The sequence below is a fragment of the Streptomyces sp. NPDC002776 genome (assembly GCF_053592195.1).
Genome location: NZ_JBSFVG010000013.1, coordinates 56,350 through 111,680 on the forward strand (window position 1 = coordinate 56,350; position 55,331 = coordinate 111,680).

The following is a 55,331-nucleotide window of genomic DNA, read 5'->3' on the forward strand; positions in this document are numbered from 1 at the left end:
TCCCGGGCACCGACCTCGCCGAGACCCTGGGCTGCCGGCTCGACGGACTCGCCGTCCACGTCGACGACGAGCAGCGCACCGACGTCCCCGGCGTCTGGGCGGCGGGCGAGACCACCGGCGTCGGCGGCTCGGCCCTCTCGCTCGCCGAGGGACACATCGCGGGCCGCTCCGCCGCCGCCCGGCTGCACGGCACCGCACCCGACCCGCGCGCGTGGGCGGCGGCCACCCGGGCCCGGACCCGGCTGCGCGCCTTCTTCGCAGCCCTGGACACCGTGTACGCCCCGCCCGCCCACTGGGCCGAGCTGGTCACCGACGACACCGTGGTGTGCCGGTGCGAGGAGGTCACCGGCGGCGCGATCCGCGAGGCCGTCGCCGGACTCGGAGCCGGGGACGCGCGGACCGTGAAGCTGCTGACCCGGGCGGGGATGGGCTGGTGCCAGGGGCGGGTGTGCGGACCGGCGGTCGCCGGACTCGCCGGGTGCGCGCTCACCCCGTCGCGCCGACCGTTCGCCCGGCCCGTGCCGCTCGGGGTGCTGGCGCGAGCCGGGGACACGGACGGTGACGGCGACTGATCACACCCCGCACCCATGCTTCCCAGCGCACTTGAGCTGCTTCCGGCCTGTGCCATGTCACACGCCACCGAGACGAGACCGAGGGAAAGCCCATGACCACCAGTGACCCCCGCCCCTGGCACGGAGTCCTCGTCGCGACCGCCCTCCCGCTGCGCGACGACCTCTCCGTGGACTACGGCCGCTACGCCGAGCACTGTGCCTGGCTCGTGGCGAACGGCTGCGACGGCGTCGTGCCGAACGGCTCGCTCGGCGAGTACCAGGTCCTCACACCCGAGGAGCGCGCCCGGGTCGTCGAGACGGCCGTGGCCGCCGTCGGCGGCGAGCGGGTCATGCCGGGCGTCGCCGCGTACGGCTCGGCGGAGGCCCGCCGCTGGGCGGAGCAGGCGCGGGACGCCGGATGCGCGTCCGTGATGCTGCTCCCGCCGAACGCCTACCGCGCCGACGAGCGGTCGGTGCTGGCGCACTACGCCGAGGTCGCGAAGGCGGGCCTGCCGGTCGTCGCGTACAACAACCCCGTCGACACCAAGGTCGACCTGGTGCCGGCGCTGCTGGCCGAACTGCACGCCGAGGGCCACATCCACGCGGTCAAGGAGTTCTCCGGCGATGTCCGCCGCGCCTACCGGATCGCGGAACTCGCCCCCCAACTCGACCTGTTGATCGGCGCCGACGACGTCCTGCTGGAGCTGGCGCTGGCCGGCGCCAAGGGCTGGGTGGCGGGTTTCCCGAACGCGCTGCCCGCGGCGACGGTGCGGTTGTACCGCGCGGCCGTCGCCGGGGACCTGGACACCGCGAAGGAGCTGTACGCGCGACTGCATCCGCTGTTGCGCTGGGACTCCCGGGTGGAGTTCGTGCAGGCCATCAAGGTGTCCATGGACGTCGCCGGGAGGTACGGCGGCCCCGTGCGCCCGCCGCGCGTGCCGCTGCTGCCCGAGCAGGAGGCGGTCGTCCGCGCGGCCACCGAGAAGGCCCTCGCGGCCGGATCGGTCTAGGGGCCATGCGCAGCGAACTCGTCCTGCACGCCGTCGACTCGCACACCGAGGGCATGCCCACCCGGGTCGTCACCGGCGGTATCGGCACCATCCCCGGCGCCACCATGAACGAGCGGCGGCTGTACTTCCGCGAGCACCGCGACCACATCAAGCGGCTGCTGATGAACGAGCCGCGCGGCCACTCGGCGATGAGCGGTGCGATCCTCCAGCCGTCCACCCGCCCCGACTGCGACTGGGGCGTCCTCTACATCGAGGTCTCCGGTTATCTGCCGATGTGCGGGCACGGCACGATCGGCGTGGCGACCGTGCTGGTGGAGACCGGCATGGTCGAGGTCGTCGAACCGGTCACCACCATCCGGCTCGACACCCCGGCGGGCCCGGTCGTCGCCGAGGTCGCGGTGGAGGGCGGGGCCGCGAAGGCGGTCACGCTGCGGAACGTGCCGTCCTACTCCGTCGCCCTCGACCGCAAGATCGCACTGGCCGACGGGCGCACGGTGACATACGACCTGGCCTACGGCGGCAACTTCTACGCCATTCTGCCGCTGGCGGAGTTCGGGCTGCCCTTCGACCGCACCCGCAAGGACGACATCCTCCGGGCGGGCCTGTCCCTCATGGAGGCGATCAACGCCGAGTCGGAGCCCGTCCACCCCGAGGACCCCTCCATCCACGGCTGCCACCACGTCCACCTGTACGCGCCGGACGCCACCGCCCGTCACTCGCGGCACGCGATGGTGATCCACCCGGGCTGGTTCGACCGCTCGCCCTGCGGCACCGGCACCAGCGCCCGCATGGCGCAGCTGCACGCCCGCGGCGAACTCCCGCTGCACACCGACTTCGTCAACGAGTCGTTCATCGGCACGACGTTCACCGGCCGGTTGCTCGGCACCACCGAGGTCGCGGGGCGCCCCGCCGTCCTGCCGAGCTTCACCGGCCGCGCCTGGATCACCGGAACCGCCCAGTATCTCCTCGATCCCAGTGACCCCTTCCCGGCCGGATTCGTGCTCTGAGCCGGGCAGGGATAATGGCCGGTGACGCGTGACATTGCATTCCTAGGAGACAGCTCTATGGCCGCCCAGCCCGCCGGCGCCCCCTCCCTGCCCACGCTGGGCGGCAAGAAGCGCAGCTACCGCGAGGGGGTCGCCGACGCCCTGCGGGCCGCGCTGATCGCCGGTGAGCTGCTCCCGGGCGAGGTGTACTCCGCGCCGACCCTGGCCGCCCGCTTCGGCGTCTCGGCGACGCCGGTGCGCGAGGCCATGCTGGACCTCGCCAAGGAGGGCCTGGTCGACACCGTCCCCAACAAGGGGTTCCGGGTCACCGCGGTCTCCGACAAACAGCTCGACGAGTACACGCACATCCGCGCGCTCATCGAGATCCCCACGGTGGCCGGGCTGGCGAGGACCGCCGACCCCGTCTCGCTGGAGGCGCTGCGCCCGGCGGCCCGGGAGATCGTGCGGGCGGCGGCCGCCGGTGACCTGATCGCGTACGTCGAGGCCGACACCCGCTTCCACCTCGGCCTGCTCGCCCTCGCGGGCAACGCCCACCTCGTCGAGGTCGTCGGCGACCTGCGCGGCCGCTCCCGCCTGTACGGGCTCACCGCGCTGGTGAAGGCGGGCCGGCTGCTGGCCTCCGCGGAGGAGCACCTGGAACTCCTGGACGCCCTGCTGGCCCGGGACGAGCACGCCGTGCGGGAGGTCATGACCCGGCACCTCGGCCATGTGCGCGGACTGTGGGCCGCGCAGCCCGGCGTTCAGTGAGGCGGAGGGGTGTCCGCCTTCAGGACCGGCACCCCCCGTTTCGCCGCCTGGATCTGCTCGTACACATGCGTGCGCAGTTCCGCGAAGCGCGGTGCGACCCGGGTGTGCAACTGGTCCCGCTCGTCCGGGAGATCGACCTTCAGCTGCTCCTGGACGACGGTGGGGGAGGCGGACAGCACGACCACCCGCTCGCCCAGGTACACGGCCTCGTCGATGTCGTGGGTGACGAACAGGATCGTGATCCCCCGCTCCCGCCACAACCGCCGTACCAGGTCCTCCAGATCGGCCCGGGTCTGTGCGTCGACCGCCGCGAACGGCTCGTCCATCAGCAGCACCCGCGGCTCGTAGGCCAGCGCCCGGGCGATGGCCACGCGCTGCTGCATCCCGCCGGACAACTGCCAGGGATACGCCCCCGTGGCGTCCTCCAGACCGACGGACTCCAGCGCGTCCCGCACCAGCTCCCGTCGCCGCCCCTTGTCCAGGTCCTTCTGGCGCAGGGGGAGTTCGACGTTCTCGCCGACCCTCATCCACGGGAACAGGCTGCGCCCGTACTCCTGGAACACGAACGCCATCCCGGGCGGCGGCCCGGTCACCTTCCGTCCCTCCAGCAGCACTTCGCCGCCGGTCGGCGCGAGCAGGCCGCCCATGCACTTCAGCAGGGTGGTCTTCCCGCATCCCGACGGGCCCACGAGACAGACCAGTTCGCCCGCGTCGACGGTGAAGGTGAGATCGCGCACCGCCTCCACCCGGCGTCCGGATCCCTCGTACACCTTCCGCAGGCCGCGTACGTCGAGCATGGGGTGCCCTTTCAGGAGGCTCACGGGGACCGCCGGGTGGAGGCGCGCAGGCCGTGGTACCAGCCGAGGACGCGCCGTTCGACGAGCTGGAAGACGACGGAGAGCAGAAAGCCGAGCAGACCGAGGACCAGGATGCCGGTCCACATGTCGGGGATGGCGAAGCTGCGCTGGAACTGCACGATGGTGAAGCCGAGTCCGTTGCTGGCGGCGAACATCTCGCTGATGACCATCAGGATGATCCCGAGCGACAGCGCCTGGCGCAGGCCGGCGAAGATCTGCGGACTCGCCGAGCGCAGCACCACGTGCCGCAGCCGCGCCGCGCCCGTGATGCCGTAACTGCGGGCCGTCTCCGCCATCACCGGGTCGACCGCGCGCACACCCTCGACGGTGTTGAGCAGGATCGGCCAGACGCAGCCACTGGCGATCACGGTGATCTTCATGGTGTCGCCGATGCCCGCGAACAGCATGATGACCGGCACCAGCACCGGCGGCGGCACCGCCCGCAGGAACTCCAGCACCGGCTCGCACACCGCCCGCACCCGCCGGTAGGAGCCGATGACCGTGCCGAGCGCCACGCCCGCCACGGCCGCGAGCGCGTAGCCACCCGCCAGCCTGAGGACGCTGGGCAGGACGTCGCCCCGCAGCCGGTCGGCGGTCCAGACCTCCGGGAAGGTCTCGAGGATCGTCCGCAGCGGCGGCCAGTACACGTCCGTGCTGTCGTCGGAGGCCACCCACCACACGCCCACCAGCACGGCGGGCAGCGCCAGGACGAAGACGGTGCGCAGGAGCAGCAGCCTCACACCGTCACCTCCCCGCGCACCGACTGGTGCCAGGCCAGCGCCCGCCGTTCCACCGTCCGCGCGCCCACGTTGATCAGCAACCCCAGCAGGCCGGTGACCACGATCAGCGCGTACATCTCGGGTACTGCCTGGGAGTTCTGCGCGATGGCGATCCGCGCACCCAACCCCGGGGCGCCGATGACGAGTTCGGCGGTCACGGCGAGGATCAGCGCCACCGCGGCGGCGAGCCGTACCCCGGTCATGACGTACGGCAGCGCGGTCGGCCACAGCACATGCCGGATCCGCGCCCAGGTGCCGAGACCGTACGACCGCGCCGTCTCGTCGGCGACCGGGTCGAGGTCCTGGACGCCGTAGAGGACCTGGATCAGTACCTGCCAGAAGGAGGCGTAGACGACGAGGAGGAGGACCGAGCGCAGTTCGGTGCCGTACAGGAGCACGGCGAGCGGGATGAGCGCGACCGAGGGGATCGGGCGGAGGAACTCGATGGTGGAGGCGGTGGACTCGCGCAGGTACGGCACCACCGAGATCAGCACGCCCGCAGCGATCCCCGCGCAGGAGGCGATGGCCAGGCCCAGCGCCCAGCCGGTGAGGGTGTCGCCGAGCGCCGACCAGAAGGCGGAGTCGGCGAGTTCGGCGCCGAAGGCGTCGGCGATCCGGCTGGTGGGCGGGAAGTACGCCTCCTTGACCAGGCCGAGCCGCGGCACCGCCTCGCCGAGGGCGAGGAAGACCGCGAGCCCGGCCGCACCCAGTACGGCGTTCAGGCCCTTCACGAGAGCAGCTTGTCCAGGTCCGGGCTGGTCTTGAACAGGCCGTCGTCCTCGCCGAGTTGCATCAGCTTCTCGAGGGAGGCGCGGTTCGGCTCGGCGGGCCACTTCGGCAGCGTCACCTGCTCCAGCACCGCGGGCGGGATCTTGGTGTACGTCGTGACGATCTCGCGGACCTCGTCGGGGTGGGCGTCGGCGTAGGCGAGGGACTCGGCGGTGGCGTCCTGGAACTTCTTCACCAGCTGCGGGTTCTCCTGCGCGTACTGGACGGAGGTGAAGTACATCGCCACCGTGAGGTTCGGGGCCACGTCGACCAGGGACGAGGCGATCTCCCGGCCGCCCTGGCTCTTGACCGTGGCGAGCGCCGGCTCGACCACCATGGCCGCGTCGATCTGCCCGGCGTCGAGCGCGGCGGGCATCTGGTCGAAGGCCAGCTCCACGAACCGCACCTTGTCCGGGTCGCCGCCCGCCTTGCGCACCGACTCGCGCACCGCGGTCTCGTTGATGTTCTTCAGCGTGTTGACGGCGACCTTCTTGCCCTCCAGGTCCTTGGGCGACTTCACCGCGCTGTCCTTCTTCACGGTGAGCCCGCCGAAGTCCTTGCCGTCCTGGCCGGTCGAGGCGATGCCGTTGGCGATCGCCCGCACCGGCACGTTGCTGGACTGGGCGATCATCAGCGAGGTCATGTTGCTGAACCCGAACTGGTACTGCCCGCTGACCACGGCCGGCACGATCGCCGCGCCGCCCTGAGCGGTCGTCAGCTTCAGCTTCAGGCCGTGCTTTTCGTAGAAGCCCTTCTCCTGGCCGAGGTAGAGGGGCGCCACGTCGACGATGGGGATGAGCCCCACGGTGACGGTGGTGACGCCGCCCGCAGAGGCGTCCTCGTCCGACGGATCACCGTCGTCGGACGAGCCGCAGGCCGTCAGGGCGAACAGGAACGTGCCGGCCGCGACAACGGCGAGCAGACGACGCATGACTCCTCCTGTGCAGACAACGGTGTTTCCGACAGGCTGTGCGCTGACCGCACAGTAGTGCTCACATGCGCTCAGCGGGAAGGTAGAGCCCTGTACGAATCAGGTCAACGAGCTTCGCTGACACGGTTGTTGGTATGACAGGAGGCGCTGATGCCCGAGCCGGACCGCGGTCGCCACTTCGTGAACTCCTTCGCGCACGGCCTCGCCGTCGTCCGCTCCTTCGACGCCGAGCACCCCGCCCGCACCCTCAGCGAGGTGGCCCGCGACTGCCGGCTCACCCGCGCCGCCGCCCGCCGACTGCTGCTGACCCTGGTCGACCTCGGCTATGTCCACCAGGACGGACGCCAGTTCAGGCTCACACCCCGGGTGCTGGAACTCGGCTACTCCTACCTCTCCAGCTTCACGCTGCCCGAGCTCGCCGAACCGCACCTGGAACAACTCGTCGGCCGGGTGCGGGAGTCGTCGTCCCTGTGCGTGCTGGACGGCGACGACATCGTCTACGTGGCCCGGGTCCCGACCAGCCGCATCATGACCGCGTCCATCACCGTGGGCACCCGCTTCCCCGCGCACGTCACCTCGGTGGGCCGGGTGATCCTGGCCCATCTGACGGAGGAGGAGATCGACACCCGGCTGGCGCGGGCCGACCTGAGCCCGCTGACCCCGCGCACCCTGGTCGCGCCGGACGCGCTGCGGGCCGAGCTACGCCGGGTGCGCCGGCAGGGGTACGCGATCGTCGACCAGGAACTGGAGCTGGGGCTCCGGTCGGTCGCCGCCCCGGTGCGGGACCGGGGCGGCGCGGTGACGGCGGCCGTGAACATCGCGGTGCACGCCGGGCGCAACTCCCTGGAGTCGGTACGCCGTGACCTGCTGCCGCCGCTGCTGGACACGGTCGCCCGGATCGAGGCCGACCTGCGGATCACAGGTCCAGCACGAGCCGCTTCCCCCGGCACCGGGACACACAGATGAGCATGGTCTCCCCGGCCGCGCGCTCGGCGTCGCTGAGCACCGAGTCCCGGTGGTCGGGGGTGCCGTCGACGACATCGGTCTCGCAGGTACCGCAGGTGCCCTCGGCGCAGGAGTACAGCACCTCGACCCCGGCGGCGCGCACCGAGTCCAGCACGGAGACCCCGGGCGGGACGGTGACGGTACGGCCGCTGCGGGCGAGGACGACCTCGAACTCGGTGTCCTGCCCGGCCGGTTGCTCCTTCGGGCGGAACCGTTCGACCTGGAGGACCCCCGCCGGGCACCGCTCCTCCACCGCGTCCAGCAGGGGTCCCGGGCCGCAGCAGTAGACGAGGGTGCCGTCGGGGAGGCCGTCCAGGACGGACGCCAGGTCCAGCAGTCCGGTCTCGTCCTGGGGTGCGAGCGTCACGCGGTCGCCGTAGCGGCGCAGTTCGCCGGTGAAGGCCATGGAGGCCCGGGTGCGGCCGCCGTACAGCAGCGTCCACTCGGCGCCCGCCGCGTCGGCCGCGGCGAGCATGGGGAGGATCGGGGTGATCCCGATGCCGCCCGCCACGAAGCGGTAGCGGGCGGCCGGGCGGAGGGCGAAGTGCTGGCGCGGGCCGCGCACCCGGACCGTGTCGCCCGGCCCCAACCACTCGTGCACGAAGGCCGATCCGCCCCGCCCGTCCGGCTCCCGCAGCACCGCGATCCGCCAGGCGGCACGGTCGGCGGGGTCGCCGCACAGGGAGTACTGCCGCTCCAGGCCGGGACCGAGGAGCAGGTCGACGTGGGCCCCGGGCGCCCACTGGGGGAGCGGCCGGCCAAGGGGATGGGCCAAGGTGAGCCCGAGAACCCCCTCCGCAATCAACTCCCGCCTCCGCACCACTAGTTCGGTCATGAATCGTGTCCCTCGGGGTGGCCGAGCATCCACTCCCACATCTCGACGGGGTCCTCGGCGGTGCGCCGGGCGCCGCAGTGACAGGTGCCGCGCAGCACGTCGGTGCCCGGCAGCCAGTCGATCCGGTAGATCTCGCCGGTCGGCGCGGTCACAGCGCCTTCTCCACCGGCTTGTCGCCCTCCTCGACCAGCCGGGCGAGGATCCGGCGGGCGGCCAGGCCGCCGGTGTCGATGTTGATGCTGAGCTCCTGGTAGCCGTCCCGCTCGGTGCCGAGCGAACGCTGGAGCAGGTTGAGCGCGGTGACGTCCTGCATGACCACCGTGTGGTTGTTGCTCCGCAGGAACTCGGTGACCTCGGCGTCGTCCGTGGCCCAGTCGCGGGACACCGCCCAGAAGTCGTACACCTTGCCCTCGGCGGACGGGGTGATGGCGTAGGTGATCTCGGTGTGGAAGCCGCCCGGATCGCTGCCGTCGGCCTCCGGTACGACGCCGACCGGAGCGACCCTGCTGTGCAGGAGGTACAGGCAGGGCGCGTGGTACTCGATGTCCTGCCAGCGCATGATCCGGCCGTTGATGCCGGTCGACCGGGCGTAGAACGGCGGGCATTCGGCGTCGTCCATGTGCCGGCTCACCCGGACGATCCCGGCGCCCTCGTCGACCTCCGTGGTGATCGGCGTCTCGGCGACCTCGGGTGTGCCGATGTAACCGCCGTGCAGATAGGTCTCGTGGGAGAGGTCGAGGAGGTTGTCGACGAGGAGACCGTAGTCGCAGTCGATGGGCTCCATGCCGCGGACGGTGATCCAGCCGGGCGAGTCGAGATGCGCGGCGCGCGGCACGGCCTGCGGATCGGCGAGCGCCGGGTCACCGATCCACACCCACACCAGCGAGTCCTGCTCGACCACGGGATAGGAGGCGACGCGGGCGGTGCGCGGTACCCGCTTCTGCCCCGGCACGTACACGCAGGCCCCGGTGGTGTCGTACGTGAACCCGTGGTACCCGCACACGATCCGGTCCCCGTCGAGCCGCGTCGGCGCCTCGGACAGCGGGTACCTGCGGTGCACACACCGGTCGTGCAGCACGACCGGCGTCCCGTCCTCTTCGCTGCGGTAGAGGACGAGCGTCTCCCCGAGGACCGTCCGGCCGAGCAGCTCCCGCCCGACCTCGTGGCTGTAGGCGGTGACGTACCACTGGTTCCTGGCGAAGGCGGTGGTGTGTGGCATGGCATTCCCGTCCCTGAGAGCGGGGCACCGTCGCCCCGCGTGCCGTGGTGGGAACCAGGGTCGTGACGCGCACGGGGGCGGGGCAAGGCGGCTTCCGTCAGGCGGAAGCGGTACCGGTCGGCGCGGGGCACCGACGGTCAGGGCCGGGGACGGGTGCGATGCCACCGGGGCCGTGCGTCAGCGCCACGGCGTCCGGCCACCGAGGCGCAGCGCGGGCACACCCGCCGCACCCGGTCCGCCGCGCCTCCGGACTCGGGGAAGGTGTCCGGCCAGCCGACGTGCGGGAAGCGCGTCAGCCAGGAGCGGGCGAGAGACAGCCCGCACACCGTCTCGTTGCGGCCCGGCTCCCAGGCGTGCACCTCCCCGGCGGGCAGCCGAAGCCGCCGCCCGTCCTCCTCGTCGGTCCACTGTCCCGATGCGGCGACGGCGTACTGCTTGCCGCGTCCCATGTCGGCCGCCGGGGTGCTACTCCTCGCTCGTTTCCGACTCGTCAGCGTCGCCCGGGTCCTCGCCCTCCGCCTGGGAAGGTGTCGTCCTGGGCGTCTCGTGCCGTTCGTCCTCGGCGGTGTCCGGCTGCCGGTCACCCTCTGCCTGGGACGGGGTCTGCTCACTCATCGGGCGCTCCCTCGTACGAAAACCGTGCGGCTCCGGGTACCCAGCTGCGGATGTGCTCATTCCGCAGCTGAGCGACGGCGGAGGCGGACGTGATCGGCTCCCCCGGTGCGCCCGCATCACCCGGCCGGCTCGTGCAGCGCGGCGCGGCGCTGCCCGGTCCGGTGCCGAGCACTCGGTGTCAGGGCACCGACCGGCGCGGCGGCGAGCCCGGCGCACCTCCGGCACCGCCCGTACCGGCGACTTTCACGCAGCCGCCACCGGACCCTTCCCTGACGTTTGGTGCTCTTGGAACACTCCTTCCGCGCACGATTCGTCACACCGTTCCGACCGGTCGAACACCCCCAAGGGGAGAGGTCCCTCACTCATGCCCGAAGTCAACCGGCGCCGATTCCTCCAACTCGCGGGCGCCACCTCGGCGTTCACCGCGCTGTCGAGCAGCATTCAGCGCGCCGCCGCCATCCCGGCGAACCACCGCACAGGGTCGATCGAGGACGTCGAGCACATCGTCGTCCTGATGCAGGAGAACCGTTCCTTCGATCACTACTTCGGCAAGCTGAGGGGCGTCCGCGGCTTCGGCGACCCGCACCCGGTGACGCTGGACAGCGGCAAGTCGGTGTGGCACCAGTCCGACGGCACCAAGGACCTGCTGCCCTTCCACCCCACCGCCGACGACCTCGGCATGCAGTTCCTGGAGGGCCTGCCGCACGGCTGGACCGACGGGCAGCAGGCGTACAACAACGGCAAGTACGACAAGTGGGTCCCCGCCAAGGGCACCACGACCATGGCGTACCTGACCCGCGAGGACATTCCCTTCCACTACGCCCTCGCCGACGCCTTCACCGTCTGCGACGCCTACCACTGCTCGTTCATCGGCTCCACCGACCCCAACCGCTACTACATGTGGTCGGGTTGCACCGGCAACGACGGCACGGGCGGCGGTCCGGTCCTCGGCAACGACGAACTCGGCTACGGCTGGACGACCTACCCCGAGCGGCTGGAGCAGGCGGGCATCTCCTGGAAGATCTACCAGGACATCGGCGACGGCCTGGACGCGGCCGGCTCCTGGGGCTGGATCAGCGACCCCTACCGCGGCAACTACGGCGACAACTCCCTGCTGTACTTCGACAAGTACCGCGAGGCCCAGCCCGGCGAGCCCTGGTACGACAAGGCCCGCACCGGCACCGACGTCAAGAACGGCGACGGGTACTTCGATCAGCTGAAGGCCGACGTGCGGGCCGGGAAGCTGCCGCAGATCTCCTGGATCGCCGCCCCCGAGGCCTTCACCGAGCACTCCAACTGGCCCTCGAACTACGGCGCCTGGTACATCGCCCAGGTCTTGGACGCCCTCACCGCCGACCCGGAGGTCTGGTCGAAGACGGCCCTGTTCATCACGTACGACGAGAACGACGGCTTCTTCGACCACCTGGTGCCGCCGCTCCCGCCGAAGGACGCCTCCCGGGGCAAGTCCACCGTCGATGTCTCGCTCGACCTCTACCCGGGCGACAGCAGGCGCCCGGCCGGACCCTACGGCCTCGGCCCGCGGGTGCCGATGCTGGTCGTCTCGCCGTGGAGCAAGGGCGGTTACGTCTGCTCCGAGACCCTCGACCACACCTCGATCCTGCAGTTCATGGAGCGCCGCTTCGGGGTGCGGGAGTCCAACATCTCCCCGTGGCGCCGGACCGTGTGCGGCGACCTGACCTCGGCGTTCGACTTCTCCCGGAAGGACAGCCGGCCGGCCGCGCTGCCGGGAACGGACGCGTACGAGCCGCAGGACCGCGACCGGCACCCCGACTACCGGCCGACGCCGCCGGCCGACCCCGACATGCCCCGCCAGGAGCGCGGTCTGCGCCCGGCCCGCCCGCTGAAGTACGCCCCGTCGGTGGACGGTTCGGTGGACGCGGCGGGCGGCAGGTTCACGCTGACCTTCGCCTCCGGCGCCAAGGCGGGCGCCGCCTTCCTGGTGACCTCCGGCAACCGCACCGACGGCCCGTGGACGTACACCACCGAGGCCGGCAAGAGCATCGCGGACACCTGGAACTCGGCGTACTCGAACGGCTCGTACGACCTGACCGTGCACGGCCCGAACGGCTTCCTGCGCGTCTTCAAGGGCCCGAACAAGGCCGCCGGGCCCGAGGTCACCGCGCGCCACAGCGGTGACGATGTGCAGCTGACCTTCACCAACAAGGGGCCGGGCACGGTCCGGTTGAAGGTCACCAGCGGCTACGGCGGTGCGGCGCGGACCTTCACCGTGCGCCCCGGCGCCACCGTGCGGCACACCGCCGACCTCACGGCGAGCCGGCGCTGGTACGACCTGACCGTCACCTCCGACGCCGGCCCGGCGTTCCTGCGGAGGTTCGCCGGCCACGTCGAGAACGGGCGGCCGGGTGTGAGCGACCCGGCGATGATCGTCGAGTAACGCGTCTCACAGCGGCGTGAGATGCCCCGGTTTCACCTGCCGCGGCACCATCGCCGGCTCCGCGGCCGCCGTACCGGGCTCCAGAGCCAGGACGGCGGCCACGGGGTGATCGTCGTCGACGGCGGCCGCGGATCCGGTCGGCTGGGGGTCGGTGACGGGGATCCCCGCCGCCGGCCGGTCGGCCAGGCTCAGCCGGGCCTCGGCGGCGGAGATTCCCGGCGCCGGCCGGGCGCCGGCGGTGAGAGCCCTCAGTGTCAGGGCCGCGTCCGCCGGGTCCGTGGCCGGTGTGGCCCGGGTCAGGAGGATGACCCCACGGGCCGCGACGCCCGCGCCCGTCAGGGCGAGCAGGGCGCCGGTCACGCCGCCCTGGAGCCGCTCGCCCAGCAGCGCGAGCCCGATCAGCGCGGCGGCCACCGGGTTGGAGAGGGTGACCAGCGCGAGCGGGGCGTCCAGGCCGTCCCGGTAGGCCGACTGCGACAGCAGCAGACCGCCCGCCGCGAAGGCCGCGACGACCAGGGCCACCCCGATCACCTGCATGCTCAGCAGGCTCCCCGAGCGGTCCGTCGCGGCCACCGTCACGGTCTGGGTGAGCGCCGAGGCGACCCCGGAGGCGACGCCGGACGCGGTGGCGTGCCGCAGCCCGCGCCGCTTGCCCGGCCGGCCCAGCACGCCGATCAGCACCGCGGTCACCGCGGCCACCGCCACCGCCTCGGACGGGCTCAGCACCTCGTCGGGCGCCGACCCGGACGCCGTGGCGAGGATCGCCGCCAGGCCCAGGAGGGTCAACGCGGTGCCCCGCCACTCGACGGCGCTGACCCGGCGCCCCGCGACCCGCGCGCCCAGCGGCACGGCCGCGACCAGCGTGAGCGCGCCGAGCGGCTGGACGACGGTGAGCGGCCCGTACTTCAGGGCCACCACGTGCAGCAGCGCGCCGGTGGCGTTCAGTCCGACCGTCGACCACCAGGCGCTGGAGCCGAGCAGCCGCAGCACCCCGCTCCCGGCGCTCTTGGAGGCGAGCCGCTCCTGGGCGACCGCGGCGGTCGCGTAGGCGACGGCCGAGAACAAGGACAGGATCACGGCGATCAGGGTCGCGTTCATCGTCCCGCTCCCACGAGTACGGGCTGGTCCTCGGCCGGTACCAGCTGCTTGGTGCCGTGCCGCGCGGGGGTCGTCGCGCGGTGCGGCGGATGGATGACCGCGAGGGCCGGCCCGAGCAGGGCGGCCGCCACGATCGCGTCGAGCCAGTAGTGGTTGGCCGTCCCCACGATCACCAGCAGGGTCAGCACCGGGTGCAGCAGCCACAGCCAGCGCAGGCGCGACCGGGTGGCGACGATCAGTCCGACGGCGACCATCAGGGCCCAGCCGAAGTGCAGCGAAGGCATCGCGGCGAACTGGTTGGACAGCTGGTCACTGGAGGGCGGGCCGTACACGGACGGCCCGTACACGCGCGCGGTGTCGAGCAGGCCGGTCCCGGCGAGCATCCGCGGCGGGGCCAGCGGGAAGAGCAGATGACCCGCCAGCGCTACGGCGGTGACGGCGGCCAGCACCCGGCGGGCCCACACGTAGTGCCCGGGGCGGCGCAGGTACAGCCAGACCAGGAAGGCCACGGTGGCCGGGAAGTGCACCGTCGCGTAATAGGTGTTCGCCAGGCGGACCAGGGTGTCGCCGTGCAGCAGTACCGACTGCACCGAGCCCTCGCCGGGCAGCCGCAGGGCCCGCTCCAGGTCCCAGACCCGGTCCGCGTTGCGGAAGGCCTCGCCGGTGTGGCCGGTGGCCAGTTGCCGGCCGGCCTTGTAGACGAGGAAGAGTCCTACGACGAGCAGGAGCTCACGCACGAGCGGCGGACGGACGGTCGTGTCCGGCTCGGCTGCCACAGGCTCGGTGCGGGCATTGCGGGCATTCATTCCCCCGGCCCTTTCGCTGACGGTGGTGCGTGGGTGGTGCGGGCGGCGGCCCGCAGGTCTGGTGGACTCCGCGAACGCACCGAACTCATCGATACGGGTAAGTACCGAAACGACACTGTACCGATACGGCAGTGTACCGATACGAACGGGTACCGGTACACTGCCGTACCGATAGACATAGGACACACTGGAAGCACTCGAGCGAGGAGAAGAGCCGATGACGTCGCAGGCCGCGGACGGACCGGACACGGTCACCGCCTCGCGCCGCTCCAAGATCACGCCCGAGCGTGAGAAGGAGTTCTTCGACGCCGTCCTCGACCAGATCCGTGCGTGCGGCTACGACGCCGTCACCATGGAGGGCGTGGCCGCGAGCACCCGGTGCAGCAAGTCCACGCTCTACCGGCAGTGGAAGACCAAGCCCCAGTTCGTCGCGGCGGCCCTGAGGGCCAGCCGCTCCCCGCGGTTCGCCGGCATCGACACCGGAACGCTCGCGGGCGATCTGCGCGAGGCGGGACGGGCGGTGGGCGACTGCTCCGGCGACACCAGCATCCTGCTCCAGGCCTTCGGCCACGCGGTCACCCAGGACCGCGAGCTCCAGCAGGCGCTGCGCGAGACGCTCATCGAACCCGAGCTCGCCGCGCTCGGCAGGATCCTCCAGCGCGGCGTCGAGCGCGGCGAGGTCGCCGCCGACCATCCCGCGCTGCCGTACGTCGCCGCGCAGATCTTCGGCGTGCTGCGGGCCCGGCCGGTGCTGGAGGGCGAGTTCGCCGACCCCGACTATCTGGTGAGGTTCGTGGAGGCCGCCGTACTGCCCGCACTGGGCCTGAAATAGAGCTCAGGCCGCCGTCCACGGGATGACTGGACGGCGGCCTGGACGCGCCGCACCGTGGGGACGGGGGCGGCGCGCACCCCCCGGCCGGGTGGGGTCCCTCTTGAGCGGAGAGGTGCCCCACCCGGCCGTTCGTCGTACCGGCGCGTCAGACGTCCTGGCCGTTGCCGGACGCCACCTTGATGCCCTTGGTGATCTCGTCGATCACGGACTGCTTCTCGCCGACGTCGATCCCGAAGCGGACCACCACGATCCGCCCGGAGTCGGCGGGGGCGGGGAAGGCCAGCGACTCGACATAGCCGTCGGCGCCCTTGCTGGTGACCGCCTTCCAGCGCACCCGGTAGCCCTTCTGCCCGGCCACCGTCACCGCCCCGGAGGCCAGCACCTCGTGCGAGGTGATCCCGCCGTAGCCCTCGCCGTAGGACTGCTCGGCGTTCTCCTCGATGTCCGCCTTCGCGACCGCCTCGGCGGTGCCGCCCTTGGTGCCGAGCGCCTCCGCTGGGGCCGAGTAGGCGCCGCCCTTGGTGCAGCTCTGGGAGGTGTCGCCGGGGCACTTGTACGACTCCTCCGAGGTCACCGAGGCGCCCACGGTGATCTCCTGGCCGTACCAGCCGTCCGGCACCGGCAGGCTGATGCCGCTGATCGGGTCGGTCACCGCACCGCTCTCGATGCGCGGCGCCTCGGACCCCTCGGGCGACGGGGAGGGGGACTGCCCCTCGGGACCGCCCGAGTCGCCGAAGGGGTCGTCCTGCCCGCCGGGGCCGCCCGGACCGCCCGGACTCGGTGAGGAATCGGCGGTGGAGCCGTCCGAGCCCCCGTCGCCGGCCAGGGCGTACACGCCCACGCCGATGGCCGCGAGGACCGCGGCGGCCACCGCCACGGCTATGCCCGTCCGCACCCCGCGCCGCCGGCCGGGCGGCGGCGCCGGATACGCCGGATAAGCCGGATAGGCCGGATGTGCTCCGGCGGCCGGCGGACCCCATACGGCGGCCGAGCCCACGGGGCGGGTCTGGTCCGTCCATGCCCTGCCGTCCCACCAGCGCTCGGTGGCGGGACCGTCACTTGTCTGCCCTGGGTCGGGATACCACCCGGGAGGAGTCACCTGCGTCATGCCCCCACCGTATGAGGCGACGGTGAAAGCCGGATGAGAGGGATCCGGACCGCCCCCGCCGAGCCTTTCCCGTCATCCTCCCGAACGGTCCGTCACCCGTGACGGCAACAGCTGCCCGGACCGCCCTCCAAGCGGACGGCCGGAGGACTACGCTCAAGTGCTGTACGTCGTTCGGGCGACTTGGGGAGGTAGCGGGATGGCGGAGGGACGGCCCCCGGTGGCCGCGTCGGCCTTCCTGTGGGAGCGCGAGGCCGAAGTCGCCGCCGTCGTCAGGGCGGTGGACACCCTGTGCGCCGACCGCTCCTCCGCGGGCAGCCTGTTGGTGATCCGCGGCGAGGCGGGCTTCGGCAAGACCGCCCTGCTGGCCGAGACCCGGCGCATCGCCGAGGCCCGCGGCTGCCAGGTCTGGTCGGCCCGCGGCGGCGAGACCCTCAGGTCCGTCCCCTTCAATGTCGTACGGCAGTTGCTCCAGCCGGCCCTGGTGTCGCTGCTGCCGGAGGAGGCCCGCGAGTACCTCGGCGACTGGTACGACATCGCGGGCCCCGCCCTCGGCATAGCGGAACCCGGCGAGCGCCGGCCCGACCCGCAGGGCGTGTGCGACGGTCTGGTCGCGGCCGTACGGCGACTCGCGCGGCGCGACTGGCCGCTGGTGCTGCTCATCGACGACGCGCACTGGGCCGACCAGGAGACCCTGCGCTGGCTCGCCGCGTTCGCCGAGCGTCTCGAGGACCTGTCCGTGCTCGTGGTGGTGGCGCGCAGGCCCGGGGACGTCCGGGGCGAGAGCGCCCGGCACCTGGAGGCGGTGGCCGCCGCCGCCGGGAGCCCCGTCACCAACCTGAGCGCGCTGACCCCGGACGCCACCGCGGGCCTGACCCGGGCCACCCTGGGCGGACACGCCGACGCCGCGTTCTGCCGCGAGGTCTGGGCGGTCACCGCCGGAAACCCCTACGAGACCGTCGAACTCCTCGCCAAGGTGCAGGACAGCGAGATGGAGCCGGTCGAGTCCTCCGCGGCCGAACTGCGGGCCCTGAACCGCTCGGCCCGCGGCGGCGGACTCGTCGCCCGCCTGGAGGGACTCGGCATCGAGGCCACCCGGTTCGCCTGGGCCGCCGCGATCCTCGGCGCCGGCATCACCGTCGACCAGGTCGCCGGGCTCGCCACCATGAGCCGCGAGGACGCCGTCCGCTGCGCCGACCTCCTGCTCAACGCCCGTATCCTCACCACCCCCGACCGGGCCTCGGGCGCGGTGGAGGAGGGCGAGCTGGAGTTCGTCCACCCGCTGATCGCCACCGCCGTCTACAACTCCATCCCGCCCGCCCTGTGCACCGCCATGCACGGCATCGCCGCCCGCGTCGTCACCGACTCCGGGCGCGGCGCCGCGGCCGCCTCCCGCCACCTGCTGGAGGTCCACCCGGACGACGACGCCGAACTCGTCGGGCAGTTGCGCGAGGCCGCCGCCGAACACCTCGCCGTGGGCGCCCCGGACGCCGCCCGCCGCTGTCTGGAACGCGCCCTGCGCGAACCGCCCCGGCCCGAGGTCCATCCGCACGTCCTGTACGAACTGGGCTGCGCCGCCCTGCTGACCGCACCGGCCACCACCATCAACCACCTGCGCAGCGCGCTCGCCATGCCCGGACTCGACGGCGCCGCGCGCGTGGACGCCGTCTATCGGCTCTCCCAGGCGTTCCTGCACAACAACCAGATGGAGGAGGCCGTCCGTACCGTCGAGGCGGAGGCCGCCCGGCACGAATCCGGGCCCGCCAAGCTCCGGTTGCAGGCCGTGCAGTACATGTGGGAGGGCATCCATGCGGGCGAGGCCAGCTCGCCCGGGCGGTCCGAGCGGCTCGCCGAACTCGCCCGCACCTGCTCCGGCCGGGACAACTCCGAGCGCGCCGTGCTCATCCTGCGCGGCTTCGACGCCATGGCGCACGGCGAGAACGCCGAGGAGGTCGCCGAGCTGTGCGACCGCGCCCTCGTCAACGGCCGCCTGGCGCCCGGGCTCGGCTGGACCGACCCGGAGTGGGGCATCGAGCTGCTGATGATGCTCGCCAACGCGTACGCCTTCGCCGACCGGCTCGACCGCGCCGAAGCCCTCTACACCGAGGCCCTGCGCGCCTACGAGTCGGCCGGCTGGAGCGGCGGGCACCTCGCCCTGGCCCACGCCTACGTCGGCGTGGGACACCGCAGGCGGGGACGGCTGCGCGAGGCGGAGAAGTCACTGCGCGAATCGCTGCGGCTCGCCGAGCGCGTCGGCCGCGGCCTGCCGCTGTACTGGTCCGCCACCTGCAACCTGGTCGACACCCTGCTCGCCCGCGGCCACACCCAGGAGGCCTGGGAGGTCGCCGAGCAGTACGGCTTCGCACCGCCCTACCCGTCCACCATCGTGCTGCCCGACCCGCGTTCGGTGCGCGGCCGGCTGCTGCTCGCCGTCGGCCGGACCAAGGACGGCATCAACGAACTGGAGCAGGCCGAGAAGGCGGCGGCCGCCCGCGGTCACCACAATCCCGTGCTCGTGCCCTGGGCCGTCGACCTCGCCCGTGCCCTCGCCACCGAGGACCCGGCGCGGGCCGCCCGGCTCGCCTCCGAGGTGCGCCGGCACGCCGAACGCTTCGGTACCGACACCGCCATCGGGGAGGCCCTGCGCTGCGCCGCCGCCCTGGAGACCGGCCAGCGCGCGGTACGGCTCGCCGCGCAGGCGGTGACCTTCCTGGAGGCCTCGCCCTGCCAGTACGAACACGCCGCCGCCCGCATCGAGTACGGCATCGCGGCCCGCTCCACCGCCGAACTCCACCGGGGCCTGACCCTGGCCCGGCTGTGCGGCGCCGACGGCCTGGTGACGAAGGCGGAGGAGGCGCTGGCGAAGGGAACCGGGCCGGCCTAGCCGGGGCCCGTCGCCTGCCCGGCCGGGGCGGGGGTCACCCCTCGTCCTCCTCCGCGAGCACGCGCTGCGCCGCCGCGAACGCCGAGTTCGCCGCCGGTACGCCGCAGTAGACGGCCGTCTGCAGCAGCACCGCGCCGATCTCCTCCGGGGTCAGGCCGTTGCGCCGGGCCGCCCGGACGTGCATCGCCAGCTCGTCGTAGTGGCCGTGGGCGACCAGCGCCGTCAGGGTGATCATGCTGCGCTCGCGGCGGCTGAGCGTCGGGTCGGTCCAGATCTCGCCCCACGCGTAGCGGGAGATGAAGTCCTGGAAGCGCGCGGTGAAGGGGGTCTGCCGGGCCTGGGCCCGGTCCACGTGCGCGTCGCCGAGCACCTCCCGGCGCACCTCCATGCCGCGCGGCGCACCCCCGTCGAAGTGGGCGTGCAGCGCCGTCAGCACCGCCTCCGGGCACTGCGCGGGCGCCAGATGGGAGGCACCGGGCAGCTCCACGAGCGCGGCACCGGGCACCGCGTCGGCGATCTCCCGCAGATGGACCGGCGGGGTCGCCGGATCGTCCCGGCCGGCGATCAGCAGGGTCGGCGCGGAGATCTCCGCGAGCCGGTCGCGCAGATCGAAGGCGGCCAGGGCGTCACAGCAGGCGGCGTACGCCTCCGGGTCGGCGTCGCGGTGGTCCTGGACGAGCCGCGGCACCGTGAACCCGGGCGTGAACCAGCGGGAGTCGGCCGCCCCGGCCAGCTCGGCGAGCCCCTGCGCACGCACCCGGGCGGCCCGCTCCTGCCACGGCTTCGCCCCGTTGAAGTGGGCCGAGGAACAGATCACGGCGAGCGACGCCACCCGCTCGGGCCGGTGCACGGCCAGATGCAGCCCCACGGCGCCGCCGAGCGAGACCCCGGCGTAGGCGAACCGCTCGACGCCGAGCGAGTCGGCCAGTCGCAGCACCAGGTCGGCGAGGTCGCCGACGGTGGCCCCGGCCCGGATCAGCCCGGCCGCCGAGCCACCGTGCCCGGGCAGGTCCCAGCGGATCACCCGGTGCCGGGCGGACAGCTCGGGCGCGACCGCGTCCCACAGGGCGTACGAGGTGCCCAGCGACGGGCCGAGCAGCAGCGGGGGAGCGGAAGCGGGGCCCTCGGCGCGGTGGTTGAGGAGAAGGTCGGTCAACGTCGCTCCAGAGCGCGGTCGGTGAGGGCAGCGGCGCTGCCGGTGTAGCGGACGGGGTCGGTGAGGTCGTCGAGGTTGATGCCCTTCAACTCCGGTTCTGCCAATAGGAGTTCGGCCAGGCTGCGGCCCTCGGTGTGGGTGCGCCGGGCCAGCTCCGTGAGCAGTTCCTTGGCGCGGGCGCGGCCGAGCAGCGGGGCGAGTTCGGCGGACAGCCGCTCCGAGACGATCAGTCCGTGGGTGAGATCCAGGTGGGCGCGCATCGCGTCCGCGTGGACCCGCAGCCCCTCGGTGAGCTCGGCGGCGTCCCGGGCGGCGCCGCCCACCAGCCGGAGCAGCTCGCGCAGCGGCTCCCACTCGGCGTGCCAGGCACCGGCCGGCCGCTCGTCCTCGGCGGCCAGCGACCCGTACAGGGTGGCCGCGAGCTGCGGCGCCCGCCGGGCCGCGGCCGCGATCAGCGTGGACCGTACGGGGTTCGCCTTGTGCGGCATGGCCGACGAACCGCCGCCGCTGCCCTCGGCTAGCTCCGCGATCTCGGTACGGGACAGCGTCAGCACATCCGCCGCGATCTTGCCCAGCGCCCCGGCCGTGAACGCCAGGCACCCGGCCAGGTCGGCGACCGGCGTGCGCAGGGTGTGCCAGGGCAGGACCGGCGCGGCGAGCCCGGTCTCCCGGGCGTAGGCCGCCACCAGCGCGGTCGCGTCCTCGGTGCCGTACGCCGTGAAGGCCGCCAAGGTCCCGGCGGCGCCGCCGAGTTGGACGGGCAGCGACTCCCGTACGGCGGTCACCCGGTCCCGCGCGTCCAGCACCAGCGACCGCCAGCCCGCCGCCTTCAGCCCGAACGTCGTCGGTACGGCGTGCTGGGTGAGGGTGCGGCCGGGCAGCGCGGTGTCCCGGTGCTCGGCGGCCAGCCGCGCCAGCGCCGACTCGGTGCGGGCCAGGTCGGCGAGGAGCGGTTCCAGGGCGCGGTGGGCGACCAGCATGGTCGCGGTGTCCATGATGTCCTGACTGGTCGCGCCCCGGTGGACGCAGGGCCCGTACTCCTCGCCCACCGCCTTCGTCAGGTCGGCGACGAGCGGGATGACGGGGTTGCCGCCGGCGCGGGCGCGCCGGGCGATCCACGCCACGTCGAACCGTGCCGCGTCGGCCGCCCCGGTCACCGCCTCGCCCGCCTCGGCCGGGCCCTGGGCGCGGGTCAGCGCGGCCTCGGCGTCGAGCAGGGCCTGGAGGTAGGCGGTGTCACCGGTCGCGGACGCGGCGGCGGAGTCCGCCCACCCGGGACCGAGCAGCGCGTCGTCGTCGGCAGAACTCACGGGAACTCCAGGAAGACCGTTTCGCCCTCGCCCTGAAGGCGGATGTCGAAACGGTAGGTGCCGTGCCGTCCCTCGGCGGCGAGCAGCGTGGCGCGTCGCGCCGGATCCACCCGGGCCAGCAGGGGGTCCGCGGCCAGTGCCGCGTCGTCGCCCGGCAGGTAGATCCGCGTGTACAGGTGCACGAGCAGTCCGCGCGCGAACAGGCAGACGCTGAGGTACGGCGCGCTCCGCCCGCGCGCGCCGGGCCGCAAAGTCCGTGCGGTCCAGTGGCCGTTGGCGTCGGTCTGCACCCGTCCCCAGCCGGTGAACTCGACGCCGTTGCGGCCCAGGAAGCCGCCGCTCGCCGGGTCGCGCCGCATGGAGCCGTCGACCTGCGGCACCTGGCCGTCCGGGTCGGGGCCCCAGAGCTCCAGGAACGCGTCCGGCAGCGGATCGCCCGCGCCGTCGCGGACGTATCCCTGGAGGGTGATGGTGTCCGGGTGGCCGACCGGGGCGATGTCGCCGCCGCCGGGGAAGGGCAGGGCGTGGCCGTAGAAGGGCCCGACGGTGTGCGATGGGGTGGGCAGGACCGTCTCGGGGCGACTGGTGTCGATCTTCGTCATGGCGGCTCAGCGCCCTTCTTCGATCCAGGTGGCGGTCGGGCCGTCGAGGACGATGTCCCAGTGGTAGCCCATGGAGAACTCCGGTACCGACAGGCTGTGGTCGTAGGTCGCGATCAGCCTCTGGCGGGCCGCGTCGTCGGTGACGGACTGGATGATCGGGTCGTAGGGGAACAGCGGGTCGCTGGGGAAGTACATCTGCGTCACCAGCCGCTGGGTGAACGCCGAGCCGAAGACCGAGAAGTGGATGTGCGCCGGCCGCCAGGCGTTGAGGTGCTGGCGCCAGGGGTAGGGGCCCGGCTGGATGGTGGTGAAGGTGTAGCAGCCGCTGTCGTCGGTCAGGGTGCGGCCGACGCCGGTGAAGTTCGGGTCCAGCGGGGCGTCGTGCTGCTCGCGCTGATGGGCGTAGCGGCCGGCCGAGTTGGCCTGCCAGATCTCGACGAGCTGGCCGCGGACCGGGCGTCCGTGGCGGTCGAGGAGCCGCCCGGAGACGGTGATGCGTTCCCCGATCGGCTCGCCGTCGTGCTGCCGGGTCAGGTCGTTGTCGATCTCGGTGATGTCCCGCTCCCCGAAGGCGGGGGAGGCCAGCTCCACCAGCTCCGGGTCCTTGCTGACGTCGATCGCGACCGGCGGCTGCTTGGGGTGGCGCAGGACGGAGGAGCGGTACGGCGCGTAGTCGCGCCGCGGGTGATGCTCGACGGGGGCGCCGTCGGCGATCCGCTTCTCGTAGGCGGCGTGCTCGGCCGCGATCTCCCGGTCGATGTCGTGCTGGGTGAGAGTCATGGGGTTTCCTCGGGGGTTCTCAGCGTTCGAGGACGAGGGCGAGGCCCTGGCCCACGCCGATGCACAGGGTGGCGACGCCGACTCCGGAGCCCTTGCGGGCGAGCTGGTGGGCGACGGTGCCGGCGAGACGGGCGCCGGAGGCGCCGAGGGGGTGGCCGAGGGCGATGGCGCCGCCCTGCGGGTTGAGGACCGCCGGGTCCAGTTCGGGCCATTCGGCGAGGCAGCCGAGGACCTGGGCGGCGAAGGCCTCGTTGAGTTCGAGGACGTCCAGGTCGCCGAAGGTCCGGCCCGCCTTGGTGAGGGCGCGGTGGACGGCTTCGACGGGGGCGAGGCCGAAGTAGTGCGGGTCGAGGGCGTGGACGCCGGTGGCGGAGATCCGGGCGAGGGGTTCGCGGCCGGTGGCCTTCAGGCCCGCCTCGTCCACCAGCAGCAGCGCGGCGGCGCCGTCGTTGAGCGGGGACGCGTTGCCCGCGGTGACCGTGCCGCCGTCCGGACGGAACGACGGCTTCAGCTTCGCCATCGCCTCCGGCGACGCGTCCGGCCGTACGCTCTCGTCGGCGCCGACGACGACCGGGTCGCCCTTGCGCCGCGGGACCGGTACGGGCGCGAGCTCGGCGTCGAACAGCCCCTCGGCCTGGGCCCTGGCCGCCTTGTGGTGGCTGTGCAGGGCAAACTCGTCCTGCTGCTCCCGGGTGATCTTGTGCTTGTCGGCGATCAGTTCCGCCGACTCGCCGAGCGGGATCGTCCACTGCGGTGCCATCCGCGGGTTGACCATGCGCCAGCCGAGCGTGGTCGAGTACAGCTCGGTGTGGGCGGCGGGGAACGGCCTGTCGTTCTTGGGCAGGACGTAGGGGGCGCGGGTCATGGACTCCACGCCGCCGGCCACGGCGATGGAGGCGTCCCCCGCGGCGATGGCGCGGGCCGCCTGGACGACCGCTTCCAGGCCCGAGGCGCACAGGCGGTTGACGGTCACGCCGGGGACCGAGGTCGGCAGCCCGGCGAGCAGCGCCGCCATCCTGCCGACGTTGCGGTTCTCCTCGCCGGCGCCGTTGGCGTTGCCGAAGTAGACGTCCTCGATGCGGGCGGGGTCCAGCAGCGGGGTGCGGGCGATCAGTTCCCGGACGGCGTGGGCGGCCAGGTCGTCCGGGCGGACGGCGGCGAGAGCGCCGTTGTAGCGGCCGATCGGGGTACGGACCGCGTCGACGATGTACACGGGGTTCACAGCAGATTCTCCGCAACGGTCAGTTCAGCGTCGGTCTTCGCGACGATCTCGTCCACGTCCACACCGGGCGCCGTCTCGACGAGCAGCAGCCCCTCAGAGGTCACGTCGAGCACGCCGAGATCGGTGATGACCCGGTTCACACACGCCTTGCCGGTGAGCGGCAGCACGCACTCCTTGAGAATCTTCGGGGAGCCGTCCTTGGCGGTGTGCGTCATCACCACGATCACCGTACGGGCGCCGTGCACCAGGTCCATGGCCCCGCCGATTCCGGTGATCAGCTTGCCCGGGACGGCCCAGTTCGCCAGATCGCCGCCCGCCGAGACCTGCATCGCCCCGAGCACGGCGACATCGATGTGGCCGCCCCTGATCATCGAGAAGGACAGCGCCGAGTCGAAGAAGGAGGCGCCCGGCAGGACCGTCACGGTCTCCTTCCCGGCGTTGATCAGGTCCGGGTCCACCTGGTCCTCGGCGGGGTACGGACCCGTGCCCAGGATGCCGTTCTCCGACTCCAGGATCACCTCCACGCCCTCGGGCAGATAGTTGGGGATCAGGGTCGGCAGGCCGATGCCGAGGTTGACGTACTGGCCGTCCGTCAGCTCGCGCGCCGCCCGCGCGGCCATCTCCTCGCGTGTCCAGGCCATCAGCCGCTCACCGTTCCTCGTGCCGCGGGCGCGGAGACCGTGCGCCGTTCGATCTTCTTGTCGCCCGCCTGCCCGGGGGTGAGCGCGAGGACGCGCTGCACGAAGATCCCCGGCAGATGGACCGCGTCCGGGTCGATCTCGCCGGGCTCCACCAGCTCCTCCACCTCGGCGATCGTGATCCGCCCGGCCATCGCGGCCAGCGGATTGAAGTTCCGCGCGGACTTGCTGAACACCAGGTTTCCGTGCCGGTCGCCCTTGGCCGCCCGGACCAGCGCGAAGTCGGTGCGGATCCCGTGCTCCAGCACGTACTCGGTGCCGTCGAACTCGCGGACCTCCTTCGCGGGGGAGGCGAGAGCGACGCCGCCGGAGCCGTCGTAGCGCCACGGCAGTCCGCCGTCGGCGACCTGCGTGCCCACTCCGGCGGGGGTGTAGAAGGCGGGGATCCCGGCCCCGCCCGCGCGCAGCCGCTCGGCGAGGGTGCCCTGGGGGATCATCTCCACCTCCAGCTCACCGGCGAGGTACTGGCGGGCGAACTCCTTGTTCGCGCCGATGTAGGAGCCGGTCACCCGTGCGATCCGCCCGGCCGCGAGCAGGACCGCGAGCCCGGACTCCATCGCCCCGCAGTTGTTGGACACCACCGACAGCCCGCCGGTGCCCTGCTCGTACAGCGCCTCGATGAGCACGTTGGGCACACCGCTCAGCCCGAAACCGCCCACCGCCAACGACGCGCCGTCCGGCACGTCTGCCACCGCCTCGACGGCCGTGGCGACCACCTTGTCCATCCGTGAAGCCCCATCTCGTCCGAGCGCCCGGCCAGGAATTAGTCAGGGCACTGAGTATTTCAGCGAGGTGTCCTTCACGCTGCCACTGGTCGGTCGAAGCGTCAAGACCCCTGGCAAACGGCAGATTGTCGGTGCAGACGGTGAGGGGTGAGAGGGGTTATCGTTCCGTGCACCAACGAATTCAAGGACGGGAGCGCACATGGCCGCGGTGGATCTGACCAGCCACCCCGGGCACCTGGCCCGGCGGTTGCAGCAGGCGCACTACCTGCTGTGGAACACGATGGTCTCGGAGGAGATCACCTCACCGCAGTTCGCCGTCCTGAACGCGCTCGTGGCCGAGCCCGGGCTCGACCAGCGGACGGTGGGGGAGCGGGTGGGTCTCGACCGGTCCACCATCGCGGAGGTCATCAGCCGGCTCGGTCGGCGCGGGCTGCTGGACAAGGTCCGTGACCCGGCGGACGGCCGCCGCTTCCTGCTGCGCCTGACGGACGACGGGGTGCGCACCCACCGTAAGCTCACCGTGCGCACGGCCCGGATGAACCAGGTGTTCCTCGCCCCGCTCGCCGCTGAGGAGCAGACCGTCTTCTTCGACCTCATCCGGCGGGTCGCGGACGCGGCCGAAGGGCTCCGCAACCCCGCGGAACCCCTCGTGGCCCCCCGCTGACCGGCCCGCCCGGACCTCAGGCCGCCCGCGCGTACACCACCCACACCTGGCCCTCGGCGAAGTTCACGGGGCTGCCGTCCGGGGCCGTGAACTCGGTGCCGTCCGCCGGGGTCGCGCGCTTCCAGTCGGCGTCGTAGGCCCGCCCGTCGCGCAGCACCTTCGCCTTCCCCGAGCCCACCGTCTCGGTGTACGGCGTGTAGTTGCCGAGGGAGTCGTGGTACCCGGACGTGCGGATCGTGACGTACTGCACGACCACGGTCGCCGGAGCCAGCCGCTTGCCGTCCGTCTGCACGGTCGGCGCGCCGTCCTGCGAGACCAGCCAGCGCCCCTGGTCCCCGGACCAGGAGAAGGTGAAGGCGGCGGCCGGGTAGCGGACCGTCTCCGAGGTGTCCGCCCGGCCGCCGGCGGGGGCCGCGCCGTAGCGGAAGCCGGTGGTCAGCGCGCCGGCGCCGGGCGGCGAGGGCATCAGACGGGCCGGGCGCAGATAGAGGTTGTGCGGGGAGGGCCGGTCGGTGCCGCGGTAGTAGGCGCCGTCGGTCCGGCCCGGCGGCTGCGCGTCGATCGGGGCCTTGCCGATCAGCGGGAGCAGCTTGCGCTGGGCTCCGGAGAAGGCGAGCGTCGGGTTCTCGAACTGGCGCAGCAGTTCCAGGTCGGACTCCCGGGCGCTGCGCACCGGTCCGACGGTCTCGGGCAGGTGCGTCGCGTACACCGCCATCAGGCGGCTCAGGCCGCCCTCGACCGGTTCGACGTAGACGATGTCCGCGGCGTCGAGGCCGGTCTGGGGCTTGGCCCGGCGGACGTTGTCGATCTTCACGGCGAGCACCGAGGCCGGGGTGGCCGCCTCGGAGCTCCGGTCGGGTGCGCGTCCGTCGTCGCGCCCGTCGCCCGGCGCGGTGCAGGCCGCCGCCAGCGAGACCGCCATCGCCGTGGCCAGCAGTGCCGCGGTCGTCGCGGCGCGTCTCGTCCGCGTCCTGCGTCCCATGCCCACCGACGCCACCCCGTTTCTGTTGTCTTGATTGTGCGCTTATCAGTTCATTGATGGCCATACCCGGTGGAATTGGATCGCTCGCTGCGAATAGACCGATCGGCGCACGCGGTGGTTCACGGCAGCGGCCCCGGGTACCCGGGGCGCGGATCCGATGGAGGGAGCCAGTGGCGTGAAGGCTGTGACGTGGCAGGGCAAGCGGGACGTCCGTGTGGAGAACGTGCCCGATCCGATCATCCAGGAGCCCACGGACGCGATCGTCCGCATCACCTCCAGTGGGCTGTGCGGCTCCGATCTGCATCTGTACGAGGTGCTCACCCCGTTCATGACGCCGGGCGACATCCTCGGACACGAGCCCATGGGCATCGTCGAGGAGGTCGGCGCGGGCGTCGTGGACCTGAGCGCGGGCGACCGGGTCGTGGTGCCGTTCCAGATCGCCTGCGGCGACTGCTGGATGTGCCTGAACGGGCTGCCCACCCAGTGCGAGACCACCCAGTGCACCGGCGAGGGCATGGGCGCCGCCCTCTTCGGCTACACCCGGCTGTACGGCTCGGTGCCGGGCGCGCAGGCCGAGTACCTGCGGGTCCCGCAGGCGCAGTTCGGCCCGATCAAGGTGCCCGAGGGGCCGCCCGACGACCGGTTCGTCTACCTCTCCGACGTGCTGCCCACCGCCTGGCAGGCGGTCGCCTATGCCGACGTCCCGCCGGGCGGCAGCGTCGCGGTGCTCGGACTCGGGCCGATCGGCGACATGGCCTGCCGGATCGCGCGGGCGCGCGGCGCCGGGAGCGTGTTCGGCGTGGACCTGGTCACCGAACGTCTGCACCGGGCGCGGGACCGGGGCGTGGAAACGTTCGACCTGCGGGACTTCGACAGCGAGAAGGAACTCGTCACGGCCATCCGCGACCGCACCGACGGCCGCGGCCCCGACGCCGTGATCGACGCGGTCGGCACCGAGGCGCACGGCAGCGCCGCCGCCCGCCTCGCCCAGCAGGCCACCGGGATGCTGCCGAGGGCACTGAGCGGGAAGCTCGCGGAACGCTTCAGCGTCGACCGGCTCGCCGCCCTCTACACCGCCATCGACCTGGTCCGCCGCGGCGGCACCCTCTCGCTGGTCGGTGTCTACGGCGGCACCGCCGACCCGCTTCCGCTGCTCACCCTGTTCGACAAGCAGATCCAGATCCGGATGGGACAGGCCAACGTCCGCCGCTGGGCCGACGAGATCATGCCGTACCTCACGGACGAGGACCCCCTCGGCGTCGACGACTTCGCCACCCACCGGGTGCCGCTGACCGACGCGCCGCACGCGTACGAGATGTTCCAGCGCAAGCAGGACGGCGCGGTCAAGGTGCTGATGCAGCCCTGATCAGCCGCCCAGGAGCTCCTCCAGGTCGTACCGGACCGGCTCCTCCAGCTGAGCGTACGTACAGCTCTCCGGGGTCCGGTCCGGGCGCCAGCGGCGGAACCGGGCGGTGTGCCGGAAGCGCGCCCCCTGCTCCATGTGGTCGTACGCCACCTCGCACACCCGCTCGGGTCGGAGCGGCACCCAGGACAGGTCCTTCTTGCCCGACCAGCGGCTCGGCGCCCCCGGCAGCCGGGCCGTCTCGTGCGCCGCCTCCTCGGCCCAGGCCGCCCAGGGATGCCCGGTGACCTCGTCCATGCGCAGCGGCTCCAGCTCCTCGACCAGCGCGGCCCGCACCTTCATGGAGAACGCGGCGGACACCCCGACGTGCTGCAGGGCGCCCCGGTCGTCGTAGAGGCCGAGCAGCAGCGAGCCCACGACGGGTCCGCTCTTGTGCAGGCGGTACCCGGCCACCACCACATCGGCCGTCCGCTCGTGCTTGATCTTGAACATGGCCCGCTCGTCCGGCCGGTACCGCGAGGTGGGCGGCTTGGCGATCACCCCGTCGAGACCGGCCCCCTCGTACTGCTCGAACCACCGCTCGGCGACCTCGATGTCCATGGTCGCCGGTGCCACGTGCACGGGCGGCGTCGCCCCGGCCAGCGCCCTGGTCAGCAGCGCCCGCCGGTCGGTCAGGGGTACGTCCAGCAGCGACTCGTCCGCCAGGGCGAGCAGATCGAAGGCGACGAAGGAGGCGGGGGTCCGCTCGGCGAGCGTCCGCACCCGGGAGGCCGCCGGATGGATCCGCTCGGTGAGCGCGTCGAAGTCCAGATGCCCCTCGCGGGCGATCACGATCTCCCCGTCCAGCACGCACCGCTCGGGCAGCCGCTCCTTCAGCGCCGCCACCAGCTCGGGAAAATACCTGGTCAGAGACTTGGTGGTACGGCTGCCCAGCTCCAGCTCGGCACCGTCGCGGAACACGATCGCCCGGAACCCGTCCCACTTCGCCTCGTAGTGCATGCCCGCCGGGATCCTGGCGACCGACTTGGCGAGCATCGGCTTGACCGGCGGCATCACGGGGAGGTCCATGGTCCGATTTTGCGCGGAACCCTCCCGATCCGCCCGGTATGCGAGCCGTGGGAGGTGCGCCTACCGTGGCTCGCATGGGTGAAGCGGTGGAGTTGGCGGCGGGCGGACGCACGGTACGGCTGTCCAGCCCGGACAAGGTCTTCTTCCCGGAGCGCGGTTTCACCAAGCTGGACCTCGCCCGGTACTACCAGGCCGTCGGGCCCGGCATCCTGCGCGCCCTGCGGAACCGGCCCACCACGCTGGAGCGCTATCCGGACGGGGTGAACGGCGAGAACTTCTTCCAGAAGCGGGCCCCCAAGAACATGCCCGACTGGATCCCCACCGCCCACATCACCTTCCCCAGCGGACGCAGCGCCGACGAGATGTGCCCGACCGAGGAGGCGGCCGTGCTCTGGGCCGCCCAGTACGGCACGCTCACCTTCCACCCCTGGCCGGTGCGCCGGGACGACGTCGACAGCCCCGACGAACTCCGCATCGACCTCGATCCGCAGCCCGGCACCGACTACGACGACGCGGTCCGCGCCGCGCACGAACTGCGTGCCGTGCTGGAGGAGTTCGGGGGCCTGAAGGGCTGGCCCAAGACCTCCGGCGGACGGGGTCTGCATGTCTTCGTGCCGATCGAACCGCGCTGGACGTTCACCCAGGTCCGCCGCGCCGCCATCGCCGTCGGCCGGGAGATGGAGCGCCGGATGCCGCAGCAGGTGACGATCAAGTGGTGGAAGGAGGAGCGGGGCGAGCGGATCTTCATCGACTACAACCAGACCGCCCGCGACCGCACCATCGCCTCCGCCTACTCGGTGCGCCCCCGCCCGCACGCCCCCGTCTCCGCACCCCTGACCTGGGACGAGGTCGGCACCGCCCACCCCCGCGACTTCGACCTGGCGACCATGCCGGCCCGCTTCGCCGAACTCGGCGACGTGCACGCCGACATGGACGAGCACCGCTTCTCGCTGGAGGCACTGCTGGAGCTGGCCGCGCGGGACGAGCGCGACCACGGGCTCGGGGATCTGCCGTACCCGCCCGAGTATCCGAAGATGCCGGGAGAACCCAAGCGGGTACAGCCGAGCAAGGCCCGCAAAGAAGGGCCTACAGCTCCTTGATCCGGATGTCCCGGTACGACACCACGTCCGTCGTGCCGTGCACCTGGAGGCCCAGGTAACCGGAGGCGAACCGGCGTCCGTCCGTGCCGGGGTCGTCCGAGCGGGGCGGGGAGAAGTCCTGGCCGCCCAGGTTGTCGAACTCGTTGATCAGCACGCCGTTGCGGTAGACCGAGTAGTGCTGGTCCACCACCCGGATCTCGTAGTCGTTCCACGTGCCCTTCTCGGTCACGCCCGCGCCGGCCAGGCCGACCCGGTCGAAGCCGTAGACCGATCCCGTCTTGTACATGTCGCCGTCGGGCCGGTCGAGCACCTGCACCTCGTGGCCGTACTTGATGGCGACCCACTCGGGACGGGTCTCCTCGGGGTGGTCGTGGACCCACGGGAAGCGCACGAAGACACCGGAGTTGGCGTTCCCGGTGCCCGGAGCGTCGTCACGCCACTGCAGGCGCAGCGAGAAGTCGCCGTACTTGCGCTCGGGGAACCACAGCATGCCGAGCCCGGCCCGGGTGGTGCCGCTGGTCATCGACCCGTCGGCGTTCAGGCCGAACGAACCGCCGCCCACGTGCCGCCACTTGGCGAACGAGCCGGCGCTGCCGTCGAACAGCGTGCGGTAGCCCTCGGTCTGGCCCGGTGTGCCGATACCGGACTGGCGGGCGGCCCTGGTGATCAGGTTGTACTCGCGCTGGTCGACGACGCCTTCCCGCAGCAGCCGGTCGAGGACCGTCTTCACATGCTTGAGGAACAGCGCCTGGGACGTCCACTCCTTCTCGTCCTCGATCAACTCGTTGATCCGGCAACGGTTGTTCGTGAGCCGGTTCGGCACCCCGGAGTCGACCGTCCCGACGATGACCGTCAGCCGCTCGTCGTACTCCGGACAGGGCGGCGCCGGCACCCCGCCCGGCACGACCGTGAAGCTCACCGTCCGTGCCGCGGAGGTGTTGCCCGCCGTGTCGGTCGCCCGGTACGCGAGTGTGTGCGCGCCCGCCCGGTCGACGATCACGGGCGCGCTGTACGCCAGATAGGGCCCGCCGTCGAGCGAGTACTCGATGCCCGCGACCCCGCCCGCGTCGGTCGCGCTGACCGTCACCTTGGCGCTCGCCACGTACGCACCGTCGGAGTTGCGCGTGCCCTCCACGGTCACGCCCGTCACCGGCGGTGTGGTGTCCTGCGGCGGCGCCGCGACCACCGTGAACTCCACGCTCTTGACGGCCGCCACGTTCCCCGCCTTGTCGGTGGCGCGGAACCGGACGGTGTGCGTGCCTACCTGATGCACCATCACGGGCATGGTGTACGGCTGCCAGGCGCCCGTCCCGACGGCGTACTCGATGGTGTTGACGCCCGAACCGGTGTCGGAGGCGGAGACGGTCACCGTCGCCATGTCGGTGTAACTGCCGTCGGGATTGCGCTCCCCGCTCACCGTCGCGGAGGTCTCCGGCGGGGTCGTGTCGTCCGTGGGCGGCGCCACGACCGTGAACGCGGCGCTCTTCTCGGCGGAGACGTTCCCCGCCTTGTCCACGGCCCGGTAGCGCACCGTGTGGTCGCCGACCTGATCCACCACGACCGGCGTGGTGTACGGCTGCCAGGCGCCCGTGGCGCCGACCGCGTACTCGACGCGGTCCACCCCGGAGCCACCCTCGTCGGTGGCGTGGATCATGACGCTCGCCGAACCGACGTACTGGCCCTGCGCGTTCTGCGTGCCACTGACGTGCGCCGAGGTCGCGGGCGCGGTGGTGTCCTCGCCGGTGCCCTCGGTGACGACGAGGATGCCCTGCATCTGGCCGTGGCCGGGGATCGTGCAGGAGTAGAAATAGCGGCCCGGGGTGAGCGTGACCTCGGCGGTGTGGCGGCCGCCCTTGTCGTCGCCCGGGGTCGCCAGGATGTTGAGCTGGACATCGCTGTTGAACTCGGGGTCGCTGGTGGCGAACGTCAGCGTGTGCGGCATGCCGGTGGTGTTGCCGGTCGCCGCGCTGTTCTCGAAGACGATCGTCGCCGCGCCCGCCACCGCCGTGGTGGGGGCCGAGGTGTACTTGGTGATGTCGTCGCCCGCCGTCCAGGTGAGCACCTGCGCCGCGGCAGCCGCCGGTTCGGGCCGGGCGGTGGACGGCGCCGCCTGGACCCCGAGCAGGACCAGTACGGCGGTCAGCAGGGCCGTCAGGAGTCTTCGCTGCCGCATCACTGAGCTCCCCTCGCCAGCTGTCCGGCGGCCGGCGTCGGGCCGCCACCGGTGTACGTGATCCGCCACAGCGCGGACTTGGCGTCCGAGGTGAAGAAGCCGCGGCCGTAGTCGAGGACGTAGAGCGCGCCGTCCGGGCCGAACCTCCAGTCCATGAGGTTCTTGATGCCGTCGTTGCCGACCGGCACGATCTTCTTCAACGACTCCGAGTGCACCGGCAGTCCGCCTTCGCCGTGCGTCCTCGGGTCGGTGATGACCGCGTTGCGCGGCTGGTCGGCGTCGTAGAAGTCGCCCACGAACCACTTCCCGTCCCAGTACGCGGGCCACTTGGTGGTGCTGGTGCTCGCCGCGTCGTAGCGGTAGACGGGCCCGTTCATCGCGGCCTGTCCGCCGCCCTTGAGCCACGGCAGCAGATACGTGGACTCCGCCTGCTGGTAGGACGGGACGCCGTTCGCGTCGCGCGGGAAGTCCGGGGCGCCGCCCTGGGGCGAGTACCAGATGTTGTTGCCGGTCACTGGCGGCAGGTTGACCAGGCCGTCATTGTTCGGCGACTCGTTCTTCGGGTGGTCGCAGTCGTACCAGCCGAGCGGCTTGGCCGGATCCGGCAGATTGCGGTCCCGGTAGGGCTGCTTGTTGCCCATGCAGTACGGCCAGCCCCGGTTGCTCGCCTTGGTGATGACGGCGAACGTGTCGTACTTGGCCGGGCCCCAGGTCGGCGACGGAGCGCCGGCGTCCGGGCCGACCCAGCCGGCGTAGAGGATGTCGGTCGACTTGTCGACGAAGATACGGGCCGGGTTCCTGACCCCCATCACATAGATCTCGCCGCGCGTCTTGCCGCCGCCCTCGTCCGTCTCCCGCCCGGTGAACAGGTTCCCCTCGGGCAGGGTGTACGTCCCGTCCGGCTCCGGATGGATGCGCAGGATCTTGCCGTTGAGGTTGTTGGTGTTCCCGGCGGTCCGGCGCGCGTCGGCGAAGGAGACGCCCTTGTAGTTCGGCTGAGGGTTGTTGCCCGAGTAACCGTCGCTGAAGCGGCTGGAGTTGTTGTCGCCGGTCGCGATGTACAGGTTGCCCTGGGAGTCCCAGGTCATCCCGCCGCCCGCGTGGCAGCAACTGTGGATCTGCACCGGCCACTTGAGCAGCACCTTCTCGCTGCTCAGGTCGAGCTTGTTCGTCGCGAGGTCGAGCGTGAAGCGGGAGACCCGCCGCTCGGCCATGCGGGTGTCACGGTTGATCTGAGCGTGCGGGGTCCAGTGCAGGTACACCCACCCGTTCTCCTGGAACCGCGGATCCAGCTCGATGCCGAGCAACCCCTCCTCGACCTTGACCAGTTCGTCGCCGCCGCCCTTGTTGCCGAAGACGGTGAGCGCGCCCGCCCGGGTGACCTGCTCGGTCGTCGGGTCGTAGACGTGGATCTCGCCCTGGCCCTTGCCGATGTCGGGGTTGTTCCAGTCGGTGATCACCGGCTGGGAGGAGTCGGCGCCGCCGCGCCCGATGTAGAGCACTCGCCCGTCGGGGGCGGTGACCAGGCCGTGCGGTTCGCCGATCTGGTCGTTCTGGCCCGGCTGGTTGGGCCGGGTGAGCCGCTCGGCCGTGTAGTGGCCGGTGATGGTGGCCTTGCAGTCCGCCCGCACCAACCGGGTCGTCCACAGCAGGGCGCCGCGCAGATGGGCGCGGAAGTCCGTCTCGTCGTACGAGGAGACGGTGCCGCCCATGCCGGTGTAGAAGGACCGGCCGCCATCGTAGTCACGGCACCAGCTCACCGGGTGGTCCCAGCCGCCCGCGCCCGCACCGGGCTGGTACGTCGACTCGCGCACCCGGGCGACGGTGTGCACGCTGCCGGTGGGGTTCTTCGTCCAGTTCAGCCAGCGGTCCGGACGCTTCCACTGCACCGGCAGATCCTTGGTCGCCGGATGCGAGCGGTCGCCGACCTCCACGGTCGCCCGCTGCACGCCGGCCGGGCCGCCGGACGCCGGCCGGGCACCGATCAGCCCGGTGAACCACTCCGAGTACGGCTCGGCGCGCGCCGCGTCGTGCAGGCCGACGAAACCGCCGCCCGCCTCCATGTAGGCCTCGAGACCCGCTTCCTGCTCGGGGTCGAGGACGTCGCCGCCGCCGGTCGGGAACACGACGGCGTTGTAACGGCCCAGCGCGGTCTCGTCGGTGAAGACCGAGGCGTCGTCCGTCGCCTCGACCTTGAAGCGCTGGTTCAGCGGCCCCGAGAGACCGATCTTCTCGATCGCCTCGATACCGGCGTTCACCAGGGGCGACTCGTCGCCGGCGGCGGCGGAGCCGTAGAAGATCAGCACGCGTACGTTCGCGCCGCCCGGGGGCGACTTGATGGACATCGTTGTCAGGGTCGGGTCGGGGGCCACGCGCGCACTCGCGGGCGGGCCCGACAGCAGTCCGGCGGCAACGGCTCCGGCCGCTACGGCCGCCGCCCAGCCGCGTCTTCTCGTGCTCAACCCTCGTAAGTGCATGGGCACCTCCTCGGTCACAGCAACAGCGCCATGGAAGCTAGACCTCTTCGCTTCACTCGCCAATACCTATGACCAGAATGGAACGAACTTTGTCCTGCGTGTGGATAAACCGCTCCGGTCCCGCTACTGTCTCGAACTCCGTACCGGAACAGGGGAGTTCGGCATGGACAGACGCGGCTTCAACCGTCGGGTACTGCTGGGCGGCGCCGCCCTCACGACATCGTTGTCTATGGCGCCGAAGGCCACCGGCGCCGACCGAACGGCGGGCACGGCGACCGCCACGGGCGAGGTCAGACACCTCAAGCTGTACGCCGAGAAGCTCGCCGACGGGCAGATGGGCTACGGCTTCGAGAAGGGCAAGGCGACCATCCCGGGACCGCTGATCGAGGTCACCGAGGGCGACACCCTGCACATCGAGTTCGAGAACACCATGGACGTGGCGGCCAGCCTCCATGTGCACGGCCTGGACTACGAGATCTCCAGCGACGGCACCAAGCTGAGCAAGAGCGACGTCGAGCCCGGCGGAACCCGCACCTACACCTGGCGCACCCACGCCCCCGGCCGCCGCAAGGACGGCACCTGGCGGGCGGGCAGCGCGGGTTACTGGCACTACCACGACCACGTGGTCGGGACGGAACACGGAACGGTCGGCATCAGGAAGGGCCTGTACGGGCCGGTGATCGTGCGGCGCGCGGGCGATGTGCTGCCGGACATGACGTACACGATCGTCTTCAACGACATGCTGATCAACAACAAGCCGGCGCACTCCGGGCCCAACTTCGAGGCCACCGTGGGGGATCGGGTCGAGTTCGTGATGATCACGCACGGCGAGTTCTACCACACCTTCCACCTGCACGGTCACCGCTGGGCGGACAACCGCACGGGCATGCTCACCGGGCCCGACGATCCCAGCCAGGTCATCGACAACAAGATCGTGGGCCCGGCGGACTCCTTCGGCTTCCAGGTGATCGCGGGCGAGGGGGTCGGCGCGGGGGCCTGGATGTACCACTGCCATGTGCAGAGCCACTCCGACATGGGGATGGTGGGGCTGTTCCTGGTGAAGAAGACGGACGGGACGATCCCGGGGTACGAGCCGCACGAACACGAGCACCGGCAAGAGCAAGAGCAAGAGCAAGAGCAAGAGCAAGAGCAAGAGGAAGAGCACGAGCACTGAGTCAGGACTGGAGCGCTCTCACGGCGTGGGAGGCCGGGGCTATCCTGGGCCGATGAGGAGCCCGAAGTGACCGGTACCGCCCCGCGTCCCACGCTGGAGGCCGTGGCCGCACGCGCCGGGGTCTCACGGGCCACCGCGTCCCGGGTGGTCAACGGCGGGGACGGGGTCAGGGAACCCCTCGCCGCGCGGGTGCGGCGAGCGGTGGAGGAGCTCGGATACGTGCCCAATCAGGCGGCCCGCAGTCTGGTCACCCGGCGCCACGACGCGGTGGCCGTCGTCGTCGCGGAACCGGAGAGCCGGGTCTTCGCCGACCCCTTCTTCGCCCTGCAACTGCGGGGCATCAGCAAGGAGTTGGCCGCACACGACAACCAGCTCGTCCTGCTGCTCACCGAGGGCCGCGACGACCATGCCCGGGTCGCCCGCTATCTGTCCGGCGGGCATGTCGACGGCGCGCTGGTCTTCTCCCTGCACCTCGACGACCCGCTGCCCGGACTGATCCAACAGGCCCGGATTCCCACGGTGTTCGGGGGACGGCCCGGCTGGCGCGGGGTCCGCGGCGACGTGGTGTACGTCGACAGCGACAACCGGGGCGGGGCGCGGGAGGCCGTACGGCATCTCGTGCGGCTCGGCCGGAGCCGGGTGGCGCACATCACCGGGGCGCTGGACCAGACCTCGGCGGTGGACCGGCTGGACGGGTACCGGGATGTCATGGAGGGCGCGGATCCGCGGTGGATCGCCGAGGGCGACTTCACGCCGGGCGGCGGTGAACGGGCGATGCGCGAACTCCTCGACCGCTGCCCGGACGTGGACGCCGTTTTCGCCGCGAACGACCTGACCGCGGCAGGCGCCCTGCGGGTGCTGCGGGAGCGGGGGCGGCGGGTGCCGCAGGACGTGGCCGTCATCGGGTTCGACGACATGCTGCCGGTGGCCGAGCAGACGGATCCGCCGCTTACGACGGTCCGTCAGGACATCGAGGAGATGGGGCGGTTGATGGCCCGGCTGCTGCTGCGCGGGCCGGCCGAGGAGCAGGCGAGCGTGGTCCTGCCGACGACGCTGGTGCGGCGGGGCTCGGCCTAGAACGGGGAGGGTGTTCTCCGACGGGACGACCCGGGCGGCAGGGCCGTCGGCCGGTCTGCTCCAGGCGGAAGCCGACTGGTCGGCGGTGCCTGTCGGGGACGACCACTACCCGTCTCCGAGGCGGGCTGGTCCTGCGTGCCGAGCCGGTCGAGAATCCCCCGGATGGCCCCGTGGGTCAGGGCTCCTCGTGGCGGAGCGGGGAGCAGGTACTCAGCGCCTCGGCCCACGGGGCTGCGAACATACGTTCGACGTGTTGCGGCGTGGCCCGGTCCCGGGACAGGGACGTCCCCGAACGGCTCCGGCGTCGGCTCCCCCGTGCCCAAGACCCGCTCCCGCGCCGCACGCTCCGGTAAGAGCATCCGAACGGTCGGATGCGCTTCCACGGATAAGACGCGCTCCGACGGCGATTGTCAGTGGGCGGTGGAAGACTCGGCTGAGCACGCATCGGGACCCCTCGGAGGAGGGCATCATGCTCACCACCCGTTTTGTCCACGGCGCTCCCAACTGGGTCGACGTCGGGACCACCGACATCGACGGCGCCACCGCCTTCTACCACGCCCTGTTCGGCTGGGAGTTCCGGTCGGCGGGCCCCCAGTCAGGCGGCTACGGCTTCTTCCAGCTCGACGGGAGGACCGCCGCCGGTGGCATGCAGAACCCGCCCGAGCAGGGCCCGCCCGCCTGGACCATCTACTTCCACAGCCCGGACGCGGACGCCACGGCGAAGGCGGTGGAGCGGGCGGGCGGCCGGGTGGTCATGCCGCCCGACGACGTCATGGGCAAGGGCCGCATGGCCATCCTCGCCGACCACGCGGGGGTGACGTTCGGCATCTGGCAGCCCGCCGCCCTCCAGGGCCTCGACGTCGCGGGCGACCCCGGCTCGCTGTGCTGGGTGGAGCTGTACACCCAGGACCTGGCCCGGGAGGCCGCCTTCTTCGACACCGTGTTCGGCTGGGAGACCTCGGCGATGGCCTTCCCCGGCGGCGTCTACACCTGTATCAACCCCGCCGGCGCCGGCGAGGACGCCATGTTCGGCGGCCTGGTCACCCTGGCCGACGACCCCACCGGCACCGAGGAGGAGCCGTACTGGCTGCCGTACTTCGAGGTCGGGGACACCGATGTCGTCGTCAGCAAGGCGCAGGAGCAGGGCGGCACGGTCCGGATGCCCGCCGTCGACGTGGAGGGTGTCGGCCGGATGGCCAAGCTGGAGGACCCCTACGGCGCCCGCTTCGCGGTGATCAAGAGCGCCGCCCCGCAGGAGGGCTGACCGGGCGCCCGGATCGCGTCGGACACGCCGCGCGCCGCCGTGCTTTCCGGGGCGCGGCGGGGGCATCATCGTGCGGTCGCCCGGGGCCGCGCCCCCGAGGCGTTGATCCGGCGTTGATCGAACGTTTTTCGCCGCCGGGCACGCTTCGGGCCATGTTCATCGACACAGTCACCACGCCCGATCTCACCTGGCAGCAGGAGGCGTTGTGCGCGCAGACCGGGGCGGACTTCTTCTTCCCGGAGCCGGGCAGCTCCGTACGGGAGGCGAAGCGGATCTGCGGCCTGTGCCCCATCCGCTCAGCCTGCCTGGAGTACGCCCTGGACAACGACGAGCGTTTCGGCGTCTGGGGCGGCCTGTCGGAGAAGGAACGCCTGGCGCTGCGGCGCACGGCCCACTGACGTGAGGTCACGCCCCGTGCGCCGTCGGGAAACGGGGCGACCGGCCGTTCGCGGTGCGGTTGGGATCCGGGGGCACACCCGGGCGTAGCGCGGGCCGTCGGGGCGTACGGACAGCGCCCACCGGGCGTAACCGGGCAGCGGAGCCTCGTCGTCCGCCGCGGCGACCGTGTCCCGGTCGCCGCGGGTGAGGACCATCGAGGCGGCGGCGCGGCCCTCGCTCATCGAGGTGACGCGCGCAGGCAGCCGACGAGGCCGTGGCGACGTAACGCGTGGGCACCTCCGGCTCCTGGCCGATGAGCCGGGGGTCCACCCGGACCGGTTCGGTGCGGCCGGGACCGAACGGGATGCCGCGGACGACGGCGCGGCGCAGCCCCGCGTCCGTCTCCGGGTGCCGCCACATCACGGCGCTCAGGGTCGGGTCGTCGTTCTCCAGGATCCACAGCGCGACGGAGACCGGCAGCAGCCGGGACCACGTCCACGCGCGCTGCAGGCGCCGTACGGTCGCGTCGGGCGCCTCGGGGCCGGGCAGACCGGTCCGCGTGCGGACCCGGGCGGGGTGTCCTCGTCGACCAGGCCGAGCAGGAATCCGGCGCCTGCTGCGACCTGCTGTTCTCACGCATGGCCTGCATGGTGCCGCAGGCCCGCGATCCGCCCCAGGGAGATACCGGGAGGGCGTCAGCCCGCGGCGCGTGCCGCCATGCGCGCCTTGCGCGCGGCCAGCTTCTCGTCGAACTTCGAGGCCTCGGCGTCCAGGCCGTTCATGAACAGGCCGAGTTCCTCCTGCGCCTTGAGGCCCTCCGGGCCGAGGCCGTCGATCTCCAGGACCTTCAGGTGGCGCAGCACGGGCTGGAGCACGTCGTCGTGGTGGATCCGCATGTTGTAGACCTCGCCGATCGCCATCTGCGCGGCGAACCGCTCGAAGCCGGGCATGCCGTGACCGGGCATCCGGAAGTTCACGACGACGTCCCGGACCGCCTGCATGGTCAGGTCGGGGGCGAGCTCGAAGGCGGCCTTCAGCAGGTTCCGGTAGAAGACCATGTGCAGGTTCTCGTCGGTCGCGATGCGCGCGAGCATGCGGTCGCAGACCGGGTCGCCGGACTGGTGGCCGGTGTTGCGGTGCGAGATGCGCGTCGCGAGCTCCTGGAAGGCGACGTAGGCCACCGAGTGCAGCATCGAGTGCCGGTTGTCCGACTCGAAGCCCTCGCTCATGTGGGCCATGCGGAAGGCTTCCAGCTTGTCCGGGTCCACCGCGCGCGAGGCGAGCAGGTAGTCGCGCATCACGATGCCGTGCCGGCCCTCCTCGGCGGTCCAGCGGTGCACCCAGGTGCCCCAGGCGCCGTCGCGGCCGAAGAGCGAGGCGATCTCGTGGTGGTAGCTGGGCAGGTTGTCCTCGGTCAGCAGGTTCACGACCAGCGCGATCCGGCCGATCTCGGTGACCTTGGACTGCTCCTTGTCCCAGGCCTCGCCGTCCTCGAAGAACCCGGGGAAGTTGCGGCCGTCGGACCAGGGCACGTACTCGTGCGGCATCCAGTCCTTGGCGACCGAGAGATGGCGGTTCAGTTCTGTCTCGACCACTTCCTCGAGCGCGTAGAGCAGCCTGGCGTCGGTCCAGGCCGAGGACGGGCTGCCGAGGTTCGGGGAAGTAATCGTCACGGGAACTCCAGGGGGACGTCACACGAGCGGAAGCGGACCGGCTGGCGGTCGGTTGAACCTACGGAATCGTAGGCTACGAGACCGTAGGTTACGAACCCGTAGGTTAAAAATGCTGTAAGGACCGCTGATCAGCCGGGTTCCCAAGGATGCGGAGGCCATGCCGAAGAGCCCCGGGACCGGCAGGTCCCGGGGCTGAGAGCATGAAGTGTCACCTGGTCAGGCGTACAGGTCCCGCATCCGTACCGAGAGACATGTCACACAGCCTTCGAGCTTCTCGAACTCGCCGATGTCCACCACGACCGGCTCATGACCGAGGTCGGCGAGCAGTTCCGCCGTCTTCGGCGCGCTCGCGGAGATCAGCAACCGGTTGCCGCCGAGCAGCACCACATGGCCCCCGGCCTCCTCGGGCACCGACAGGAAGCGCGGGAAGAGCGCCGGCCGGTCGACCTTCGGGATGTGCCCGATCACCGTCCCGTCGGGCAGCGCGGTGACCGCGGACTTCAGGTGCAGCACCTTGCTCACCGGTACGGCGACGACCCGCGCCCCGAGCGGCTCGAAGGCGGCCCGCACCTGCTGGACCCCGGCCGCGTTGGTGCGCCCGCCGCGGCCGACGTAGATCGTGTCGCCGACCTTCAGCACATCGCCGCCGTCCAGGGTGCCGGGCTCCCAGATCCAGTTCACCGAGCAGCCGAGGGAGGCGACGGCCTCCTCGACGCCGACGGTCTCCGCGCGCCGCGCCTCGGCGCCGGGGCGGGTGATCAGCGCGACGTTCCGGTACATGACGACCGTGTCCTCGACGAACACCGCATCGGGGCAGTCGTCGGCCGGATCCACCTCGACGGTCTCCCAGCCGTGGGCGCGCAGCGCCTCCGTGTACGCCTCCCACTGCTCCACAGCACGGCCGACGTCGACCTTCTCCCGCTCGATGTGCGTCACCAGCCCTTCGGCGAGGCGCGGGCCGGGGCGGCGGACGAGGGCCTTCTTGCTGGGCACGAGATTCTCCGAATCGGCGACAGGTTCCGGCGCCCGTGATCCGGCGCCGGTCCGCCATCATGCAGGGCCGGTCCGCCCGGACAAAACCCGTCTCACCAGGCTGTGGCCCTCCTGAGATGCTCCGCGGTGAAGGATCCGGGGACGTCGAGGAGCCCGCGCGGGGTACCGGTGAAGATCACCTCGCCGCCGTCGCGCCCGCCGTCCGGGCCGAGGTCGACGACCCAGTCGGCGTGCGCCACCACGTCCAGGTGGTGCTCGACCACCACGACCGTGTTGCCCACGTCGACCAGCCGGTCCAGCAGGGCGAGCAGCGCGTCCACGTCGGACAGGTGCAGCCCGGTCGTCGGCTCGTCGAGGACGTACAGGGCCCCGGTCAGATGCAGCCGGGTCGCCAGCTTGATGCGCTGGCGCTCCCCGCCGGAGAGCGTGGACAGCGGCTGGCCGAGGGTGAGGTAGGTGAGCCCGACGTCGCGCAGGGCGCTCAGCCGGCGCCGTACGCCGGTGTCGGCGAAGAAGTCGAGCGCCTGCCCCGCCGTCATCTCCAGGACGTCCGCGACGGAGCGGCCGTCGACGGTCAGCCGCAGCACCTCGTCCTTGAAGCGCCGCCCCTCGCAGTCGTGACAGGTCGTCGTCACCGGGTCCATGAAGGCGAGGTCGGTGGAGATGATCCCGCGGCCCTCGCAGGTGGCGCAGGCGCCGGAGGAGTTGAAGCTGAACAGGCCCGCCTCGGCACCGGTCTCCCGGGCGAAGATCTTCCGGACCGTGTCCATGATCCCGACATAGGTCGCCGGGGTGGACCGCGCCGAGATCCCGATCGACGACTGGTCCACGACCACCGCCTCCGGGTGCGCCCGGGTCAACTCCGCGACCAGGGAGCTCTTGCCCGACCCGGCCACCCCCGTCACCACGGTCAGCACCCCGGTCGGGAACTCCACCGTCACGTCCCGCAGGTTGTGCCGGTCCGCGCCCTTCACCCACAGCCCGCCGGTCGCCTCCCGCACGGTCTCCTTCACGGCGGTACGCCGGCCCAGACACCGCCCGGTCAGCGTCCCGGAGGCGGCCAGACCGTCCGGGGTGCCCTCGAACACCACCCGCCCGCCGTCGGCGCCGGCCCGCGGACCCATGTCGACCACATGGTCCGCGAGGGCGATGACGTCCCGGTCGTGCTCCACCACGAGCACGGTGTTGCCCTTGTCGCGCAGCCGCAGCAGCAGTTCCCCGAGCCGCCCCACGTCCCGCGGGTGCAGCCCGACGCTCGGCTCGTCGAAGATGTACGTCATCCCGGTCAGGCTGGAACCGAGGTGCCGCACCGTCTTCAGCCGCTGCCCCTCGCCGCCGGAGAGCGTGGCCGTTTCCCGGTCCAGGCTGAGATAGCCGAGCCCGATCGCGTCGATGCGCTCCAGCGCGGCCACCGCGGCCCCGGCGATCGGCCGCGCGACCGGGTCGTCGATCTCCTTCAGTACGGGGATGAGGTCGCTGACCTGCATCCGGGTGCAGTCGGCGATGGTCCGGCCGTCGATCTCGGTGGCGAGCGCCGCCGCGTTGAGCCGGGCGCCGCGGCAGGCCGGGCAGACGCCGTCCACCATGAACTCCCCGACCAGGTCACGGGTCTTCTGGCTCATCGACGACAGGTCCCGCTTCAGGTACAGCCGTTCGAAACGGTCGGCGAGCCCTTCGTAGTCGGTGGTCCAGGTGCCGCCCGAGCCGCTGACGGTGACCTTGCTGCCGGGCCTGCCCCGCAGCAGGAACTCCCGCTCCGCGGCGGTGAACCGCCGCACCGGCTTGTGCGGGTCCAGCTCGGCGGAGTTCGTGTACGCCTGCCCCTGCCAGGTGCCCGCGGCGAACGGAGGGAAGCGGACCGCGCCGTCGGCGAGGGAGCGATCCTCGTCCAGGATGCGGCTCCAGTCCGGCCCCACGGCCCGCCCGAGACCGTCGCACTGGGGGCACATGCCCGAGGGGTCGTTGAAGGAGTACGCGGTCGCGGGACCGGCACTCGGGGTGCCGTGCCGGGAGAACAGCACCCGGATGACCGAGTAGACGTCCGTCATCGTGCCGACCGTGGAGCGCGAGTGGCCGCCGATCGGGCGCTGGTCGACGACGATCGCGGGGGAGAGGTCCTGCAGCGTCTCCGCGTGCGGCCGTTCGTACTTGGGCAGCCGGTTGCGCACGAACCAGGTGAACGTCTCGTTCAGCTGGCGCTGCGACTCCACCGCGATGGTGTCGAAGACGACCGAGGACTTGCCCGATCCCGAAACGCCGGTGAACACGGTCAGCCGGCCCTTCGGGATGCGGAGCGTGACGTCCTTGAGGTTGTTCTCCCTGGCTCCGGTGATGGTGATGAACTCGCTCATGGCTTCGACGCTAGGCGGGATACCCGACAGCCTCTGGCGTGATTTCCTTCAGTTCTCCGTCGAGCAGCAGCCAGCGGGTGATGCCGAGGGACTGCAGGAACGGCAGGTCGTGGCTGGCCACGATCAGCGCTCCCTCGTACGACTCCAGGGCCGTGGTGAGCTGCCGTACGCTCGCCATGTCCAGGTTGTTCGTCGGCTCGTCCAGCATCAGCAACTGCGGGGCGGGCTCGGCCAGCATCAGCGCCGCCAGTGCCGCCCGGAAGCGTTCGCCGCCGGAGAGCGTGGCCGCCTTCTGGTCGGCGCGGGCGCCCCGGAACAGGAAGCGGGCCAGCCGCGCCCGGATCCGGTTGTTGGTGGCGGCCGGCGCGAACCGGGCCACGTTCTCGGCGACGGTCCGCTCGCCGTCCAGGACATCGAGCCGCTGCGGCAGGAACCGCATCGGCACATGCGTGCGGACCTCGCCCGACACCGGCTCCAACTCCCCGGCGATGGTGCGCAGCAGCGTGGTCTTGCCCGAGCCGTTGCGCCCGATCAGCGCGATCCGCTCCGGCCCGCGCAGATCGAACCCGCCCGCCACACGCGCCCCGTGGGCCAGTTCCAGATCCAGCAGCGTGAGCACTTCACGGCCCGGCGGTACGGCCGTGTACGGCAGGTCGACGCGGATCACGTCGTCGTCCCATACGGCCTCCACCGCCTCGTCGAGCCGCTCCTTGGCCTCGGCGAGCTTCTCCTCGTGCATGATCCGGTGCTTGCCCGCGGACTCCTGCGCCGCCCGCTTGCGCGCCCCCATGATGATCTTCGGCTCGCGCTTCTGGTCCCACATCTTCTGGCCGTACCGCTTGCGGCGTGCCAACTTGACCTGGGCGTCGGTCAGTTCGCGCTTCTGCTTCTTCAGATCGGCCTCGGCGACCCGCACCATCCGCTCGGCCGCCTCCTGTTCCACCGCGAGTGCCTCCTCGTACGCCGAGTAGTTGCCGCCGTACCAGGTGATCTCCCCGGCGCGCAGATCGGCGATCTGGTCGACGAGGTCGAGGAGTTCGCGGTCGTGGCTGACCACGACCAGGACCCCCGGCCAGGCGGAGACCGCGGCGTACAGCCTCCGGCGCGCGTACAGGTCGAGGTTGTTGGTCGGCTCGTCCAGGAGCAGGACGTCCGGGCGGCGCAGCAGCAGCGCGGCGAGCCGCAGCAGCACCGACTCGCCGCCGGACACCTCGCCGACCGTGCGGTCCAACTGGATGTGGGCGAGGCCGAGTTCGGCGAGCGTGACGAGGGCTCGCTCCTCCACGTCCCAGTCGTCGCCGACGGTCTCGAAGTGCGCCTCGGACACGTCGCCCGCCTCGATGGCGTGGAGCGCGGCGCGCCGGTCGGCGATGCCGAGGGCCTCGTCGACCTTGAGGCCGGTGTCGAGCGTGATGTTCTGCGGCAGGTAGCCGACCTCGCCCGCGACACGGACGGTGCCGTCGGCGGGGGTGAGCTCACCGGCGATGAGCTTCAGCAGGGTGGATTTCCCCGAGCCGTTCACTCCGACGAGCCCGGTGCGGCCGGGGCCGAAGGCGGTGTCGAGGCCCTCGAAGACGGGGGTGCCGTCGGGCCAGGTGAAGGCGAGGGACGTACAGGTGATGGAAGGTGACATGCGGGCCTCCGCGGTTGCTCGACGCGACAAGGGCAAACGCGTATCGAGACACCTGCGACCCGCGGAGAGGCCTCGGGAGGGCAGCGCAAAGGCCCTGTTCCGGAGGACGGCTCGAACGCCGAGGTCGCACACGGCAGCCACACCACAGGGGGCGTGACGGCGGGTGTCTCAGGACCTCAGACGAGCAACGTCCTTCTCCAATCGACGGCAACAGGACCGCTGTACACCGTAGGAAGGGGCGGAAGGGCTGTCAACGGAATTAATGCGAGCCGGCACAAGGGGCAGACAGCCATCGCGTAATATGCACTCACCGTCTTTGCCTATTACGGGGGGATCCGTATGGACGCCGAACTCGTACGTTCGTGGGTGGAGGGCTGGGTCGTCTCCCGCGGAGCCGCGCCGCCGGTCGCCGAGCCCTGGGGCTTCACCGTCGACGTGGGGCTGACCGGCCACGTCACCCGGCATGTCCTGCCCGATGCCGACGAGGCGCTGGTCCGCAAACTGACGGAGGCGGCCACGGCGCCTGGCATATGGCTGAAGGTTTTCCTGCCGCGGCGGACCGTCGCCCCCTGGGTGGCGCCCGGCTGGCGCTTCGAGGACGACGGCTTCCTGATGACCGCCCCGCTGCGGTCCGCCGCCGCCGGGGTGCCCGCCGGATACCGGACGCGTACCTGGACCAGGGGCGGTGTCACCCGCGTGCTCGTCCTGACCGAGGACGGCGCCTTCGCGGCCCGTGGCCAGGTCGTGGTGCCCGGCCCCGGGCGGAGGGCCGTGGTCGACCAGGTCGAGACCTCCGCGGCCCACCGCCGCAGGGGACTCGGCAGTCTGGTCATGCGGACTCTGGCGAACACCGCCGTCGCCGCGGGCGCCTCGGACGCCGTGCTGGCCGCGACGACCGAAGGGCGCGCGCTGTACGCGTCCCTGGGCTGGCACACCCGCGGCCCGCTGACCAGCCTGGTCCGTGACGTCGCGGCGCACACGCCGAGCGCCTGAGCACGCCGGGAAGCTCCGCGTCCCGGGCGGTACGTCCCTGCCGGATTCCTGCCGGATTCCTGCCGGACCGTGCCCAGTCGAACTGGTCGGGTCGGCGCACGACGAAGGACTCCTCCCTCCGCGAGCGCGCTCCCGCCTTCCGCTCCCTGCACGTCCCGGGCACCCCGCTGGTGCTGCCGAACGCCTGGGACACCGCCGGTGCGCGCGTCGTCGCGGACGCCGGCGCCCCCGCCCTGGCCACCACGAGCGCTGGGCTCGCCCGGGACCTCGGTGCCGCGGACGGCGGCCGGGTGGACCGCGGCCGAGCCCTCGCGGCCCTCGCCGCCGCCGTGGCGGTGCCCGTGAGCGCGGACATCGACAGCGGATAGGCCGAGGATCCGGCGGGCGTCGCCGGGACGGTCCGGGCGCTGCTCACGCTCGGCGCGGTGGGCGTGAACATCGAGGACGCCCGGTACGAGCCCGGCGCGGGGCCGCTGCGCCCGGTGAACGCATAGAGCCCGGTGGAGATCTGCTGGCCCGGCAGACGGCCGCGCAGGCGAGTGCCCTCGCGGGCAGCGACCCCAAGACGACGGCCGTACCCGCACCATCACCACGCAGGGCGTGCAGTGGCGCAACCGGCCCGGTACGAGCCCGGCGCGGGGCCGCTGCGTCCCGTTCCCGAGCAGGCGGAGCGGATCGCCGCCGATGCCGAGGAGGTGCCGCTGTTCGTCAATCCACCCATCGACACGTTCCTGCGGGGCGCCGGGGGAGTGGACGCCACCCTGGAGCGGGCCGCCGCCTTCCTCGCCGCGGGCGCCGACCGGATCTTCGTCCCCGGGGCCGTCGACCCGGGAACCGTGAAGCTGCTCGTCGACGGGATCGACGAGCCCCTGAACGTGCCGGCGGGCCCCGGCGCGCCGACCGTGCCCGAGCCGGCCTCGCTCGGCGTGGCGCGCGTCAGCGTCGGCTCGGGAATAGCCCAGGCCGTCCACGCCCTCGTTCCGCGCGCCGCGCGGGAGCTGCCCGGCGCGGGGACCTGCGGGACACTCGCGGGCGGAGCCGACCACGGTGAGCTGGGCTCCCTGCTGGGCAGCGCCCGCTAGCAGGCGTCCCGCATCAGTTCGGCCAGGTCGTGGTCCAGGTCGAGCTGGAGGTGTTCCAGGCCGACCGGGACCAGCTCGCCGGTGGCCTCCAGGAACCGGCGGATCTCACCGCTGCGCACGTGCACGACGGCCGTGCCCTCGGGGGCGTGGAACTCCAGGACCGTGCGGTCGTAGCCGTAGGGCCGGACGCGGACGTCGCCGTGGCCCACGTTCTCGCGCATCCCGTCGGTGAGGAGCTCCCGGCTGAAGGTCCAGCAGACCTCGACGCCCTCCAGCGTGGCCGGGGCCGGGAAGGTCATGCGGACGGCGAACGGGTCGCGCCGGTCGTAGTGCAGCGTGGCGGGGATGCTCGACACCCGCGGGGCGGCGGCGACGAGACGGGCCTCTACGAGCTGCTCGATGACGTAGGACAACGCCTTGCTCCCTTGCGACGGCTGGACGGGGCTCCGGGATGGCCGGGCACTGTAAGAGACGACGGAATCGAGGAATCCGTGCACACCGGGGTCGAGTGACCTCGGTCACCGCCTTTCATGCACTGGAGTGGCGGGGTTCGTCTGTTGGTGTTGTGGAGGCCTTATGTGGCTACTGAGGCGGCCTGGACTGCATGTGGCTACCGAGGCGGTCTGCCGGCATGAGGCTGCCGAGGCGGTCTGGACGGCGCCGTAGGGGTGGACTAGCTTCCCCCGCCATGAGGGCCTTGGGGAACACGCGGCACCGGGGACGCACGTTTCGCACGACGGCCGCGGGGGTGGTGGGCACGGCGGCGCTGGCCGCGCTGACAGCCGTCCCGGCGCAGGCCCACGCGCCTGCGCAGACGCACGAGGAGGCTTCCTCGCACGGGCAGTCGTCCCTCCGCTGGGCGCTCAAGGACACCGGCAGCCCCACCGTGCGGTTCCGCGGGCTCGCGGCCGTCGATCGGGACACCGCCTGGCTGGCCGGGAGTGCCGGTACGGTGCTGCGCACCACGGACGGCGGGGCGAGCTGGCGGAACGTCTCGCCGCCGGGGGCCGGGGAGCTTCAGTTCCGGGACGTCGAGGCGTTCGACGCGCGCCGGGCCGTGGTGCTCGCCATCGGGGAGGGCGAGGCGTCCCGGGTGTACCGCACCGACGACGGCGGGGCGACCTGGACCGAGGCGTTCCGCAATACCGACCCGCGCGCCTTCTACGACTGCATGGCCTTCTTCGACCGCCGCCACGGCCTCGCGATGAGCGACCCGGTGGAGGGCAGGTTCCGCATCCTGTCCACGGCCGACGGCGGCCGGTCCTGGACGGTCCTGCCCCAGGACGGGATGCCCGGCGCGCTGCCGGGCGAGGCCGGGTTCGCGGCCAGTGGCCAGTGCCTGGTGACGGCCGGGTCCAAGGACGTCTGGCTGGCCACCGGCGGCGCCGCACGCGCGCGTGTGCTGCACTCCGCCGACCGCGGACGGACCTGGACCGCCGCCGACACCCCGATCCCGGCCGGGGACCCCGCCCGGGGTGTCTTCGCCCTCGCCTTCCGCGACCGGGCCCACGGGCTCGCCGTCGGCGGCGACTACCGCCCCGACCAGAGCTCCCCGAGCGCGGCGGCCCGCACCCGGGACGGCGGCGCCGGCTGGCGGCCCGCCGCGGCCCCGGTCAGCGCCTACCGCTCGGGCGTCGCCTGGCTCCCGCACAGCCGCACCGCCGCCCTCGCGGTCGGCCCCACCGGCACCGACCTGACCACGGACGGCGGCCGCACCTGGCGGACCGTCGACACCGGCTCGTACGACACCGTCGACTGCACGCCCGACCTCGGCTGCTGGGCGGCCGGCGAGAAGGGACGCGCGGCCCGTCTGGAGAGGTGATCTCGAATGTGGGTACTCGGCCGCCGACCGCGGAAGGAGTGAGCGCACATGCCCAGCGGTTCGAGTCCCAAGCGGGAACGCCAGTACGAGCACATCAAGAAGAGCGCGCAGGAGCGCGGCGAGAGCACCGGGCGGGCCAAGGAGATCGCCGCCCGCACGGTGAACAAGGAACGCGCCCGCTCCGGCGAGTCCAAGACGGCCGGCCGCACCTCGACCCAGGACATGTCGTCCGGCAAGCGGGGCGGCCAGCGGTCCGGCAAGGGCTCCCAGGGCCCCACGTACGACCAGCTGTACGAGGAGGCCAAGCGCCGCAACGTGCACGGCCGTTCGGACATGAACAAGAGCCAGCTCAAGCGCGCCCTGGGTGACAAGAGCTGACCGAGGGGGCCGTACGCTCGTCGGCATCATGACGACCGTACGCATCCCCGCGGGCTGGCCCGCCACCGAGGAAGAGGCCCGTGCCGTCCAGGACGAGCTGCGCGCACGCGTGGTGCTGGACGAGCCGGGCCCGCCGCCCGGCACCGGGCACGTCACCGGCGTCGACGTGGCCTACGACGACGAGCGGGACGTCGTGGCGGCGGCGGCCGTCGTCCTGGACGCGGCGACCCTGGAGGTCGTCGCGGAGGCGACCGCCGTCGGCCGGATCTCCTTCCCGTACGTGCCGGGCCTGCTGGCCTTCCGGGAGATCCCCACGGTCCTGGCCGCCCTCGGCGCGCTCTCCTGCGACCCCGGCCTGGTGGTCTGCGACGGCTACGGCCTCGCCCACCCCCGCCGCTTCGGCCTCGCCAGCCACCTCGGCGTCCTCACCGGCCTGCCCACCATCGGCGTCGCCAAGAACCCCTTCACCTTCTCCTACGACGAGCCGGACGCGCCCCGAGGATCCTCGTCCCCCCTGCTCGCGGGCCCGGAGGAGGTCGGCCGTGCCCTGCGCACCCGGGAGTCCGTGAAACCCGTCTTCGTCTCCACCGGCCACCGCGTCGCCCTCGCCACGGCCTGCGCCCACACCCTCGCCCTCACCCCGGCCTACCGCCTCCCGGAAACCACCCGCACAGCAGACGCCCTCTGCCGCCGGACCCTGCGCGAGGCGACGACACCGGACGAGCAACTCGCCGCACGCGCGCGTGCCGACAAGACCCGTTCCTGAGGGCGCACTCTCTTCGAGTCCCAGCGCAACCCGGTGGCCTGGGCGGGCTTTTCGGACGGGTGCGGGGAGCCGGGACCGGGGCCGAGGACCAGCTGGTGTTCCGGCTCGCGGAGCAGGTGGCCAAGGTCGCCCACAACGCGGCGGGTCCGCCGCCGTACTTCGACCATCATGCGGGCTGGGACATCGGCCCGCTCGCCTGCCGGATCGCGGCCGCCTCCCCCGACCCCGCTCTCCGGGCCCGCCTCGAAGCCGCGCTGGGGGACCGGCCCCCGGCGGACCACGTCGACCGAGCACCCGGGATCTGAGTACGTCGTCTGAGTACCCGTACGGATGTCCGCGCCCCGCCCGGTCGGCAGGCTGGGCGCATGACGTCGCACCGTGTGGCCTCGCACCGCATGACCTCTCAGCGGGGGGCTTCCCGGCGTACCGCCTCCAGGCGTTCGCCGAAGCCCCTCGCCGATCCCGAGCGGCCCGTCGAGCGGGCCGTGACGGTCGTGCTCGTGCTCGCGGTGCTGGCGGGGCTCGGGTGGATCTGCGGGATGATCTACACCGTGGCCCAGTGGCCCCTGTAGGGGCTAGCGGCTCGCGGCCACCCGGAAGACGATTCCGGCGCGCCGGAGCCGTTCGGTCAGTGCGTCGCCCATGGCGGTGACCGTGGTGACCTGCCCGGCGGTCGGTGGCAGTTCGTCGAAGGCGAGGCAGAGCGCCGACTCGGCGAGCATCTTCGCCGTCTCGTCGTAGCCGGGGTCCCCGCCCGAGACCTCGGTGAAGACCCGGCGGCCACCGCCCTGTCCGACGAACCGCACCGAGAACCAGCTCTTCGCCCGCTTCTCAGGGCTCGGCCCGTCCCCCGGCCTGAGCCGGTCCGACAGCCACCGGCGCGCAGGCGGCAGCTGGGCGGCAGCGGCCAGGCCGCCCACGCCCGCCACACCGGCCACGGCGACGGGCAGATGCCGTACGGCCGCGTAGTGCCGGTAGCGGAAGTCGGGGCCGTAGCGGTCCAGGGCCTTGGCGGAGCGGCGGACGATCTGCGGGTCGATGGTCGGCAGCGGCAGCGCCCAGGCGCCCACCTCCCCGGCGAACCGGGGCAGGCCCGTGGGGGCGAGGGCCCGGCGGCCCACCAGCCGCGGCTCGTGCCGGTGCCGGTCCCGCGCCGCGGCGATCATCTGGCGCCCCCGTGCGAACTGCCCCAGCGCCGAGGCGAACGTCCCGCCCGAGAACATGGCGTCCGCGGTGACGAACCCGTCCACCGTCAGCGGCACCCCCTCCGGCAGCTGCCGGACCGTGAACCAAGCGCCCAGATCGTGCGGGACGGAGTCGAACCCGGCCGCGTGCACGAGCCGGGCGCCCGTCTCACGCGCGCGTGCGTCGTGCCGCACGTACATCAGGTCCACGAACTCCGGCTCACCGCACAGGTCGAGGTAGTCCGTGCCGCTGTCCGCGCAGGCGGCGACGAGCTCCTCGCCGTACCGCACATAGGGGCCCACCGTGGTGGCCACCACGCGTGCGTGCCGGGCGAGTTCCCGCACCGACCCGGGATCCGCCACGTCCGCGCGCAGTACACCAACCTGCTCGCCCCCGGGCAGCCGCTCCCGCAGCCGTTCCAGCTTCGTCGCGTCACGGCCCGCCACCGCCCAGCGCAGCCCCTCGGGCGCGTGCGCCGCCAGGTACTCCGCGGTGAGCGCCCCGGCGAAGCCGGTGGCCCCGAAGAGCACGATGTCGTAGGGACGGTCCGCCTCGTTCAGCCTGCTCATGACACCTCTCGGTCCCTCACCACGCGCCGTTGTCGGTGGCCGAGGCTAGCGTGAGGTGTGCGGAGCCCGGCGAGGAGCCCGGCAGGCAGCGGACGGCCGTGGACCGGAACGCCCCGAAGAAGGGGGAGAAAGTACGCCAGTTCGCCCTCGTCGCGCCCGGCGCCGCCGCCACCGGATACCGTTCACTAAGCGCTTGCTCGCCCACCTCTTGTGCTCGCCGGGGCAAGTTCCTAACATCCTTGGTGTTACATCATTACTGTCACACCTACCCTGGGGACCGGATGGCAATGACGCCAGGACACGGCCCGCTCACCGGCGTACGCGTCGTGGAGCTGGCCGGCATCGGGCCCGGCCCGTTCGCCGCGATGCTCCTCGCCGACCTCGGGGCCGACGTCGTGCGCGTGGACCGCCCCGGCGGCCCGGCACTCGCGATCGATCCCGCGTACGACGTCACCAACCGCAACAAGCGCTCGGTGATCGTCGACCTGAAGGCCCCCGACGGCCCCGCGCGCGTGCTCGGCCTCGCCGCCCGCGCGGACGTCCTGATCGAGGGCTACCGCCCCGGAGTCGCCGAACGGCTCGGCGTGGGCCCCGACCCCTGCCGGGCCCGCAACCCCCGGCTCGTCTACGGCCGGATGACCGGCTGGGGCCAGGACGGCCCGCTCGCCCAGCGCGCCGGGCACGACATCGCGTACATCGCCCGCACCGGCACCCTCGGCATGATCGGCGCCCCCGGGGAGCCCCCGCCCGCCCCGGCCAACCTCCTCGGTGACTACGCGGGCGGCTCCCTGTACCTCGTCGTCGGCGTCCTCGCCGCCCTGCACCACGCCCGCGCCACCGGCACCGGCCAGGTCGTGGACGCGGCGATCGTGGACGGCACCGCCCACCTCTCCGCGATGATCCACGGCATGCTCGCCGCCGGCGGCTGGCAGGACCGCCGCGCCGCCAACCTCCTGGACGGGGGCTGCCCGTACTACGGCACCTACGAGACGGCCGACGGCGCGTACATGGCGGTCGGCGCCCTGGAGCCGCAGTTCTACGACACCTTCCTGGACCTGCTCGGCCTCGAGGGGTACGCCGACGCCCGCCGGGACTGGACCCGCTGGGGCGACCTGCGCACGGCGGTCACCGCCCGCTTCAGGACCCGCACCCGGGCCGAGTGGACGGACGTCTTCGCCGGCTCCGACGCCTGCGTGGCGCCCGTCCTGTCGCTGACCGAGGCCCCGCACGACCCGCATCTGGCCGCCCGCGGCACCTTCACCGACCACGGCGGCATCACCCAGCCCGCGCCCGCGCCCCGTTTCTCCGCCACCCCCACCGCCGTGCGCTCCGGGCCCGCCCGGCCGGGCGCCGACACCGCGGACGTGGCGCGCGACTGGGACGTACCCGATCTGACGAAGGGCCTCGAATGAAGCGGCGGATCTTCTCCGACGAGCACGACGCGTTCCGCGAGACCGTGCGCAGCTTCCTCGCCAAGGAGGTGCTGCCCTTCTACGACCAGTGGGAGAAGGACGGAATCACCTCCCGCGACGCCTGGCGCGCGGCCGGCAAGCAGGGCCTGCTCGGCCTCGCCGTACCCGAGGAGTACGGGGGCGGCGGCACCGCCGACTTCCGCTACAGCGCCGTCATGGCCGAGGAGTTCACCCGCGCGGGCACTCCCGGGCTGGCGCTCGGACTGCACAACGACATCATCGGCCCGTATCTGACCGGGCTCGCCACCGAGGAGCAGAAACGCCGCTGGTTGCCCGGCTTCTGCGACGGCTCGCTGATCACGGCCATCGCCATGACCGAGCCGGGCGCGGGCTCCGACCTCCAGGGCATCCGGACGCACGCCGAGGACCGCGGCGACCACTGGCTGCTCAACGGCTCCAAGACGTTCATCTCCAACGGCATCCTCGCCGACCTGGTGATCGTGGTGGCGAAGACCACCCCGGAGGGCGGCGCGCACGGGCTGTCCCTGCTGGTCGTCGAACGCGGCGCGGAGGGCTTCGAGCGCGGCCGCAACCTCGACAAGATCGGCCAGAAGGCGCAGGACACGGCCGAGTTGTTCTTCGACGACGTGCGCGTGCCCAAGGAGAACCTCCTCGGCGAGCTCAACGGCGCCTTCGTGCACCTGATGACCAACCTCGCCCAGGAGCGCCTGAGCATCGCGGTCGCCGCCATCGCGGGCGCGGAGCACCTGCTGGAGATCACCACCCGGTACGTCAA

52 protein-coding genes and 2 pseudogenes (2 of these 54 only partly in view) are annotated in these 55,331 nt (G+C 72.3%); 25 read left to right on the top strand and 29 right to left on the bottom strand.

What is annotated here, in order from left to right:
- From ACWD11_RS24820 to ACWD11_RS24835, 4 genes are all read left to right on the top strand, one after another.
- Window positions 1-572 carry the final stretch of an FAD/NAD(P)-dependent oxidoreductase gene (locus tag ACWD11_RS24820; protein ID WP_451285583.1) on the top strand. 832 nt of this gene lie to the left of the window's left edge, so only the last 572 of its 1,404 coding nucleotides appear in the window; its start codon lies off the left edge, out of view; its stop codon occupies window positions 570-572.
- Between the two features lie 92 nt (window positions 573-664).
- Window positions 665-1,561: a dihydrodipicolinate synthase family protein gene (locus ACWD11_RS24825; protein WP_451285585.1), complete on the top strand. Its 897-nt coding sequence runs from the start codon at window positions 665-667 to the stop codon at window positions 1,559-1,561.
- Window positions 1,562-1,566: 5 nt separating this feature from the next.
- The gene (locus ACWD11_RS24830) at window positions 1,567-2,568 is read left to right on the top strand and encodes a proline racemase family protein (protein ID WP_389419162.1); all 1,002 of its coding nucleotides are present in this window, start codon (window positions 1,567-1,569) and stop codon (window positions 2,566-2,568) included.
- 57 nt (window positions 2,569-2,625) lie between these two features.
- Complete coding sequence (locus ACWD11_RS24835) at window positions 2,626-3,315, top strand: GntR family transcriptional regulator (RefSeq protein WP_451285587.1); 690 nt, start codon at window positions 2,626-2,628, stop codon at window positions 3,313-3,315.
- On the opposite strand, the gene ACWD11_RS24840 is transcribed toward ACWD11_RS24835, so the two are convergent.
- From ACWD11_RS24840 to ACWD11_RS24855, 4 genes are read right to left on the bottom strand one after another with little or no spacing between them, the layout of a single operon-like run.
- The gene (locus ACWD11_RS24840; protein ID WP_389419160.1) at window positions 3,309-4,112 is read right to left on the bottom strand and encodes an ABC transporter ATP-binding protein; all 804 of its coding nucleotides are present in this window, start codon (window positions 4,110-4,112) and stop codon (window positions 3,309-3,311) included. The two genes, ACWD11_RS24835 and ACWD11_RS24840, sit on opposite strands and share 7 nt — an antisense overlap.
- Before the next feature lie 20 nt (window positions 4,113-4,132).
- On the bottom strand, window positions 4,133-4,912 hold the full coding sequence (locus ACWD11_RS24845) for an ABC transporter permease (RefSeq protein ID WP_389419159.1): 780 nt from the start codon (window positions 4,910-4,912) through the stop codon (window positions 4,133-4,135).
- Window positions 4,909-5,682 carry an ABC transporter permease gene (locus tag ACWD11_RS24850; RefSeq protein WP_389419158.1) on the bottom strand — a complete coding sequence of 258 codons (774 nt, stop codon included), beginning with the start codon at window positions 5,680-5,682 and terminating at the stop codon, window positions 4,909-4,911. Before ACWD11_RS24850 ends, ACWD11_RS24845 begins: the two co-directional genes overlap by 4 nt.
- Window positions 5,679-6,650 (bottom strand): ABC transporter substrate-binding protein, encoded by a 972-nt coding sequence (locus ACWD11_RS24855; RefSeq protein ID WP_451285590.1) that lies wholly within the window; start codon window positions 6,648-6,650, stop codon window positions 5,679-5,681. The genes ACWD11_RS24850 and ACWD11_RS24855 overlap by 4 nt, the downstream gene beginning before the upstream one ends.
- A 150-nt stretch (window positions 6,651-6,800) precedes the next feature.
- On the opposite strand from ACWD11_RS24855, the gene ACWD11_RS24860 reads away from it, so the two are divergent.
- The gene (locus ACWD11_RS24860; protein ID WP_451285592.1) at window positions 6,801-7,616 is read left to right on the top strand and encodes an IclR family transcriptional regulator domain-containing protein; all 816 of its coding nucleotides are present in this window, start codon (window positions 6,801-6,803) and stop codon (window positions 7,614-7,616) included.
- On the opposite strand, the gene ACWD11_RS24865 is transcribed toward ACWD11_RS24860, so the two are convergent.
- The 5 genes from ACWD11_RS24865 to ACWD11_RS24885 form a co-directional block, all read right to left on the bottom strand.
- Window positions 7,567-8,490 (bottom strand): PDR/VanB family oxidoreductase, encoded by a 924-nt coding sequence (locus ACWD11_RS24865; protein ID WP_451285594.1) that lies wholly within the window; start codon window positions 8,488-8,490, stop codon window positions 7,567-7,569. The two genes, ACWD11_RS24860 and ACWD11_RS24865, sit on opposite strands and share 50 nt — an antisense overlap.
- On the bottom strand, window positions 8,487-8,642 hold the full coding sequence (locus ACWD11_RS24870; protein WP_451285596.1) for a hypothetical protein: 156 nt from the start codon (window positions 8,640-8,642) through the stop codon (window positions 8,487-8,489). The genes ACWD11_RS24865 and ACWD11_RS24870 overlap by 4 nt, the downstream gene beginning before the upstream one ends.
- Window positions 8,639-9,709 (bottom strand): Rieske 2Fe-2S domain-containing protein, encoded by a 1,071-nt coding sequence (locus ACWD11_RS24875; RefSeq protein WP_451285598.1) that lies wholly within the window; start codon window positions 9,707-9,709, stop codon window positions 8,639-8,641. The genes ACWD11_RS24870 and ACWD11_RS24875 overlap by 4 nt, the downstream gene beginning before the upstream one ends.
- Window positions 9,710-9,846: 137 nt before the next feature.
- Window positions 9,847-10,158, bottom strand: coding sequence for a hypothetical protein (locus tag ACWD11_RS24880; RefSeq protein ID WP_451285600.1), 312 nt, complete (start codon window positions 10,156-10,158; stop codon window positions 9,847-9,849).
- A gap of 16 nt (window positions 10,159-10,174) precedes the next feature.
- Window positions 10,175-10,324, bottom strand: coding sequence for a hypothetical protein (locus ACWD11_RS24885; protein ID WP_389419151.1), 150 nt, complete (start codon window positions 10,322-10,324; stop codon window positions 10,175-10,177).
- A gap of 364 nt (window positions 10,325-10,688) precedes the next feature.
- Here ACWD11_RS24885 and ACWD11_RS24890 point away from each other — a divergent pair, with 364 nt between their 5' ends.
- A complete protein-coding gene (locus ACWD11_RS24890) occupies window positions 10,689-12,740 on the top strand; it encodes a phosphocholine-specific phospholipase C (RefSeq protein ID WP_451285602.1) in 2,052 nt (683 codons plus the stop codon).
- Between the two features lie 6 nt (window positions 12,741-12,746).
- On the opposite strand, the gene ACWD11_RS24895 is transcribed toward ACWD11_RS24890, so the two are convergent.
- Together ACWD11_RS24895 and ACWD11_RS24900 are read right to left on the bottom strand one after the other, a co-directional pair.
- Window positions 12,747-13,838 (bottom strand): hypothetical protein, encoded by a 1,092-nt coding sequence (locus ACWD11_RS24895; RefSeq protein WP_451285604.1) that lies wholly within the window; start codon window positions 13,836-13,838, stop codon window positions 12,747-12,749.
- Window positions 13,835-14,644: a phosphatase PAP2 family protein gene (locus ACWD11_RS24900; RefSeq protein WP_451285606.1), complete on the bottom strand. Its 810-nt coding sequence runs from the start codon at window positions 14,642-14,644 to the stop codon at window positions 13,835-13,837. The genes ACWD11_RS24895 and ACWD11_RS24900 overlap by 4 nt, the downstream gene beginning before the upstream one ends.
- Window positions 14,645-14,861: 217 nt before the next feature.
- Here ACWD11_RS24900 and ACWD11_RS24905 point away from each other — a divergent pair, with 217 nt between their 5' ends.
- Window positions 14,862-15,476, top strand: coding sequence for a TetR/AcrR family transcriptional regulator (locus tag ACWD11_RS24905; RefSeq protein WP_389419147.1), 615 nt, complete (start codon window positions 14,862-14,864; stop codon window positions 15,474-15,476).
- Between the two features lie 145 nt (window positions 15,477-15,621).
- Here ACWD11_RS24905 and ACWD11_RS24910 read toward each other — a convergent pair whose 3' ends face one another.
- The gene (locus ACWD11_RS24910) at window positions 15,622-16,584 is read right to left on the bottom strand and encodes a DUF2510 domain-containing protein (RefSeq protein ID WP_451285608.1); all 963 of its coding nucleotides are present in this window, start codon (window positions 16,582-16,584) and stop codon (window positions 15,622-15,624) included.
- A 196-nt stretch (window positions 16,585-16,780) separates the two neighbouring features.
- On the opposite strand from ACWD11_RS24910, the gene ACWD11_RS24915 reads away from it, so the two are divergent.
- Window positions 16,781-19,465: an ATP-binding protein gene (locus tag ACWD11_RS24915; protein ID WP_451285610.1), complete on the top strand. Its 2,685-nt coding sequence runs from the start codon at window positions 16,781-16,783 to the stop codon at window positions 19,463-19,465.
- Window positions 19,466-19,499: 34 nt separating this feature from the next.
- On the opposite strand, the gene pcaDC is transcribed toward ACWD11_RS24915, so the two are convergent.
- From pcaDC to ACWD11_RS24950, 7 genes are read right to left on the bottom strand one after another with little or no spacing between them, the layout of a single operon-like run.
- Window positions 19,500-20,621 (bottom strand): bifunctional 3-oxoadipate enol-lactonase/4-carboxymuconolactone decarboxylase PcaDC, encoded by a 1,122-nt coding sequence (gene pcaDC, locus ACWD11_RS24920; RefSeq protein WP_389419144.1) that lies wholly within the window; start codon window positions 20,619-20,621, stop codon window positions 19,500-19,502.
- Window positions 20,618-21,931 carry a 3-carboxy-cis,cis-muconate cycloisomerase gene (pcaB, locus tag ACWD11_RS24925; RefSeq protein ID WP_451285612.1) on the bottom strand — a complete coding sequence of 438 codons (1,314 nt, stop codon included), beginning with the start codon at window positions 21,929-21,931 and terminating at the stop codon, window positions 20,618-20,620. The genes pcaDC and pcaB overlap by 4 nt, the downstream gene beginning before the upstream one ends.
- Entirely contained in the window at window positions 21,928-22,533 is a 606-nt protein-coding gene (pcaG, locus tag ACWD11_RS24930; RefSeq protein ID WP_451285614.1) for a protocatechuate 3,4-dioxygenase subunit alpha, read from the bottom strand. Before pcaG ends, pcaB begins: the two co-directional genes overlap by 4 nt.
- A gap of 6 nt (window positions 22,534-22,539) precedes the next feature.
- Complete coding sequence (gene pcaH, locus ACWD11_RS24935) at window positions 22,540-23,313, bottom strand: protocatechuate 3,4-dioxygenase subunit beta (protein WP_451285616.1); 774 nt, start codon at window positions 23,311-23,313, stop codon at window positions 22,540-22,542.
- A 19-nt stretch (window positions 23,314-23,332) separates the two neighbouring features.
- Window positions 23,333-24,535 carry a thiolase family protein gene (locus ACWD11_RS24940; RefSeq protein ID WP_389419140.1) on the bottom strand — a complete coding sequence of 401 codons (1,203 nt, stop codon included), beginning with the start codon at window positions 24,533-24,535 and terminating at the stop codon, window positions 23,333-23,335.
- The gene (locus ACWD11_RS24945) at window positions 24,532-25,176 is read right to left on the bottom strand and encodes a CoA transferase subunit B (RefSeq protein ID WP_389419139.1); all 645 of its coding nucleotides are present in this window, start codon (window positions 25,174-25,176) and stop codon (window positions 24,532-24,534) included. The genes ACWD11_RS24940 and ACWD11_RS24945 overlap by 4 nt, the downstream gene beginning before the upstream one ends.
- Complete coding sequence (locus tag ACWD11_RS24950; protein WP_389419138.1) at window positions 25,176-25,958, bottom strand: CoA transferase subunit A; 783 nt, start codon at window positions 25,956-25,958, stop codon at window positions 25,176-25,178. The genes ACWD11_RS24945 and ACWD11_RS24950 overlap by 1 nt, the downstream gene beginning before the upstream one ends.
- Window positions 25,959-26,157: 199 nt before the next feature.
- Here ACWD11_RS24950 and ACWD11_RS24955 point away from each other — a divergent pair, with 199 nt between their 5' ends.
- Window positions 26,158-26,622, top strand: a complete 465-nt coding sequence (locus ACWD11_RS24955) for a MarR family winged helix-turn-helix transcriptional regulator (RefSeq protein ID WP_389419137.1) — start codon at window positions 26,158-26,160, stop codon at window positions 26,620-26,622.
- 16 nt (window positions 26,623-26,638) lie between these two features.
- Here the strand turns inward: ACWD11_RS24955 and ACWD11_RS24960 are convergent, their stop codons facing one another.
- Window positions 26,639-27,604, bottom strand: a complete 966-nt coding sequence (locus ACWD11_RS24960) for a DUF3048 domain-containing protein (RefSeq protein WP_389419136.1) — start codon at window positions 27,602-27,604, stop codon at window positions 26,639-26,641.
- Between the two features lie 175 nt (window positions 27,605-27,779).
- Here ACWD11_RS24960 and ACWD11_RS24965 point away from each other — a divergent pair, with 175 nt between their 5' ends.
- Window positions 27,780-28,970 carry a zinc-dependent alcohol dehydrogenase gene (locus tag ACWD11_RS24965; RefSeq protein WP_389419135.1) on the top strand — a complete coding sequence of 397 codons (1,191 nt, stop codon included), beginning with the start codon at window positions 27,780-27,782 and terminating at the stop codon, window positions 28,968-28,970.
- Here the strand turns inward: ACWD11_RS24965 and ACWD11_RS24970 are convergent, their stop codons facing one another.
- On the bottom strand, window positions 28,971-30,035 hold the full coding sequence (locus ACWD11_RS24970; RefSeq protein WP_451285619.1) for an ATP-dependent DNA ligase: 1,065 nt from the start codon (window positions 30,033-30,035) through the stop codon (window positions 28,971-28,973). It lies immediately after the preceding gene.
- A gap of 74 nt (window positions 30,036-30,109) precedes the next feature.
- Between ACWD11_RS24970 and ligD the strand changes: the two genes are divergently transcribed.
- The gene (ligD, locus tag ACWD11_RS24975) at window positions 30,110-31,135 is read left to right on the top strand and encodes a non-homologous end-joining DNA ligase (protein ID WP_389419133.1); all 1,026 of its coding nucleotides are present in this window, start codon (window positions 30,110-30,112) and stop codon (window positions 31,133-31,135) included.
- Here the strand turns inward: ligD and ACWD11_RS24980 are convergent.
- Both ACWD11_RS24980 and ACWD11_RS24985 read right to left on the bottom strand, forming a co-directional pair.
- Complete coding sequence (locus ACWD11_RS24980; protein WP_451285621.1) at window positions 31,122-33,308, bottom strand: OmpL47-type beta-barrel domain-containing protein; 2,187 nt, start codon at window positions 33,306-33,308, stop codon at window positions 31,122-31,124. The two genes, ligD and ACWD11_RS24980, sit on opposite strands and share 14 nt — an antisense overlap.
- Window positions 33,308-35,785: a ThuA domain-containing protein gene (locus ACWD11_RS24985; RefSeq protein ID WP_389419131.1), complete on the bottom strand. Its 2,478-nt coding sequence runs from the start codon at window positions 35,783-35,785 to the stop codon at window positions 33,308-33,310. The genes ACWD11_RS24980 and ACWD11_RS24985 overlap by 1 nt, the downstream gene beginning before the upstream one ends.
- 163 nt (window positions 35,786-35,948) lie before the next feature.
- Between ACWD11_RS24985 and ACWD11_RS24990 the strand changes: the two genes are divergently transcribed.
- The 4 genes from ACWD11_RS24990 to ACWD11_RS25005 all read left to right on the top strand — a co-directional run bounded on the left by ACWD11_RS24990 (window position 35,949) and on the right by ACWD11_RS25005 (window position 39,698).
- Window positions 35,949-36,959 (top strand): multicopper oxidase domain-containing protein, encoded by a 1,011-nt coding sequence (locus tag ACWD11_RS24990; protein WP_451285623.1) that lies wholly within the window; start codon window positions 35,949-35,951, stop codon window positions 36,957-36,959.
- Window positions 36,960-37,025: 66 nt separating this feature from the next.
- Entirely contained in the window at window positions 37,026-38,036 is a 1,011-nt protein-coding gene (locus ACWD11_RS24995; RefSeq protein WP_389419129.1) for a LacI family DNA-binding transcriptional regulator, read from the top strand.
- A 469-nt stretch (window positions 38,037-38,505) separates the two neighbouring features.
- A complete protein-coding gene (locus ACWD11_RS25000) occupies window positions 38,506-39,300 on the top strand; it encodes a VOC family protein (RefSeq protein WP_451285625.1) in 795 nt (264 codons plus the stop codon).
- 152 nt (window positions 39,301-39,452) lie between these two features.
- The gene (locus tag ACWD11_RS25005) at window positions 39,453-39,698 is read left to right on the top strand and encodes a WhiB family transcriptional regulator (RefSeq protein ID WP_250073254.1); all 246 of its coding nucleotides are present in this window, start codon (window positions 39,453-39,455) and stop codon (window positions 39,696-39,698) included.
- A gap of 675 nt (window positions 39,699-40,373) precedes the next feature.
- Here the strand turns inward: ACWD11_RS25005 and ACWD11_RS25010 are convergent.
- The 4 genes from ACWD11_RS25010 to ACWD11_RS25025 all read right to left on the bottom strand — a co-directional run bounded on the left by ACWD11_RS25010 (window position 40,374) and on the right by ACWD11_RS25025 (window position 46,328).
- Complete coding sequence (locus tag ACWD11_RS25010; protein ID WP_389419127.1) at window positions 40,374-41,351, bottom strand: acyl-ACP desaturase; 978 nt, start codon at window positions 41,349-41,351, stop codon at window positions 40,374-40,376.
- 216 nt (window positions 41,352-41,567) lie between these two features.
- Window positions 41,568-42,344: a dimethylargininase gene (gene ddaH, locus ACWD11_RS25015; protein ID WP_389419126.1), complete on the bottom strand. Its 777-nt coding sequence runs from the start codon at window positions 42,342-42,344 to the stop codon at window positions 41,568-41,570.
- 92 nt (window positions 42,345-42,436) lie between these two features.
- The gene (locus ACWD11_RS25020) at window positions 42,437-44,695 is read right to left on the bottom strand and encodes an ATP-binding cassette domain-containing protein (RefSeq protein ID WP_451285628.1); all 2,259 of its coding nucleotides are present in this window, start codon (window positions 44,693-44,695) and stop codon (window positions 42,437-42,439) included.
- Window positions 44,696-44,705: 10 nt separating this feature from the next.
- Entirely contained in the window at window positions 44,706-46,328 is a 1,623-nt protein-coding gene (locus tag ACWD11_RS25025; RefSeq protein ID WP_451285630.1) for an ABC-F family ATP-binding cassette domain-containing protein, read from the bottom strand.
- Between the two features lie 339 nt (window positions 46,329-46,667).
- Between ACWD11_RS25025 and ACWD11_RS25030 the strand changes: the two genes are divergently transcribed.
- The 3 genes and pseudogenes from ACWD11_RS25030 to ACWD11_RS25040 all read left to right on the top strand — a co-directional run.
- Window positions 46,668-47,321 (top strand): GNAT family N-acetyltransferase, encoded by a 654-nt coding sequence (locus ACWD11_RS25030; protein ID WP_389419123.1) that lies wholly within the window; start codon window positions 46,668-46,670, stop codon window positions 47,319-47,321.
- Between the two features lie 146 nt (window positions 47,322-47,467).
- Window positions 47,468-47,779 (top strand): annotated as a pseudogene (locus ACWD11_RS25035) (isocitrate lyase/phosphoenolpyruvate mutase family protein); the annotation flags it as partial.
- 177 nt (window positions 47,780-47,956) lie between these two features.
- A pseudogene (locus tag ACWD11_RS25040) lies at window positions 47,957-48,403 on the top strand (isocitrate lyase/phosphoenolpyruvate mutase family protein); the annotation flags it as partial.
- On the opposite strand, the gene ACWD11_RS25045 reads toward ACWD11_RS25040, so the two are convergent.
- Window positions 48,400-48,816, bottom strand: a complete 417-nt coding sequence (locus ACWD11_RS25045; RefSeq protein WP_389419122.1) for a spore wall synthesis regulator SsgD — start codon at window positions 48,814-48,816, stop codon at window positions 48,400-48,402. The pseudogene ACWD11_RS25040 and the gene ACWD11_RS25045 overlap by 4 nt on opposite strands.
- A gap of 275 nt (window positions 48,817-49,091) precedes the next feature.
- Here ACWD11_RS25045 and ACWD11_RS25050 point away from each other — a divergent pair, with 275 nt between their 5' ends.
- The 5 genes from ACWD11_RS25050 to mmpA all read left to right on the top strand — a co-directional run bounded on the left by ACWD11_RS25050 (window position 49,092) and on the right by mmpA (window position 51,941).
- A complete protein-coding gene (locus tag ACWD11_RS25050; protein WP_451285633.1) occupies window positions 49,092-50,225 on the top strand; it encodes a WD40/YVTN/BNR-like repeat-containing protein in 1,134 nt (377 codons plus the stop codon).
- Between the two features lie 48 nt (window positions 50,226-50,273).
- Window positions 50,274-50,603: a plasmid stabilization protein gene (locus ACWD11_RS25055; RefSeq protein ID WP_389419120.1), complete on the top strand. Its 330-nt coding sequence runs from the start codon at window positions 50,274-50,276 to the stop codon at window positions 50,601-50,603.
- Between the two features lie 28 nt (window positions 50,604-50,631).
- Entirely contained in the window at window positions 50,632-51,369 is a 738-nt protein-coding gene (locus tag ACWD11_RS25060; protein ID WP_451285635.1) for an endonuclease V, read from the top strand.
- 95 nt (window positions 51,370-51,464) lie between these two features.
- Window positions 51,465-51,674 (top strand): hypothetical protein, encoded by a 210-nt coding sequence (locus ACWD11_RS25065; RefSeq protein WP_389419118.1) that lies wholly within the window; start codon window positions 51,465-51,467, stop codon window positions 51,672-51,674.
- 90 nt (window positions 51,675-51,764) lie between these two features.
- The gene (gene mmpA, locus ACWD11_RS25070; RefSeq protein WP_389419223.1) at window positions 51,765-51,941 is read left to right on the top strand and encodes a morphogenic membrane protein MmpA; all 177 of its coding nucleotides are present in this window, start codon (window positions 51,765-51,767) and stop codon (window positions 51,939-51,941) included.
- Window positions 51,942-51,944: 3 nt separating this feature from the next.
- Here the strand turns inward: mmpA and ACWD11_RS25075 are convergent, their stop codons facing one another.
- Window positions 51,945-53,123, bottom strand: coding sequence for a saccharopine dehydrogenase family protein (locus tag ACWD11_RS25075; protein ID WP_451285637.1), 1,179 nt, complete (start codon window positions 53,121-53,123; stop codon window positions 51,945-51,947).
- Between the two features lie 281 nt (window positions 53,124-53,404).
- Here ACWD11_RS25075 and ACWD11_RS25080 point away from each other — a divergent pair, with 281 nt between their 5' ends.
- Both ACWD11_RS25080 and ACWD11_RS25085 read left to right on the top strand, forming a co-directional pair.
- Window positions 53,405-54,535 (top strand): CaiB/BaiF CoA transferase family protein, encoded by a 1,131-nt coding sequence (locus ACWD11_RS25080; RefSeq protein WP_389419116.1) that lies wholly within the window; start codon window positions 53,405-53,407, stop codon window positions 54,533-54,535.
- Window positions 54,532-55,331 carry the 5' portion of an acyl-CoA dehydrogenase family protein gene (locus tag ACWD11_RS25085; RefSeq protein WP_451285639.1) on the top strand. Its footprint extends 343 nt past the window's final position, so 800 of the gene's 1,143 nt are visible here — the first part of the coding sequence; the start codon lies at window positions 54,532-54,534; the stop codon falls past the right edge of the window. The genes ACWD11_RS25080 and ACWD11_RS25085 overlap by 4 nt, the downstream gene beginning before the upstream one ends.

Excerpts from the sequence above, each read along its gene's own strand:
- ACWD11_RS24915 (WP_451285610.1), top strand. The coding sequence starts at position 16,781 with ATGGCGGAGGGACGGCCCCCGGTGGCCGCGTCGGCCTTCCTGTGGGAG.
- ligD (WP_389419133.1), top strand. The coding sequence starts at position 30,110 with ATGGGTGAAGCGGTGGAGTTGGCGGCGGGCGGACGCACGGTACGGCTG.
- ACWD11_RS25060 (WP_451285635.1), top strand. The coding sequence starts at position 50,632 with ATGACGACCGTACGCATCCCCGCGGGCTGGCCCGCCACCGAGGAAGAG.
- ACWD11_RS25075 (WP_451285637.1), bottom strand. The coding sequence starts at position 53,123 with ATGAGCAGGCTGAACGAGGCGGACCGTCCCTACGACATCGTGCTCTTC.
- ACWD11_RS24960 (WP_389419136.1), bottom strand. The coding sequence starts at position 27,604 with ATGGGACGCAGGACGCGGACGAGACGCGCCGCGACGACCGCGGCACTG.
- ACWD11_RS24895 (WP_451285604.1), bottom strand. The coding sequence starts at position 13,838 with ATGAACGCGACCCTGATCGCCGTGATCCTGTCCTTGTTCTCGGCCGTC.
- pcaG (WP_451285614.1), bottom strand. The coding sequence starts at position 22,533 with ATGACGAAGATCGACACCAGTCGCCCCGAGACGGTCCTGCCCACCCCA.
- ACWD11_RS24880 (WP_451285600.1), bottom strand. The coding sequence starts at position 10,158 with ATGGGACGCGGCAAGCAGTACGCCGTCGCCGCATCGGGACAGTGGACC.
- ACWD11_RS25020 (WP_451285628.1), bottom strand. The coding sequence starts at position 44,695 with ATGAGCGAGTTCATCACCATCACCGGAGCCAGGGAGAACAACCTCAAG.
- ACWD11_RS25005 (WP_250073254.1), top strand. The coding sequence starts at position 39,453 with ATGTTCATCGACACAGTCACCACGCCCGATCTCACCTGGCAGCAGGAG.
- ACWD11_RS24890 (WP_451285602.1), top strand. The coding sequence starts at position 10,689 with ATGCCCGAAGTCAACCGGCGCCGATTCCTCCAACTCGCGGGCGCCACC.
- ACWD11_RS24970 (WP_451285619.1), bottom strand. The coding sequence starts at position 30,035 with ATGGACCTCCCCGTGATGCCGCCGGTCAAGCCGATGCTCGCCAAGTCG.
- mmpA (WP_389419223.1), top strand. The coding sequence starts at position 51,765 with ATGACCTCTCAGCGGGGGGCTTCCCGGCGTACCGCCTCCAGGCGTTCG.
- ACWD11_RS24950 (WP_389419138.1), bottom strand. The coding sequence starts at position 25,958 with ATGGACAAGGTGGTCGCCACGGCCGTCGAGGCGGTGGCAGACGTGCCG.
- ACWD11_RS25080 (WP_389419116.1), top strand. The coding sequence starts at position 53,405 with ATGGCAATGACGCCAGGACACGGCCCGCTCACCGGCGTACGCGTCGTG.
- ACWD11_RS24990 (WP_451285623.1), top strand. The coding sequence starts at position 35,949 with ATGGACAGACGCGGCTTCAACCGTCGGGTACTGCTGGGCGGCGCCGCC.
- ACWD11_RS25055 (WP_389419120.1), top strand. The coding sequence starts at position 50,274 with ATGCCCAGCGGTTCGAGTCCCAAGCGGGAACGCCAGTACGAGCACATC.
- ACWD11_RS25025 (WP_451285630.1), bottom strand. The coding sequence starts at position 46,328 with ATGTCACCTTCCATCACCTGTACGTCCCTCGCCTTCACCTGGCCCGAC.
- ACWD11_RS24885 (WP_389419151.1), bottom strand. The coding sequence starts at position 10,324 with ATGAGTGAGCAGACCCCGTCCCAGGCAGAGGGTGACCGGCAGCCGGAC.
- ACWD11_RS24905 (WP_389419147.1), top strand. The coding sequence starts at position 14,862 with ATGACGTCGCAGGCCGCGGACGGACCGGACACGGTCACCGCCTCGCGC.
- ACWD11_RS24945 (WP_389419139.1), bottom strand. The coding sequence starts at position 25,176 with ATGGCCTGGACACGCGAGGAGATGGCCGCGCGGGCGGCGCGCGAGCTG.
- ACWD11_RS24855 (WP_451285590.1), bottom strand. The coding sequence starts at position 6,650 with ATGCGTCGTCTGCTCGCCGTTGTCGCGGCCGGCACGTTCCTGTTCGCC.
- ACWD11_RS24900 (WP_451285606.1), bottom strand. The coding sequence starts at position 14,644 with ATGAATGCCCGCAATGCCCGCACCGAGCCTGTGGCAGCCGAGCCGGAC.
- ACWD11_RS24860 (WP_451285592.1), top strand. The coding sequence starts at position 6,801 with ATGCCCGAGCCGGACCGCGGTCGCCACTTCGTGAACTCCTTCGCGCAC.
- ACWD11_RS24980 (WP_451285621.1), bottom strand. The coding sequence starts at position 33,308 with ATGCGGCAGCGAAGACTCCTGACGGCCCTGCTGACCGCCGTACTGGTC.
- ACWD11_RS24910 (WP_451285608.1), bottom strand. The coding sequence starts at position 16,584 with ATGACGCAGGTGACTCCTCCCGGGTGGTATCCCGACCCAGGGCAGACA.
- ACWD11_RS24985 (WP_389419131.1), bottom strand. The coding sequence starts at position 35,785 with ATGCACTTACGAGGGTTGAGCACGAGAAGACGCGGCTGGGCGGCGGCC.
- ACWD11_RS24955 (WP_389419137.1), top strand. The coding sequence starts at position 26,158 with ATGGCCGCGGTGGATCTGACCAGCCACCCCGGGCACCTGGCCCGGCGG.
- ACWD11_RS24840 (WP_389419160.1), bottom strand. The coding sequence starts at position 4,112 with ATGCTCGACGTACGCGGCCTGCGGAAGGTGTACGAGGGATCCGGACGC.
- ACWD11_RS24865 (WP_451285594.1), bottom strand. The coding sequence starts at position 8,490 with ATGACCGAACTAGTGGTGCGGAGGCGGGAGTTGATTGCGGAGGGGGTT.
- ACWD11_RS25030 (WP_389419123.1), top strand. The coding sequence starts at position 46,668 with ATGGACGCCGAACTCGTACGTTCGTGGGTGGAGGGCTGGGTCGTCTCC.
- ACWD11_RS24835 (WP_451285587.1), top strand. The coding sequence starts at position 2,626 with ATGGCCGCCCAGCCCGCCGGCGCCCCCTCCCTGCCCACGCTGGGCGGC.
- ACWD11_RS24875 (WP_451285598.1), bottom strand. The coding sequence starts at position 9,709 with ATGCCACACACCACCGCCTTCGCCAGGAACCAGTGGTACGTCACCGCC.
- ACWD11_RS24830 (WP_389419162.1), top strand. The coding sequence starts at position 1,567 with ATGCGCAGCGAACTCGTCCTGCACGCCGTCGACTCGCACACCGAGGGC.
- pcaH (WP_451285616.1), bottom strand. The coding sequence starts at position 23,313 with ATGACTCTCACCCAGCACGACATCGACCGGGAGATCGCGGCCGAGCAC.
- ACWD11_RS25050 (WP_451285633.1), top strand. The coding sequence starts at position 49,092 with ATGAGGGCCTTGGGGAACACGCGGCACCGGGGACGCACGTTTCGCACG.
- ACWD11_RS24825 (WP_451285585.1), top strand. The coding sequence starts at position 665 with ATGACCACCAGTGACCCCCGCCCCTGGCACGGAGTCCTCGTCGCGACC.
- ACWD11_RS25000 (WP_451285625.1), top strand. The coding sequence starts at position 38,506 with ATGCTCACCACCCGTTTTGTCCACGGCGCTCCCAACTGGGTCGACGTC.